A 46,075-nucleotide genomic window follows, 5' to 3' on the forward strand; every position below is an offset into this window, starting at 1 on the left:
GGCGGGCCAGGCCGGACGCGTCGACGGGGCGCGCGGCCGTGGAAGCCGCTGCGCGCACGGCCCCGGGCACACCGGTCGAACAGGGCTGCGTCGGCGCCGGTACGGGCGCGGTGGCCGGCGGGCTCAAGGGCGGCGTCGGTTCGGCGAGCGTCACACTGGCGTCCGGCGTCACCGTGGGAGCCGTCGCCGTGGTCAACGCGGCGGGCTCACCGGTCGATCCGCGAACGGGCGTGCTCTACGGCGAGTACGGGCAGGGCCGGCCCGAATACCCGGCCGACGCCGTCCATGAAGAGGCACAGCGCCTGCTGGCTCTGGCGCGCGAGCGAAATGCGCGCCCCCCGCTGAACACCACCATCGCCGTCGTGGCCACCGACGCCGAACTGACCCGCGCCCAGGCGCAGAAGCTGGCCGGAACAGCACACGACGGGCTCGCACGCGCTGTGCGGCCCGTCCATCTGATGCACGACGGCGACACCGTCTTCGCACTTGCCACCGGCACGGGCCACCGCCCCGACCTGAGCGTCCTCAACGACGTACTGGCCGCCGGGGCCGACGCGCTGAGCCGGGCCGTGGTGCGGGCCGTCAGGGCGGCGGAGCCGGTGGAGGGGCCGGGGGGCTGGTTCCCGGCCCACCGCGACCTGTACGGCACGGGCACCGGAACCGATCCGAGCTGACGCGGCATCTACTGACGTACCGGACACGTGAGTTGGCGGGGCGCCCGGGAACTTTTCGCACGCCCCCATCGTTTTGCCGAACGAAGGCCACGTTGTCAGACCCAGGGACTACGTTGAGTTCCGACCTCATGACTTGCCGCGACGGCCTGGAGAGACCTTGAGCCATTCGCATGAGACGACCGAGGAGCACCTCGCGCGACTCCTCGGGCGCGCACTGAACGCTTTCGAGCTGCCCGACGCCACCGTCGAGCGGCTCGGCTCCGCGCTGGCCCACAGCACAGCGCTGCACTCCTCGCACCACAGCTCGGGCGCGGGGCTGCACCGCGAGACGTACCGGCACACGTTCCTCATCGCCGACGGCACCGACCTGGCGCTGTGGGAGCTGGTGTACGAGACGGGTACGGGCGCGGGCCCGCAGTACGAGCTGTATCCGGGCGAGGCCGAGGCCAGGCTCGCCGTGACCCGGATCCGCGGGGCGGACGCCGCCGCGATGTTCCCCGACGACGACCCGGAGGACGACCTCGGGATCCTCGCCGCGCTCCAGTCGGCGCCCCCGCCCGCGGTGGCCAGGACGTACGCGGCGGACCGCTCGGCCGACCATGCCCGCCGGCTGCTGCGCCGCGCGGAGAACCCGGACTGCCCCGGTGAGGACATCGCCGGGCTGCTGCGGTCCGCCTTCGCCCATCAGATCAGCCAGGCCCTCGGCAGCCAGTGCCGCTTCGAGAGCGTGGGCCCCGCCGCCTTCACCCTCTACGAGCACGCCTTCCTGCTGCTCGACGGCCAGGAGATCAGCCTCTGGGAGGTCGAGCACACGGCGACGCCCGACGGACGCCATATGTGCGAGGTCTATCTGTCCCAGAGCGAGGCCCGCACGGCGATGGAGCTCCGCGCCCGCGTGCGCTGAGCTCCGTCCCACTGGCCCACACCTGCCCCGTTACCGCCGTTACCGGTTCTCCTCCCCCGCCGCGCGGACCAGCCGGGCGCCCAGCTCCGCCACGTACTCCACCAGTTCGGGCGGGTGGTGCACGGTGAACTGCGCGTCCACCAGCGCGAGTCGCAGCCCCAGCCACTCCAGCGAGTCCGCCACCGGCGCCCTGAGCCGGCAGCGCCGCTCGGCCAGCACCTCGGGTGTGCCCATCCCGCCCGGCAGCCGGGCCGCCACGAACTCCGCCGGGGCCTCGAAGGTGACGTCGAGATCCACCGAGGGCTGTCGCCGCGACAGCGACCGGCTGACGAACTCCGCCGCGTCCCGCACCGGAAGCTCGCGCGGCACGAACCGCGCCCCCGTCGCGAACGGCCGGCTCACCCGGTCGACCCGGAACGTCCGCCAGTCGTCCCGGTCGATGTCGTACGCCACGAGATACCAGCGGCGCCCGGTGGAGACCAGCCGGTACGGCTCGACCAGCCGCTTCGTCTCCGTACCGTCCCCGGCGCGGTAGCCGAAGCGCAGCCGCTCCGGTCCGGTGGCCGCCCCCGCGATCACCGTGAGCGTGCCCGGGTCGATCGTCGCCCCGTCGCCGCTGGTCAGCGGGATCGTCGCCGCCTGGAGTGTGGCGACGCGGTGGCGCAGCCTGGACGGCAGCACCTGTTCCAGCTTGGCCAGGGCCCGTACGGAAGCCTCCTCGATGCCCTCCACCGCATGTCCGGCCCCGGCACGCAGCCCGACCGCGATGGCCACGGCCTCCTCGTCGTCGAGGACCAGCGGGGGCATGGCCTTGCCCGCCACCAGCCGGTAGCCGCCCTCGGCGCCCATCGTGGCCTGGACCGGATAGCCGAGGTCGCGCAGCCGGTCGATGTCGCGCCGGACCGTGCGCCTGCTGACGTCGAGACGCTCGGCGAGTTCACCGCCGGGCCACTCGCGCGGAGTCTGGAGCAGCGAGAGGAGGTGCAGCAGCCGTACCGGAGTGTCCGTCATGACAGCCAGGATGCCCGGGAAGTGGGACACACCCTGACCTAGATGACAGCTAGCTTCCCCGCATGACCTCAACACCTCCGCCCACCGCGCGGGATGCACAGGCCGCCCGGGCCGCGCTCAGGGCCGACCGTCGCCGGTGGTTCGCGCTGGCCATCGTGATGACCGCGGCCTTCATGGACCTGGTCGATGTCACGATCGTGAACATCGCGATCCCGTCCATCCAGCAGGACACCGGTGCCACGTTCAGCCAGATCCAGTGGATCACCGCCGGTTACGCCCTCGCCTTCGCCGCCGGGCTGATCACGGGCGGCAGGCTCGGCGACATCCACGGCCGCAAGCGGCTCTTCCTCATCGGGATAGGCGGCTTCACGCTGGCCTCCGCGCTGTGCGGCTTCGCGGCCAACCCGGAGATGCTGGTGGCCTCACGCATCCTGCAGGGCGCGATGGCGGCGCTGATGGTGCCGCAGGTGCTCTCGATCGTGCACGCCACCTTCCCCGCGGAGGAACGCGGCAAGGTCTTCGGGCTGTTCGGGGCGATCGTCGGCCTGGGCGCGGTCTCCGGCCCGCTGCTCGGCGCACTGCTCACCGAGTGGAACATCGCCGGTCTGGAGTGGCGCCCGATCTTCCTGATCAACCTGCCGGTCGGGCTGACCGGGCTGCTGCTGGGGCGCAGGTTCATCACCGAGTCGAAAGCCCCGAAGGCGCTCCGGCTGGACATCGTCGGTGTGCTGCTCGTGGTGGCGGGTCTGCTGATGCTGCTCTACCCCCTGACGCGCGGCCGTGAGCTGGGGTGGCCGGTCTGGGGTTACGTGTCGATGGCGGGCAGCGTCGTCGTGTTCGGCGGACTGGTCGCGTACGAGCGGCTGAAGGCCCGGAAGGACGGGTCGCCGCTGGTCGAGCTGGAGCTGTTCAGGGTGAAGAGCTTCGCGGCCGGTATCGCGGTGCAGGCCACGTTCGGTGTGGCGCTGGGGATCTTCTTCCTGGTCTGGACGCTGTACATGCAGATCGGGCTCGGCTGGAGCGCGCTGCGGGCCGGAACGACCGGGATCCCGTTCTCGGTCGCGGTGTCGGCGGCCGCCGGTATCTCCGTACAGAAGCTGGTGCCGCGCTTCGGCCGCAAAGTGCTCCAGGCGGGCGCGCTGCTGATGGCGGGCGGGCTGCTGCTCTACATCTGGGAGGCGGACAGGTACGGGACGGCGATCGCGTCCTGGCAGATGGCGCTGCCGCTGGCCGTGATGGGGATCGGCATGGGGCTGATCGTCGCCCCGCTGACGGACGCGGTGCTCGCCGATGTTCCGAAGGAGCACGCGGGGTCCGCGTCGGGCCTGATCAACACCGTGCAGCAGATGGGCAACGCGCTGGGGCTCGGCCTGGTGTCCGTGGTGTTCTTCGGGTCGATCAGCGACCGCCTGGCGCCGAGCGCGACCGGCCCCGCCTTCGTCCATGCCTTCATGGACTCGCTGTGGTGGGTCGCCGGGGTGCTCGGTGTGATCTTCCTGCTGATGTTCGCCCTGCCGAAGCGGGCACCGGCGGCCGGCGGTACCGACGTGTCAGCGCCCGGGCCGGAGAAACGCCCGGGACCCGACCCGGACGGGACGCCCAGGGAGCCGGCGCTCACGGTCTGAGCCGACCGGCGGGGCGGCCGGGCTACCGGGCCCGTGGACCGCTTCGCACGCCCCACGACCCGCCCTTCGGGCAAGCACTCCTACAGACGCCGGACGGCACCCGCAGTGGGCGCCGTCCGGCGTCTGTAGTCGATTCGCGGTCGGAGAGGGCCGAGGGAGCCGGGTGCAGGGGCTGAGTCGGAGCAGAGGTCGGGGAACGGTCCGGGCCGCTCACGCCGCTGCGTCGAAGCCCACGTCGTCGGCCATCTTCTTCAGTTCGAGCAGAGCGTGCTTCTCGATCTGGCGGATCCGCTCACGCGTCAGACCGTGCTCCTTGCCGACCTCGGTCAGCGTCCGCTCCCGGCCGTCGTCGATACCGAACCGCATCTTGATGATCGAAGCCGTGCGGTGATCGAGCTTGCCGATCAGCTCGTCCAGCTCCTCACTGCGCAGCAGCGTCATCACCGACTGCTCGGGCGACACCGCCGACGTGTCCTCCAGGAGGTCGCCGAACTGGGTCTCGCCCTGGTCGTCCACCGGCATGTTCAGGCTCACCGGGTCACGCGCCCAGTCCAGCACATCGCTCACCCGGGCCGGCTTGGTGTCCAGCTCGGCTGCGATCTCCTCGTGCTCAGGGTCGCGGCCGTGCTCACGGTTGAACTCGCGCTGGACACGGCGGATCCGGCCCAGCTCCTCCACCAGGTGCACGGGGAGGCGGATGGTGCGCGACTGGTCCGCTATCGACCGGGTGATGGCCTGGCGGATCCACCACGTCGCGTAGGTGGAGAACTTGAAGCCCTTGGCGTAGTCGAACTTCTCGACCGCGCGCACCACGCCCGCGTTGCCCTCCTGGATCAGGTCGAGCAGCGGCAGACCGGCACGCGGATAGCGGCGGGCGACAGCGACGACCAGCCGCAGGTTGGACCGGATGAAGACGTCCTTGGCGCGCTCCCCGGCGGCGACCAGCGCCTCCAGTTCCTCACGCGTGGCCCCGGCCGCCTCGCTCTGCACGGAACCGTCGAGAATCTGCTGGGCGTACACCCCGGCCTCGATGGTCTGGGACAGCTCGACTTCCTTTTCGGCGTCGAGCAGTGGCGTACGCGCTATTTCGTCGAGGTACATGCCGACCAGGTCGCGGTCGGCGATCTCCCCGCCTACGGCGCGAACGCTGCTTGCCCGGTCGGATCGACGGGCGACGGCACGGGTTGCCATGCGTGCTCCCTAACGTGAGTAACGTGATGAGGTCGCGAATCAGTGGCTCGATGTGGGGCTCGGTGTGGTGCGGAACACCCTCTCCGGTGTCCTGCATCTGATGGAAACAACGACTGGAATCCGGACAGAATTCCCATGACCCGCTCTGTTTTTGGTGATCATGCAGTACCCTGTCCGGCCACCAAGGGAGAGCAGATGGCTGCGCAGCGTACGGAAGTGCAGGTCAGGCCGGGGAAGGAGGCGGATCTCCAGGCCCTCACCGACCTTTACAACCACTACATCCTTGAGACTGCGATCACATTCGACACGAATGTCTTCACCCCCGAGGAACGCCGCCCGTGGCTGCTCTCCCACCCTGAGGACGGCCCGCACCGGCTGCTGGTTGCGCAGGAGGTACCGTCTGCCCGGATTCTCGGGTACGCAACCAGCAGCGCGCTCAGGCCGAAGGCCGCGTACGCCACGTCCGTCGAGGTGACCGTCTACTGCGCTCCGGACGCGGCAGGGCGCGGGATCGGCACGCTGCTCTACATGTCGCTGTTCGAGGCGCTGGGTGACGAGGACGTGCACCGGGCGTACGCCGGCATCACCATGCCCAACGAGGCGTCCGCCGCACTGCACGCCCGCTTCGGCTTCACACCGGTGGGCACCTACCGCGAAGTGGGCCGGAAGTTCGGCGCGTACCACGACGTCGCCTGGTACGAGAAGGAGCTGGGCGGACAGCCCGGCCCGCCGCCTCCGGCCCGTACCTCCTGATCCGGGCCCCCGATCCCGGCCCCTGATCCCCCGCTCCCGCACCCCAGGCCGTTACCCGAACTGCACCGACCGCTTCGCCAGCCCCATCCAGAAGCCGTCGATCACATCGCGCCGGCTCTCCAGCCCGTCCTGGGCCGCCCCCAGCGTCACGAACAGTGGCGCGAAGTGTTCGGTGCGCGGGTGGGCGAGCCGCCCGGACGGGGACTTGTGCTCGAAGTCGAGCAGCGCGTCGATGTCCTGCGCCTCCAGCGCCTCCCGCCCCCAGGCGTCGAACTCGGTGGACCAGCCGGGGGTGCCCTCGTGCCGCAGCGCGGCCAGATTGTGGGTGAAGAAGCCGCTGCCGACGATCAGCACGCCTTCGTCACGCAGCGGGGCGAGCCTGCGCCCGATGTCCATCAGCTTGCGCGGATCGAGCGTCGGCATGGAGATCTGGAGTACGGGTATCCCGGCGTCAGGGAACATCTCGACCAGCGGGACGTACGCACCGTGGTCGAGCCCCCGGTCCGGGACGTCCTGGACCGGATGACCGGCGCCGCGCAGCAGCTTCCGCACGCTCTCGGCGAGCAGGGGCGCACCCGGGGCGTCGTACCGCACCTGGTAGTAGTGCTCGGGGAAGCCCCAGAAGTCGTAGACAAGGGGGACGGTCTCGGTCGCGCCGAGCGCCAGCGGGGCATCCTCCCAGTGCGCCGAGACCATCAGAATGGCCTTGGGGCGCGGCAGACCGGCGGACCAGGCGGCGAGCTGGCCGGGCCAGAGCGGATCGTCGGCGAGCGGTGGCGCGCCGTGGGAGAGATAGAGGGCGGGCATGCGTTCGGGGGCGATGGCGGACATGGGCGACAACTCCATTACTTGAAGTCTCAAGCATTGACTCAGAATCAGACCTTAGCCGCATCTAGTTTAATATTCAAGAAAGAGTCGTACAGTGGAGCACATGACCTCGGCACCGCCCCCTGACGAACCGCGCTGGCTCAGCGACGACGAGCAGCGCATCTGGCGTGCGTACCTCCATGCCACCACGCTCCTGGAGGACCATCTCGACCGCCAGTTGCAGCGGGACGCCGGGATGCCGCACATCTATTACGGGCTGCTCGTGAAGCTCTCCCAGGCGCCCCGGCGGCGGATGCGGATGACTGAGCTGGCGATGGACGCGAAGATCACCCGCTCCCGGCTCTCGCACGCGATAGCGCGGCTGGAGCGGAACGGCTGGGTGCGCCGCGAGGACTGTCCCTCCGACAAGCGCGGCCAGAACGCGGTCCTGACGCCCGCCGGTATGAAGGTGCTGGAGCGGACCGCGCCCGGCCATGTCGCAGCCGTACGGCAGGCGCTGTTCGACCGGCTCTCCCCCGAACAGATCGGCCAGCTCGGCGAGATCATGCGGGTGATGGCCGAAGGTCTCCAGCCGCCGGGTGAGGACGCGGATCTGCCCTGGCTCCGCTGACACCTCACTCCTGAGGCGCCCCCGCGGAACCAGGGCAGAACGTCCGTACCCGGCTGGGCTCAGTGCGCGATCACCGGGATCTGCACCTCGTCCTCGACCGCGTCGGAGTCACCGGAGCCGGAGTTCGACGCCACCGGAGTGGCCGAGGGACGACCGGCGTTGATGAGCGTCAGCGCGATCACCGACGCGACCGCCAGGATGCCGACCGCCACCCAGATCGCGTTCGTGTAGCCGTGCACCAGCGCCTGGGCCTGGACCAGCTTCGGGTTGCCGCCGGCCGTCGCGTGCCCGACCAGGTACGCGGTGGTGGCGGACGCGGCGATCGTGTTCAGCAGCGCCGTACCGATCGCACCGCCCACCTGCTGCGAGGTGTTCACCATCGCCGATGCGACACCCGCGTCACGGGGCGCGATGCCGTGCGTGGCCAGCGACATGGCGGGCATGAACGCCGTACCCATACCGAGGCCCAGCAGCACCATGCCCGGCAGGATCACCGACGCGTACGACGAACCGACCTCGATACGGGTCAGCAGCAGCATGCCGACGGCCGCGACGGCGAAGCCGGGGCCCATCAGGAACCGGGCGGGCACCCGGGTCATCAGCCGGGCACCGATCTGCGTGGAGCCCGTGATCATGGCGGCGACCATCGGCAGGAAGGCGAAGCCGGTCCTGACCGATGAGTAGCCCTGCACGACCTGGAGGTAGTACGTCAGGAAGAGGAAGAGACCGAACATCCCGATGATGGCCAGGCCGAGCGAGGCGTAGATGCCACCGCGGTTGCGGTCGGCGACCACCCGGAGCGGCAGCAGCGGGGCCTTGACCTTCGACTCGACGGCGACGAACGCCCCGAGCAGGACGACGGTCGCGACGAACATGCTGATCGTGACCGGGTCGGACCAGCCGTCGGACGCGGCGCGCGTGAAGCCGTACACCAGCGAGACCAGACCGGTCGTGGAGAGCAGCACACCGGGGATGTCCAGCGGCGAACGGTTACGGCCGCCCGCGGGCTCCCGGATCACGAAGAACGCGCCGAGCGCGGCGACGGCGGCGAACGGGATGTTGACGAAGAACGTCCAGCGCCAGTCCAGGTACTCGGTGAGGAATCCGCCGAGCAGCAGGCCGACGGCGCCGCCACCACCGGCGATCGCACCGAAGATGCCGAACGCCTTGGCGCGCTCCTTGGCATCGGTGAAGGTCACGGCGAGCAGCGACAGCGCGGCCGGCGCGAGCAGCGCGCCGAAGACGCCCTGCGCGGCACGGGAGGTGAGCAGCATCGCCTCGTTGGCGGCGGCGCCACCCACGGCGGACGCCGCGGCGAAGCCGAGCAGCCCGATGACGAAGGCGCGCTTACGGCCCCACAGGTCGCCGATGCGGCCGCCGAAGAGCAGGAGCCCGCCGAAGGCGAGGGCGTAGGCCGTGATGACCCACTGCTTGTTGGCGTCCGAAATACCCAGGTCGACCTGGGCGTGCGGCAGCGCGATGTTCACGATCGTCGCGTCGAGCACGACCATCAGCTGCGCCAGGGCGATGAAGACGAGCGCTTTCCAGCGATTGGGATCAGGGAGTGATATGTCGGGAGTTTTCGACATGGAATGAGACATGGCGGGAGCCACCTAGGGGTGCGGAGAGGTCATGAGGGGTGCAGGGGTCGCGCTCCGGAGCGCGCCTCGGGGCGCACTTCGGTGATGTGTTGCGCGGGTGGACGTTCCAGGCGCGCGCTTCAGGCGCACACGCGGGCGTCGGGTATCAGGATCCGGACATCAGGATTCGGACATCAGGATTCGGGCGTCGGGCATCGAGGTCAGGCGTGCAATTCGGGCGTCCTGTTCAGGCGTGGTGTTCAGGCGTCGTGATCAAACGTCGAGATCGAGCATCGGGTACAGGTCGAGCATCGTGTTCAAGCGTGGGGTCCGCGGATTACCGCTGCGTTACGACGGCCGGCGGAGGTCTTCAAGAGTCGCCGGTGACCCGGGAAGGACCGTCCGCGCCGAGGTCTGGAGCCCGTCGAGGAACAGCTGTAGATGGCGGTGGACAAAGCGGTCGAGACCCAGGCAGCCCGTGCCGGGCAGTGGCCGGGTGAGCTGGGAGAGGGCGACGAACAGATCCCCGACGGCGACGTCGGAGCGCAGTTGCCCTTCCCCGCGCGCACGGCTCATGAGGTCCTCCACGGTCTCCTCCAGCCGGTCGCGCGCCGCCATGATCTCCGCGTCCGCACGGTCGAAACCGTCGGAGAGCATCGGGCAGAGCGCACCGATCCTCTCGTCGGCCGCTGCGTGCACAAAGCGGCGGAGAGCGGCGAAGCTGTCGGGCTCCTCGGCGATGGCCGCCTCCACCTGGTCCGCGACGCGGGCCATGACGGAGAGCACCACATGCCGGAAGAGATCGATCCGGTCAGGGAAGTGACGGTAGAGCGTGGCGTTGCCGACGCCGGCCCGGCGGGCGATCTCGTCGAGCGGCACGTCCGGCCCGTACTCCACGAAGATCTCACGCGCGGCCGACACGATCCGCCCCCGGTTGCGCAGAGCATCGGCCCTGGTGCGCGGCCGGACGGCGGTGGCGGTTTCCACGGCGCTTCCTTCCCTGCGGTCCTGGTTCCCGTAACCGGGGAGGGTCTCCCCGGTTCGCTGTGACACCGGTTCAAACGGGGAAACGGTCCCCAGTTATTTCCCCCGCCTCATGTGACCTGAGACACATCCCATTCGTCCGGAAAAGTCCACGATCGGCTCACCCAGCGCGCGCCCCCGCCTCGCCCGACACAGGGTGATCGAACGAGTGCAGCTCGGAACCGTCGGCTGCCGCGGCCCGAAGGCGAAGGCATGCATCAGACCCGCCCCAGGTCGAGCGGCAGCCCCTCCGGCCGTTCCCGGACCTCCCGCTCCCGGATACGTTCGCCCCGGCGCCCGCTGGCCGTCGTCACCCTGGCGGCGCTCGCACTGGCCGCACTGACCTCGGGCAGCACCACCCTGCTGCAGAAGACCCCGCCGGGCGGCCCCGCGTCCGCCACCGGCCGGCTCTCCGTACGCGCCGACCGCCCCGGATCCGCCCTGTCGCTCGGCCCGTGCCGGATCGGCGGTGCGCTGGGCGTCCAGATGTCCGAGGGCCTGCCGACCGCGCCGGGCTACGCCCGCTCGACCGGCAGCGTCCACGCCCTCACGCTCATGATCGACTTCCCGGACGCGCACGGGTCGGAGCCCGCGATGAAGCGGTACGGCGAGTTCTTCCCGCAGACCGCCACCTGGTACCGCACCAGCTCCTACGGGCGGCTGGACTACCACCCCGAGGCCCCCGTCAAGCGCTGGCTGCGGATGCCGTCGCCGTTCAGCTCGTACGGAATACAGCGGGGCTCCCCCTACCAGCCGGGGTACCGGCGGCTCGCCCAGGACATCGTGAAGGCCGCCGACCGCCAGGTGGACTTCCGCAAGTACGACCTGATCAATGTGCTGGCCACCCCGAACGCGGGCCCATCGGCGCTGGACACCGTGCTGTCGGTGACGTTCTCCGGCAATGAGGAGGCGCCCGTCGCCGACGGCGTGAAGCTCTCCAACATGTCGTTCATCTACAGCCGCCAGGACGACGGATCGGGCTCGTACAGCCACACCGGTTACCGCGTCCTGCCGCACGAGAACGGCCACACCTTCGGCCTCCCCGACCTCTACACGTCCAGCGGCGGTGGCTCGGTCGGGCACTGGGACATCATGTCCGAGGACTGGGGGGCCAACAACGACATGCTGGGCTGGCACAAGTGGAAGCTCGGCTGGCTGGACGACAAGCAGGTCAGCTGTGCGTCGACGCCCGGCACTCACGAGGCGACGCTCTCGCCGCTGGAAACGCGCGGAGGCACCAAACTGGCCGTGATCCCGATGTCCGAGTCCGCCGCCTACGTGGTCGAGATCAGGACCCGCTCGGGCAACGACGACGCGGTGTGCCGCCCCGGAGCGCTCGTCTACCGCGTCGACGGTGACGTCGACACCGGCCAGGGCCCCATTTCGGTCAGGGACAGCACCCCGGACAGCGGCGGCTGCACCCTGCGCGCCAATGTGCAGGCGGAGCTGTCGGACGCCCCGTACACGGTGGGCCAGACCTTCACCGACGCGGCGCACGGGATCATCATCAAGATCACCGGCAAGGACAAGTCGGGCGACTACCGGGTCCGCATCACCCGCTCCTGACGGCCCCGCACCCGCCGCCCCGGCGCCTGCCCGCGGATCAGCCTCCCCGGTGCCCGCCCGCGGATCAGCCTCTCCTGTGCCCGCCCGCGGATCGCCCCGCATCGGATCGCTCCGCCCGCGGATCAGCCGCCCCGCGACACCTGGTCCTGGACGGGCCCGCGCAGCTCGCGCTTGAGCACCTTGCCCGTCGCGTTGCGGGGCAGCGGCTCCGCCCGTACGAAGACGTGAGCGGGGACCTTGAAGGCGGCCAGCGACTCCCCCACATGCGCCCGGAGCACATCAGGGGTGGCCCCGCTGCCGTCCCGCAGCTGCACCACGGCGGCGACCTCCTCGCCGAGTACCGGGTGCGCGACCCCGAGCACAGCCGCGTCGAGCACATCTGGGTGCGCGTGCAGAGCGGCCTCCACCTCGACGCAGTACACGTTCTCGCCGCCACGGACGACCATGTCCTTGATCCGGTCCACCACGCTGACCCGGCCCTCGTGGACGGTCGCGAGATCCCCGGTCCTGAACCAGCCGTCCTGGAAGGCGGCCGCGGTGGCCTCGGGGGCGTTCCAGTACCCGCGGACGAGCGCCTGCCCGCGCAGCCACAGCTCACCGACCTCCCCGTCGGCCAGCGCCCGGCCCGACCGGTCGGCGATACGCACCTCGGTGGCGGGGGTCGGGCGGCCGACGCTCTCGGGGTGGGCGCGGTACTCGGCGCCGAAATTCGCCAGGACGCCGCCGCTCGTCTCGGTCAGCCCGTAGCCGTTCCGCGGCTCGATCCGTCCGCTGTGCCGGGCCACGAGACCGCGTACGAGGTCGGGCGGGGCCGCGGCGCCCCCGGTGCTGAGCATGGCCAGGGTCTCCAGGCCGTCACCGGCGCGCTCGGCCGCGTCGAGCAGCTGGAGCGCGGTGGCGGGCACACCCGCGTAGTGCGTGACGCCGTGCGTACGGATGGCGGCCAGGGCCTTGTCCGCGTCCCACTTCCGCATCAGGACGAGGGTGCCGCCCGCGGCCATCGCCGCGTACACGCTGGTGAAGGCGGCCACATGGAAGAACGGGAAGGTCATCAGCGCCACCGGCGCCGGCCCCTCACCGGGAACAGCACCGCGCGCCAGGACGGAGGCTGCCGCGTGGTAAAGGGGGTTCATCATGGCGCCGACCTGCGCGAGATGCGTGGCCACCGCGCCCTTGGGGCGGCCGGTGGTGCCCGAGGTGTAGATGATCGTGGCGTCGTCCTCGGGGCGGATCTCCACATCGGGCGGACCGAGCGCGGGATCGGCGGCGGGCAGTTCCTCGTAGCGCTCGAAGCGCGCGTACGGGGCGGGGGCGGCGGGCTCGGGGGTGGCGGGCGCGGGGATGGACGTGGCGGGCGCGGGGGCGGCGGGTGCAGGGATGGACGTGGCGGGCTCGGGGATGGACGTGGCGGCCGGTTCCGGTGCGCTCGTCCCGTGGTGAAAGGCGAGGATCCAGGGGCGGTCGCCGCCGTCCGGGTCCCCCTGCCGGCCGGCCCACGGCAGGACCCGCCCCAGCCGCTCACCGTCGACCAGCAGCACCCGCGGCCGGCAGTCGTCCAGGGCGTACGTGAACTCGTCCTCGGTCCACCAGGCGTTCAGCGGTACGGCGACGAGCCCGGCCAACTGGGCGGCCCAGAAGGCGATCTGCCACTCGGGGTGGTTCCGCATCGCGACCACCGCGCGGTCGCCGGGCACGAGCCCGTACACATCGGTGAACCGCCGGGCGAGCGCGCAGGCGGCGGCGAAGAACGCGCCATAGGTGTACGTACCGCTCTCGGCGACGAGGAACGGCTGGTCCCCGAAGGCCCAGACGGCTTCGACGAACTCCCGCAGGGTGCGCGGCCCGCTCTCGTACACCGGAGAACCGTCCTCGGCGGCGACCACGGCGAAGGGCGCACCGGGCGCACACAGCGCGGCTTCGACCGCGGCGGGGCCGGGAGTCGCCGGTCCGGGAGAGACAGCGCCGGAAGAAGCCGGGCCGGAAGAGGCCGGGTCGCGCGGGGTGGTGGGGCCGGGAGAGTCGGTGGGGGGCTCGGTCTGCGGCACTGAAGACCCTTTCTAAGCGCTTGCTCAGTCACCTGGGACGCTATGCCCGCATCTGCACCGGGTCAAGGAGACGTACACGCCCGCCCGCAACACCCCACCGCCCGAGGGAACTCCGCGCCACCGCGGCAGGACATCACCGCAGCAGGGTCGCGCAGACGGCTTTCCCGCCGTCGGCCTCGTTGCGCACCGCGACGGTACGGGCGAGCCGCTGGACCATCGGCCAGCCGAACCCGCCGGTGCACCCGGTCAGGTCGGGGGTGCGGTCCTGCGGATGGGCCGGACTGGGGTCCACGACGGCGACTTCGACGCTGCGCCGGTCGGCCCTGAGCCGCATGACGGTCACACCTCCGGCGTGACGGAGGGCATTGGTGACGAGTTCCGAGACCAGCAGGACCAGATTCTGCGACATGTGCGCGGGCGGCGCGGGATGCAGCCCGGCGAGAAACCGGAAGGCGGCCTCCCGGGCGTCGGCCGCGAGACGCGGCCGGCAGACCCAGTCGGCGGACCGAGGACCGCCACCCTCGGCACCGGCACCGGCACTGCCACTGCCACTGCCACTCACACCGACACTGCCACTCACACCGGCACTCGCACCGGCACCGGCACCGGCACTCAGATCGCTGCTCACATCGGCGCCGCCGCCAACGCTCCGCTCGCCGAATTCCTGATGCATATGACTCACCCCGCCTATAGAAACGCCCTTCTTGGCACGCCCGTTGATCTCCTGGTAGCTGCGCGCTTACCCCCGACGAGAGGATCCAGCAGAAATGCCTCGCAATTCACTCACACGCAGGAACACGCATGAAGCAGAAAGGGCGGGGAACCAGGAATCCCAGCCACCCGGGGCAAGCCGGCATCCGGAGCCGGTGAACGCGCAGATGTGAGCAGATGTGAGCGGACGCGGGCAGACGCGAGCAGATACGAGGCGACCTTGAGGCCCACCCGAAGAAGATATACGGACAAACCACCACACACATCCCCTCATCTGCCCTGAGGGGATTGAAGCCACGGCCTCCGGGCAGGAGCGGATATTGAACGGGGTCCGCTACTTGGGGAGGCTGAAAAACATGACGCAGACATTCGCGCATGCCGCCACGACTGAGTCGGCACCTGCTGAGTCGGTATCTGCTGAGTCGGCACTGACGGCACTTACCGCTCCCGCACCGGCTCCGCCGGAGGTGGGCGATCTCCCCTGGATCGAAGACGCGGGGAAGGTCGCACCGAAGGACGCACGAGCACTTTCCAAAATCTTCTTCGACCAGCTCCAGGTTCTCGAAGAGGGCACGCACGAATATCAGTACGCCCGCAATACCCTTATCGAGATGAACCTCTCGCTGGTGAGGTTCGCGGCCAGCCGGTTCCGTCACCGCGGCAGCGGCGAGATGGAGGACATCAACCAGGTCGGCACCATCGGCCTCATCAAGGCCATCGACCGGTTCGACCTGTCGCGCGAGGTCGAGTTCACCACCTTCGCCGTTCCTTACATCGTCGGCGAGATCAAGCGCTTCTTCCGTGACACCAGCTGGGCCGTGCATGTCCCGCGCCGGCTCCAGGAGTTGCGGGTCGAGATCGCCAAGGGGAAGGAACACCTGGCGGTCCTGCTCGACCGCGACCCGACCGTCGCCGAGCTGGCCGAGCACCTCCAGCTCACCGAGGACGAGATCGTCGAGGGCATCGTCGCGAGCAACGGCTACACCGCCGGCTCCCTGGACATGCCCAACGAGTCGACCGGCGACGGCCAGGCCACCAAGAGCGGCCGCACCTTCGCCGACGTCCTGGGCGAGGCCGACCCCGCCATGGAGACGGTCGAGGACCTGCACGCCCTGGCACCGCTGCTGAGCAAGCTGGACAACCGCGAACGCCGCATCGTGGAGATGCGCTTCGGCGAGGAGCTGACCCAGTCGCAGATCGGCGAGAAGCTGGGCATCTCCCAGATGCACGTCTCGCGTCTCCTGTCGCGCATCCTCAAGAGCCTCCGCAGCGGGATGCTCGTCGAGGAGTAACGCACCTCCGGCGCCCCGCACAGCGATACGTGGCCCCGTCCGACACCACAAACCCCGGGTGTCGGACGGGGCCACGCGCAGGTCCGGGCCACCCACCGCGACGGATGAGACGCCCCCACTTACGGGAGGCATCGGAGGATGAGGCAACTCATCTCGCCTCACCGAGCAGACCGTACCCGGCCGTCCGCCGGGCTCGGATATGCTGGGCCGCCGGAAGAGTGCTCTCTATGCACTACGGCGTTGCCACGGCGACGGTTCCCAGACAGGACAGATCTCGTCCATGACAAGCGACGCGAAGAGTGACGCCGCACCTGCCGGACGGGGGAGTCAGCGACTCGCCGAGACCGTGGCGGGGCTGATCGAGAAGGACATCGTCAAGGAGGGCTGGCGTACCGGCTCGGTCCTCGGTTCCGAGCGGGAGCTGATCGAGCGCTACGGCGTGAGCCGCGCCGTGTTCCGCGAAGCCGTACGGCTCATCGAGCATCACCAGATGGCGCGCATGCGGCGTGGTCCTGGCGGTGGCCTCGTCGTCACCGAACCGGATCCGGGCATCGTCCGCGATGCCGCGCGGGTCTATCTCCGGCACGCGGCCGTCAGCCGGCGCCAGCTCTTCGAGGCGCGGATGGCCCTCGAACTCGCAGGCGTCACCACCGCGATCGAGAAGCTGACGGAGTCGGGGATCGACCGCCTCACGGACGCGCTCGACACCGAGCAGGAGCTGATCGAGCAGGGTGTGACGCTCGGGCACGCGCGGAATCTCCACCGTGTGATCGCCGAGCTGGCCGGCAATCCGGCGATCACTCTCTTCGTCGAGGTGCTGGCCCAGCTCGACCAGGACATGGTGCAGGACGAATGGGAGTCCGGCGATCAGCCCGCCGAGGAGAACCGCGGCGCCGCGGCCGAGTCCCACCAGGCACACCGGGCGATGGTCGCGGCGATCGTGGCCGGCGACGCCCCGCTCGCGCAGCACCGGATGCGACGGCACCTGCAAGCCGTGGCCGAGCTGCTGAAGAACGAGTCGTAAGCACAGAGCACAGCCAGCCGGCCCGCAGCCCGCCAGTCAGCCCGCCAAGCCAGCCCGCCAGCCAGCCAGCCAGCCAAAAAGTGCACTCTTTGCCGCTGGCCCCAGGGTGACGTCCGAACTACTGCTGCGCCAGACCTTGCCATCAGGCAATGAGTGCACTCAAATATTGCTGAGCAGGCTGAGCAGTACGAGATCCACCGAGCACGGTTCGTGCCGTGGTCTCCAGCGACTCGCGAAAGGGACGTTCCCATGAACTCGCAGACCCGGCCGCACCACAGCACAGACGACGGCGCGGACCCCAGCACGGACCGCGGCGCAGACGACCTTCTCCGCAATCTCAACATCCCCGCCTGGGGCGCTGTGTACGACCTGTCATCGGGCTGGTGGCGCCACATGCCCACCTTTGACGGCTACCCGCGTTTCGAGATCCTCACCTACAGCTCGCCGCACGGCCAGCGAACGTCTCAGCGCTTCCCCTTCGACAACCCCGATGAGAACCAGGTCCAGTTCGGCTACGTGTCCGAGCTGATGTCGGGAAGTCTGCACACCGGGACCCATATCGACGCGCTCTGCCATATCACCTGCGGTGAGAACGACGAATGGCACGGCGGTGTGTCGGCGAACGACGCGCTGGGCGACTACGGCGCCGAGAGCGGGGACGCGTCGGAGCTGGCTCCCATCATCGGAAGGGGCATCCTGCTCGACGTCCCCGGAGCCCTCGGCTTCGACGTCCTGCCGCCGCACTTCGCGATCGGCGAGCAGCATCTGCGGCAGGCGGCGGAAGCGGCCGAAGTGACGGTCCAGGAAGGCGACATCGTCCTGGTGCGGACCGGCCAGATGAAGTTCTGGCCCGACATCGACCTGATCCGCAAGCACAGCAACGGCAGTGGCGTGGCGCTGGACGGGGCGCAGTGGCTCGTGTCGCAGGGCGCCCGCTATGTGGGCGCGGACACCATGTCCTTCGAGGTACGGCCGTCGACGGTGCCGGGGAATCAGCTCCCGGTGCACCTGTACCTGCTCCAGGAGCAGGGCATCCACATCATGGAGTGGGTCAACTGCGAGGGTCTGGCGGCCGGTTCGGTCTCCAGTTTCCTCTTCGTGGGCCTGCCGCTGACCATCCGCGGCGGCACCGGGTCACCGCTCCGGCCGATCGCCGTGGCGTGACCGGGCGGGGAGGAGCGTCGACATGCACGGCATGGTCTTCTCCGAGCTGACCCCGGTGGCGTTCGCCGCGCGCGCCGCCAAGGTGTTCGCCGACCGCCTCGCGGTCGTCGACGGCGACCTGCGGTACTCCTATGCCGAGCTCTGGCAACGGGCCCGGGCGCTGGCCGGCCTGCTGGCCGGGCACGGGGTGCGGCCGGGTGACCGGGTCGCGGTGCTGGCACCCAACACCCACGTCCTGCTGGAGGCGCACTACGGAGTGCCGCTGGCCGGCGGTGTCCTCGTGGCGCTCAACACCAGGCTGGCGCCCGCCGAGATCGCCTACATCCTCGACCACAGCGCTGCCGGGCTGGTGATCGTCGATGACGTGTGCCGCGACCTGCTGACCGAGGCACTGAAGCTCAGCGCGACCCGTCCTGTGGTGGTCGGCTCAGGTCAGCCGCAGGACGAGTACGAGTCCCTGCTGGCCGCCGCCACCCCGCACGAAGTCCCGGTGACCGACGAGAGATCCCTGCTGTCGGTCAACTACACCAGCGGGACGACCGGCCGGCCGAAGGGAGTGATGTACCACCACCGCGGGGCGTATCTCCAGGCGCTGGCGATGGCGTACCACGCCAAGCTGGACACGTCATCGCGCTATCTGTGGACGCTGCCGATGTTCCACACCAACGGCTGGTGCTTCCCGTGGGCGGTGACCGCGGCCGGGGCGGTGCACCACTGCCTCCGCAGGGTGAGCCCGCCGGACATCTGGCACGCCATCCGCGGAAGCGGCGTCACCCACTTCTGTGCCGCGCCCACGGTGCTGGCCATGCTGGCCGACGACCCCGCGGCGGCGGCACCGGTCCCCCACCCGGTCCAGGTGTTCGTCGGGGGCGCGCCGCCCTGGCCCGCGCTGCTCGCCAGGATGGGCGAGCTGGGCATCGGGATCCGTCATCTCTACGGGCTCACCGAGACGTTCGGACCCGCCGTCGTGTGCGACTGGCAGCCCGAGTGGCAGGATCTGCCCGCCGAACAGCGCACACCGCTGATGGCGCGGCAGGGCATCGCGAACATCGTCGCCGAACCGCTGCGGGTGGTCGATTCCCATGGGGCCGACGTGCCGGCCGACGGCGACACGCTCGGCGAGATCCTGCTGCGCGGCAATGACGTGATGCTCGGCTACTACCGCGACGAGGCGGCGACCGCGGCCGCGACGACCGCCGACGGCTGGTTCCGCTCGGGCGACCTGGGCGTGCTGCACCCGGACGGCTATGTCGAGCTGCGGGACCGGGCCAAGGACGTCATCATCTCCGGCGGGGAGAACATCACCTGCGTCGAGGTGGAGAGCGCGCTCACCCAGCATCCGGCGGTGCTGGAGGCCGCGGTTGTCGGTGCACCGCACCCGAAATGGGGCGAGGTTCCGATCGCGTACGTCACGCTCCGGGCCGGTGCGTCGGTCACGGCGGCAGAACTGGGCACCTTCGTACGGGCCAGGATCGCGGGGTTCAAGGCGCCGCGCCAGGTGGTCTTCCGCGAGCTGCCCAGGACGTCGACCGGAAAGATCCAGAAGAACCTGTTGCGCGAACAGGCCGCGCGCGCCGCGTACTTCGCGGCTGATCAGTCCCCTTGCCAGTGACCTGCGCCTGAGGAAGGCCGAATCATGACCAAGACCAGGAGATCCTTCGCGCTCGCGGCCGCCTTCGTGGTGGCCCTGGCTGTCGGCGGCCCGGCGGCCGCCACCGCCGCGATGACGACCGGCGACGGGAGTGCCGCCCCCACCGCCCCGGCCCAAGCCCCGGCCCAGGCCCAGGCCCGGGACGGAGAGCGCGGCACGCCCCCGCCGCGCATCGTCCGGGCGACCCGGGAGGCCCGGGTGGCACCGCTGGACCCGCCGTCGAGCTGGGGGCACGCGACCGTGCTGGAGGGGCCCGCCCTCGGACCCGACGGCCGGCTGTACTTCGTCGACTTCACCGCTCCGGCGGGACATCCCAAGATCCTCCGGTACGACCCGCGGACGAAGCAGGTCACGCCTCTCCACACCGATGCCACCAGCCGCTTCTCCTCACTGCAGTTCAGCCCGGCCGACGGGAAGATCTACGTCACCGACTACGACAACGGGAAGATCGACCGCATCGACCCGGACGGCGGCGGCTTCACCACCGTCTTCTCCGGACCCGTGGACGGCCGGGTGCTGGTGCCCGACGACATCGCCTTCAACAAGGCGGGCGACATGTACATCACCGACTACCACGGCTCGCTGGAGAAGCCGGACGGCCGGGTGGTACGTCTCGACGCCCGCGGCGCCCACCCGGTCGTCCTGCAGAACGGCCTGTCCGGCCCCAACGGCATCTCGTTCACGCCGGACTTCTCCGCCTTGTGGGTGAGCGAGTACAACCTCGGCCGCGAGGACCACTTCACCCTCGCGCCCGACGGCAGGAGCATCACCGCAGGCGGTGTGGGGATGTCCGCCGACGTCGGTGGCGGCGGCTTCGACTCCAACTCCGTCGACTCCGCCGGCAATGTGTACCAGGTGGTGCTCGGCGACGGGAAGATCCTCGTATGGAACCCGGCCGGAGACCTGCTCGCCACGGTCGTCATACCGCAGCGGCCCCAGCCGGAACCCCTCGTCAGCAACCTGGTGATCAAACCGGGCTCGACCCACGGGTACATCACGGTCGGCGGTGACAACGGCGGCTACCTCTACACGTTCCGCGCCCTCGCGCCGGGCCTCTCGCAGCCGGCCAACCACCAGGAGCTGTCCGGCCGATCCAGGTGAGTTGCCCCTGCCCACCGCTGCCGAAACCGGAGAAGTCCTGGATCGAGCAGCGCCTCGACCAGTACGCCCCCTGCTCTCCGAGGCCACTCCCGAGTACGTCGGGGTCTGCAGCGTGGAGACGTTTCTCTTCGATGCCGGCACCCGCCATCCCGCCTCCGCGGAGGCGGTCGGGGCCGGATCGCTGTTCGCGCTCGCTCCCGGCCGGGGACTGCCGGCCCATCGTGCGGGCGGCGGAACCCTGCACACCTGCGCGCAACTGAGGAAGCCCCGGGACTGGTTCGCCGATTTCGGCGCCACCGATGCCGCAGCCCTGACCGCGCGGGTCGTGAGGGAGTTCGACGGCTGGGCCCCTGAACTGACCGCCCTGCTCACCGACAGCGACACCCCGCCGGTCCTACGGCCCACCGTCACGCTGCCGGCCGGGCACCGCTGGGACCGCCTGCCGGGGGTGAGCCTGCTCGGCGACGCGGCCCACAGCCTGCTCGCCTTGATGACCGGAGCTGAGCGGGATTCGTGACCGGCGCTACGGCGAGGCGCACCCACAGGCGACCCTTCCCACCATCGCAGGATCAACGGGCATCAACCACGATCTACCGGACAGCGGCTAGGGCTTGTCCGCACCCTCGGGCGTGTCCGCACCCTGAGGCATGTCCGCGCTCCCGGCCGGGCCGGTGCCCGTGGCTTCGGCCAGGGCGTCGGCGCGCACCCTGCGGCGGTCGGGCTTGTTGTTCGCGGTGAGCGGGATCGCGTCGAGCAGACGTACTTTCTTGGGGATCTTGTAGCCCGCCAGATCCGCCCGGCAGAAGCCGCGCAGTTCCTCCAGGCCGACCGTCCTGTCCCGGACGGCGACGATGCCCGCTTCGACACGCTCCCCCCAGTGCCCGTCGGGCAGGCCGTACACCACGACGTCGGCGACGTGCGGGTGACGGAGGATCACTTCCTCCACCTCCCGCGGGTAGACGTTCTCACCACCGCTGATGATCACCTCTTTGCGGCGGCCGGCGATGAACACCCAGCCGTCCTCCGTCCGTGAGGCGCGGTCACCGATGTGCACGCCGTCGGCCCGGAACGTCTCCGCGGTCTCCTCCGGCAGCCCGTAGTACCCGTGGCCTTGCCAGGGGCAGGCGACCACGAGATCGCCGACGACACCCGCGGGGACCTCGCAGCCGTCCTCGCCGAGGATCCGTACGGTCGCGCCGGGAAGCGGCCGGCCCACACCGGTGAACCGGCCGGCCAGCAGGTCCTCGTGGTCGAATCCCATGACCGAGCCGAACTCGGTGGCGCCGAATCCGGCACGGATCCTGGCGTTCGGGAAGTCGCGCAGCAGGCCCCGTACGAAGTCGTCGGTCGACGGAGCGGACCCGAAGCGGATCGCGGTGACGTTCTCGCGGCGGGTCGTGGCGAAGGCGGGGTGGGCGCGGAGCGCGCTGAACATCGTGGGCGCGCCCATGAGACGCCCGGCGCCGCGGTCGATCGCGGCGAGTGCGGAGCCCGCGTCGAACCGCCGCTGGATCCAGACCTCCCCGCCGGCCAGCAGCGGAGCCAGCAGGTTCGTGCCCAGTGTGATGTGGAAGAACGGCGAGAAGAACAGCTCGATGTCGGCGGGTGTACGCGGGTTGCCGTGTGCGCAGGTGTTCAGCCAGAGCCACAGGCTGCGCTGGGTGTGGAGCACGCCCTTCGGTGTTCCGGTCGTGCCGCCGGTGGCGAAGATGATCGCGGGAGCGTCCTCCGCCGGGGGTACGAGGGTCCCGCCGCGGCCCTGGCTGTGGCTGTGGCTGTGGCTGCCGAGCGGCGCCGTCCGGTCGGCCACGGGCTTGCGCTCGCCCGCCGCGGTCAGCTCGACGACCCGGCAGCCCGTCTCGTGGGCGAGTGACGCGTGGGCCGGGTCCGCGATCACGACACCGGGGTCGAGCGTGGCGAGGTAGGCGCGCGCTTCAGGACCGGTCAGGCGGGCGTTGAGCGGGGCGGCCACCAGACCCGCTGCCAGTGCGCCGAGGATGACCACCGTGTGCGGAATCGACGGCTCCATGGCCGTCACGACCCGGTCGCCGGTCCGCAGCCCGGACCGCAGCAGCCCCACGGCGACGGCGTCCATCGCATCGGCCAGCTCGGCGAAGGTCAGTTCGCCCGAGTCGTCCCGCAGGGCTCGTCGATGAGCCCCGTGCGGTCCTGAGCCGATCGCGCGCAGCCAGTTCGGCAGTGTCAGTTCGTGACCCACGAAGGTGCTCCCTTGGTCGTCAGCCGGGCGCAGTCAGCGCGAGGAGTTCGCTGCAGACTATCGGCCGGAACGCCAATTGAGTACTACCTTCTCGCTTTTGATTGATCAGCACCCACCGAGGATCCCGACCCAGGAACTCCCCCATCCCCCTGTTCTCCTCCAGCTCCTCCCCGAGCCCCCTCCCCAGGGATGCGAGACCCCTTGTCGGCGACTCAATAAAGTGTACTCTTTTAGCCAGAGCGCCTCACTCCTCCGATGGGAGCGACCGACGTGACACCGCTGGACGCGCTCGCTCCGCACGGTGTCGCGGATGGCGCACGACCGCACCACGGGGAGGGACTGATGGAGTTCGCTTTGAGTGACGCGGACACGGCGTTTCGTAGCGCCCTCGTCGGCTTTCTGGACCGCGAACTCGCCGAGGGTTGGGACCGCTCCGAGCGTGGTCTCGGCAGCGCGGTGTACACCGACTTCTCGAAGGGCTTCGTACGCACGCTTGCGGCCAAGGGGTGGCTGACACCGCACTGGCCGCGGGAGTACGGCGGTGGCGGCCAGGGCGCCTGGCAGCACTTCGTGCTCGGCGAGGAGATGTGGAAGCGGGGGGAGCCCCGCGGCCCGCAGTACATGAACGTGAACTGGGTCGGCCCCGCCCTCATCAAGTACGGCACCGAGGAACAGAAGAAGACGCTCCTGCCGCCGATCACCCGGGGCGATGTCTTCTGGTGCCAGGGCTTCTCCGAGCCGGAGGCCGGCACCGACCTCGCGGCCCTGCGGACCCGCGCGGTGCGCGACGGTGACGACTACGTCCTCAACGGCCAGAAGATCTGGACCTCCTACGCGAACCGGGCCGACTACTGCTTCCTCCTCGCGCGCACCGGTTCCGTGGCGGACGGGCGGGACGGGATCTCGGTGTTCCTGCTGCCGCTGAGGACGCCGGGCGTCGAAGTCAGGCGGATCGACGGGTTCGTGGGGGACCACTCCTTCAACGAGCTGTTCCTCACCGACGTCAGGGTCCCCGGGAACTGTCTGCTCGGCGAGGAGAACAAGGGCTGGGACATCGTCCGCAGGACACTCGCCTACGAGCGGGTCGGCGCCCCGCGCTATGCGCGGGCGGCCCTGGTGCTCGACGGGCTCGCCGACTGGTGCCGGACGGCCGGTCTGCTCACGGACCCGGGCGTACAGGAGCAGTTCGGTGACGCGAGAGCGCTCTGTGAGGCCGCCCGTGTGCTGGTCTACCGCGTCATCGACGAGCGGGCCAAGGCGAAGGAGCCCTCGCCCATGGCCTATCAGGCCCGTGCGGCGATGGTGCAGGCCGAGCGTGCGGTCGGGGACCTCGCGCTCGATGTCATGGGAACCGAGGCCCTGGTCGAGCAGTCGACGGGCGACGCGCAGTTCCGCAACTCGCTCGGCGCCGGCATCGCGGCCGGCAGCTACGAAGTCCAGCTCAACCTGATCAGCCGCCTGATCCTGAAGCTGCCCAAGGAGTAGAGCCGAAGGAACAGACGGGCCACGCAGACGGGCAACGCAGACGAGCAGCGGACAAGTGACCGGACGAGCAACAGACGAGGAATCGACGTGGATTTCGAACGATCGGATACACAACGGGCGCTGCTGGACGCACTGGCCACCCTGCTGAGCCGGCACGCCGGTACCGCGCGCTGCCGCGAGCTGGCCGCGCGCGGGGCGTACGACCACGCCCTGGAGTCCCAGCTGCGCGCGGCCGGTTTCCTCGACCTGTTCGGCGAGACCGGCGCGGGGCCGCTGGAGGCCACCCTGGCGGTCGAGCGGATCGGTGCGGAGCTCGGTGCGGTCACCCCGGTGCCGCAGCTGCTCGTCCTGCCCGCGCTCGGGCTGCCGGTGCCCGAGGGGCCGGTCGTCCTGGCCCGCCCGTCGAGCAGCGGCGGCCCGGCGCCCGTACGGTACGGCGGCGAGGCCCGGCACATCCTCACGGCGGGCGATGACCGGTCCGCCGGCGGGCGCGCCGGTGAGCACGCGGACCGGTGCGCGGCAGCGGAGTTGAGCCCGGACGACGCGGAGCCGGTTCCGTCGGCGTACGGCTATCCGCTGGCCCGGGTGGTGCCGCGCCGCGCCCGTGAACTCGCTCCCGGGACCTCGCAGACCATGATCGACTGGTGGCGGGTCGGGGTGTGCGCCGAGGCTCTCGGCATGATGCAGCGGGCGTTCGACCTCACCGTCGATTACGCGAAGGACCGTACGGTGTTCGGGCGCGCCCTCGGTTCGTTCCAGGCGTTGCAGCACCGCCTGGCCGAGTTGAGCGTGCTCGTCGAAGGCGCGCGCTGGCTCACCTACGAGGCGGCGTTCCTGGGTGCCACCGCGGAGTCGTCGGCGGTGGCCGCCGCGCATACGATGACCGCACTGCGGCGGCTGACGCGGGAGACGCATCAGATCACGGGTGCGGTCGGTCTGACCAGGGAGCACGATCTGCACCTCTGGACCCTCAGGCTGCAGGCGCTCAGGGCCGAACTCGGCGGCCTGCGCGCGCACCGGCGTGCCGTGGTGGCCTCGCGCTGGGAGGTCACGGCGGCATGAGTGAACCCGTCGCGTTCACCCCGGATCAGGAAGCGCTCGCCGGGTCGGTCCGGAGCTACTGCGCGGCCAGGTGTACCGAAGACGTCCAGCGAGCGGGTTCCGAGGCGTTCCCCCGGCCCTTCTGGGAGGGGCTGGCCGAGCTGGGTGTGCTGTCGCTCGCGGTACCGGGCGAGGAGGGCGGCGCGGGTGAAATCGCCGCAGCGGCCATGGAGTTGGGGCGGGCCTTCGCCCCGGGGCCACTGGCGGCGACGGTCTTCGCCGCGCATACGCTGCCGGCCGTGTACACGCCCGCCGTCGTGTCCGGCGCGAGTCTGGTGTCGTGGGGCTGTCCCCCGCTGATGCCGTGGGCGCCGCTCGCCGATGTGTTCATCGAGAGCGGGCCGGACGGCGAAGCGGCCTGGCTCGCGCGCCCCGCCGGTGAACCGGCCGCGCTGGAGACGCTGGGCAACGAGCCCTGGGGGCGGGTTCCGCTGGAACGCGTACTCCCGCTGGAACGTGTCCGGGAGGGAACAGACCTCGCGCACTTGGCACTTGCGGGGTATCTGTGGGGCGCGGGACAACGCGTACTGGACGCGGCGGTCGAGCACGCACGCACCCGGGTCCAGTTCGGCCGTGCCATCGGCACCTTCCAGGCCGTCGCCCATCCGATCGCGGACGCGGGCCTGGGGCTTGAGGCCGCGCGACAGCTCATCAAGGTCGCAGCGAAGGCGGTCGACCAGCGGCACCCCCAGGGGTCCGCGCTGACCGGCGCCGCCCGGCTGTCCGCGGGGAGAGCCGCGATGGACGCGGCTTTCGTCTCCCATCAGACCCACGGGGCCATGGGCTACTCCGTGGAAGGGCCGATCGGCCACATCGCGCAGCGCATCAGGCAGCTCTCCCTGTTGCCGTCGCACGCGAACCACACTGGCGAACAGGTACTGGCGATGTATTCGGAGAGTGGCCGGCAATGACACAGGACCAGCAGCACGGGGCGGACACCGAAGAGCCCGAGGTGCTCTTCGAGAAGCGTGATCACGTCGCGTACATCACGCTCAACCGGCCGCACAAGGGAAACTCCCTGACCGGAACGATGATGCCGCAGATGAAGGCGGTATGGAGCGAGGTCCGGGACGACCCGTGGATCCGGGCGGCCATCGTCACCGGCACCGGCGACCGGCACCTGTGCACCGGCGCGGACGTGAATGTCGTGGCGGGCCGGGGCGGCATGAGCACCGGCACCGGCCCCCTGACCGACGAGGTCTTCTGGTCACCGCGGCAGAACCGGGTCTGGAAGCCGGTCATCTGCGCGGTCAACGGCCTGGCGGCCGGGGCCGGGCTGCACTTCGTGGTCGACGCCGACATCGTGGTCGCGTCGGAGCGGGCGAGCTTCATGGACACCCACGTCAATGTCGGCCTGGTGGGGGCGATGGAGAACATCGGACTCGCCAAGCGCCTGCCGCTGGGCTCGGCGCTGCGGATGACGCTGATGGGCAAGGACTACCGGATGCCCGCGGAGCGCGCGTACCAGCTGGGCCTGGTGGACGAACTGGTCGCCCACGACCGGCTCATGGACACAGCGGAGGAAATGGCCCGGAGCATCGCCAAGAACTCACCCGCCGCGGTGTCGCTGTCGCAGCAGGCGATCTGGGGCTCGCTGGACATGTCGTACACCCAGGCGTGCGAGTACGGATGGGCGCTCCTGCGGATGCACTGGGCACACCCCGACTCGAAGGAGGGCCCCAGGGCGTTCAGCGAGGGGCGCGAACCGAAGTGGACCACCGCGGCCGGCAGGGACGAGTGACATGGACTTCGGATTCACGCCCGACGAGGAGGCGTTCCGCGGCGAGGTGCTGGACTTCCTGGCCGGCCACCAGGGCCTGAACGGCTATTTCCACCGCGGTGAGAACACCGGGGACGGCGTACGGAAGGTCTACCGGGCGCTCGGGGAGCGTGGCTGGCTGTCGCTGTCCTGGCCGGTGGAGTTCGGCGGCGGGGGCCTGTCACCCGCGTACGAGTTCATCCTCTGGGACGAGATGGCCTACGCGCGGGTCGCCCGGCCGCCGATGGGTCCGGGCCTCGTCGCCAAGGCACTCATGGCCCACGGGACGGCTGAGCAGTGCGAACGGCTCCTTCCCGGGCTCCGGCTCGGGCAGCTCAACTTCGCGCTCGGCTACTCGGAGCCGGATGCCGGCTCGGATCTGGCGGCGGTACGGACCCGGGCGACGCGGGCCGGCGACGAGTACGTGATCGACGGCGCCAAGTGCTGGACGTCCAACGCCCACTGGGCCGACTGCATCTGGCTGCTCTGCCGGACCGGCGCCCAGGACAGCAGGTCGCGCGGGCTCAGCGTCCTGATCGTGCCGCTGGACCACCCCGGTGTCTCGGTCTCCCCGATCCCGACGCATGACGGCGGGCGCCTGAACGAGGTCCGGTTCGACGGGGTGCGGGTCCCGGCCGGGAACCGCGTCGGCGACGAGAACGCCGGGTGGCAGGTGGTCGCGTCCGCGCTCGCGGTGGAACGGCACGTCCAGTTCCCGCCGAAGCGGCTGCGACGGGACCTCCAGGACCTCGTCTCCTGGCTGGAGAAGACGGGCCTGAGCCACGATCCCGTCGTCCGCCGCCGACTGTCCGAACTCGCCGTGCGGGTCGCCGAGGTGGAGGCGCTGGCCCTGGCGCTGCTGGGCGAGATCATCAGCGGCCAGCCGTCGGCGGTCCCGGCGGCGTACCACAAACTGGCCGGCACCCGGCTCGCCCAGGAAATCGCGCGTTCGGCCATGGAGTTCGGGTCGAGCGAGGCGCTGGCCAAGGACAGCGACATCGAGTTCATGTGGCGACAGGCGATTTTGGAGACGGTCGGCGGCGGAACGTCGGAAATGATGCGCGGACTCATCGCACGCCAGGCGTTCGGCCTCGACAGCAAGGGCTGAGGGCTGGGGCCCCGGGGGGGGGCTGAGGCCGGGGGCTGAGGCCCGGGGTCGAGGGCTGAGAGGGGGCCGAGGAAGGTCGCGCCTCCTCATCGCCCACCAGCAGCAACTGAGTAACAGCAACGCTCACCATGCCGCATGCCGCATGCCGCATGCCGCATTCCGCCTGCCGATTTCCGCATTCCGGAGTCCACAGTCCGTATTCCGCATTCCGCACGCTCAAGGGAGTCAGTCATGCCCGCTGCACCCTCCGCGTCGTCCCCGCCGAGCCCGGAGAGACCGGGAGGACCCGGGAAAGGATCCGGGACCCCTGGGAACCCCGAGAACCCACCACCCACGGCACCGGATCCCACTCCCGCGCTGCTGCGCAAGGTTGCGCTGTCCAGCCTGCTCGGCACGGTCATCGAGTACTACGACTTCCTGCTGTACGGCACGATGACCGCCCTGGTCTTCGGCCCCTTGTTCTTCCCGGAGTCGAATCCCACGGTCGGCACGATCGCCGCGTTCGGGACGCTGGCCGCCGGCTACGTCGCACGGCCCGTAGGCGGCGCGGTCTTCGGCCACTTCGGCGACCGGCTCGGACGCAAGACCGTACTCATCGTGACGATGGTCCTCATGGGCGCGGCGAGCTGTCTGATCGGGCTGCTGCCCACGTACGCGACCATCGGCGTCGCGGCCCCCGTACTGCTGATCCTCTTCCGCATCGTCCAGGGCGTCGCCATCGGAGGTGAATGGGGCGGCGCCACGCTGATGGTCGTCGAACACGCCGACGCACGGCGCCGCGGCCTGTGGAACGGCGTGATGCAGATGGGGTCACCGATCGGCTTCCTGCTGTCCAGCCTCGCGGTCACCGCGATCACGCTTCTTCCCCAGGACCGGTTCGAGGCATGGGGCTGGCGCATCCCGTTCCTGTTCAGCGGGGTGTTGCTGGGCGTCGGCCTGTATGTGCGCATCAGCATCACGGAGAGCCCGCTGTTCCAGCAGGCGGCGCGGGCCCGGGAGGAGCGGGCGGGGGCGGAGCCACCTCGTATCCCGCTGGCCCAGGTGCTGCGCGCGCCGCGTGTCCTGGTCCTGGCGTGCGCGGTCGGCATCGGCCCCTTCGCGCTGACCGCCCTGATCGGCACCTTCATGCTCACCTACGCCAAGGCCGTCGGGTACGAGACGTCCGACGTGATGACCGGCCTCACGGCCACGTCACTCACCGGCCTGGTGGCCATACCGGGCTTCTCCGCACTCTCGGACCGCCTCGGCCGCCGGGCGGTGTCGCTGGGAGGCGCGGCGGGGATCGTGCTGCTCGCCTTCCCGATCTACGCCCTGATCAACACGGGGTCCGTACCTCTGCTGATTCTCGGCATGGTGCTGGGGCAGGTGGTCCAGAACGCGATGTACGCCCCGCTGGGCCCCCTGCTGTCGGAGATGTTCGGCACCCGGGTGCGCTACACGGGAGCGTCGATGGGCTACCAGCTGGCCGCACTGATCGGCGGCGGCTTCGTCCCGCTCTACGCGAGCAGCCGCCTGTCGGCTTCTGGCGACATCTCCAGCACCCCGCTCGCCACACTGGCCATGGCCTGCGGGCTGATCACCGCACTCGCCATCTGGCGCACGGCGGAAACCCGCGGCCGGGACCTGTCCGCCGAACCTCCGGGGAGCAGGCCGTGAACCTGTCCGATGAGGTACCCGGAGACCTGTCCGATGAGGCGCCCGGAAACCTGCCGGATGACCTGTCTGAGGGGCCGGGCGTCACCGCATAGAGATCCGGTACGCTGTTGTGCGTCTACAAGCCCCGCCTTCGTAGCTCAGGGGATAGAGCACCGCTCTCCTAAAGCGGGTGTCGCAGGTTCGAATCCTGCCGGGGGCACAACACAGTGGCGCTCTGACCTGGGATTCACCCCCAGAGATGACTCCCACTCAGCCCCGGACTCCTCGTCCGGGGCTGTTTGCGTGATCAGGGAGAACAGCGCCCTGCCCCCGGGAGGGGAGCACCGCCGTCCAGGTACCGCTCCGATTCACGCCCCCAGGATGCGGGAGAGTCCGTAGTCGAAGCGCTCGTCGAAGGAGGCGTCGCTGAAGGAGGTGTCGGCGAAGTACGCGGCGGCCCGGGACAGTGAGGGGTATTCGCCCGAGTCCAGCCGTCGTGCGAACGCCGGGCCCATCGCGTCAGGAAGCGCCTGTTCCTCCTGGGCCAGCCCCAGGGTGAAGTAGACAAGACTCCAGCCGGTCCAGACCGCTTCGCGTTCCGCCAGCCCGCCGGCCAGCAGCGCCTCGGTCATCAGGTCGGCGAAGCGGAGTGTGGCGGGTTCGGCGGCGTACGTGCCGGCCACGATCCTGGCCCCGTCCCGGTGGGCCAGCAGGGCGCGGCGATAGCGGTGGAACAGTTCGCGGACCCGTGGTTCCCAGGGCTCGGGCAGCCCGTCCACCGGCGCCCCGGCCACGATCGCGTCCGCCATCAACTCCAGCAGTCGCGCCTTGCTCTTCGCGTGCCAGAGCACTGTGTTCATCCGGACGCCGAGCCGGTCCGCGATGCCGCGGATCGAGAGCCCGTCAGCGCCCTTCTCGTCCAGCAGTTCCAGGGCCGTCCGCACCACCGTTCCGGGGTCGAGCCGGGTCGGGGCGAGATCCTCCGCTTGCTTCTTGGTCACCGACCTAGTCTACTTGGCGCACCGCGTCTTGGTCACCGACCAAGACACCTGGTCGGTGACCGGGGCATTCTTGAGGAGCAGCCATGGAGCACGAGCACGTAGTCATCGCAGGAGGCGGCCCCACCGGGCTGTGGCTGGCGGCCGAACTGCGGCTGGGCGGGGCATCCGTCACGGTCCTGGAAACCCGCCGCGAGCGGGATCCCCACTCCAAGGCCCTCACCATCCACCCGCGCACCCTGGAGGTCCTGGCCGCCCGGGGCGTAGGGGAGCCGTTCCTCGCGGAGGGGCGGCGCATCCCCAGCGGCCACTTCGGCGGGCTCGACGAGCGGATGGACTTCGGGGCCCTCGACACGCCCTACCCCTTCACGCTCGCCCTGCCGCAGGCCCGCACCGAGGAACTGCTGGAGGAGCACGCGATCGCGGCCGGAACCAGGATCCGGCGCGGGCACCGGGTGACCGGACTCACCCAGGACGAGGACGGGGTGAACGTCGAGGCAACCGGCCCCGACGGCCCGTACCCACTGCGTGCCGCCTACCTCGTCGGCTGCGACGGCACCCGAAGCACCGTACGCGAGGCGGCGGGCATCGACTTCCCCGGCAACGACGCCACCACCTGGGGCTTCCTGGGCGACGTCGTCCTGGACGACCCGCCGCAGGGAGCGGTGTCCGCCGTGTCAGGCCCGGCAGGCGGCGTGATGGTGGTCCCGATGCCGGGCGGCATCCACCGGATCGTCGGCGGTGACCCGGACAGTACTGGTACCGGCCACCCCGGCGAACTCACCCTGGACGTGCTGCGCGCCAAGGTGACCCGGATCGCCGGTACCGACTTCGGCATGCGCGACCCGAGCTGGCTCTCCCGGTTCGGCAACGCCACCCGCCAGGCCGCGGAGTACCACAGGGGCCGCGTCCTCCTCGCGGGCGACGCGGCGCACATGCACTACCCGGCCGGCGGCGTGGGCCTCAACGTCGGCATCCAGGACGCCACGAACCTCGGCTGGAAACTGGCCGCCGCGGTGGCAGGCACCGCCCCCGCCGGACTGCTGGACAGCTACCACACCGAACGCCACCCGGTCGGCGCCGACCTGCTGCTCAGCACCCGCGCCCAGACGGCACTGATGAACGCCTACTCGGCGGAGGGCCAGGACCTGCGCACGCTGCTGAGCCAACTCATCGCCAACGTGCCCGAGTTCTCCCGGAGCCTGGCCGAACGGCTCTCCGCGCTGGCCGTCACCTACCCGGCCCCCGCACACCACCATCCCCTGACCGGCCACCGCGCACCCAATCTCGAACTCGCCGACAGCACAGACCTCTTCACACTGCTCAGGACCGGCCGCCACGTCCTGCTGCACTTCACCGGCACCCCGGAACCACCCTCCGCCCCCCACGTCATCACGCACACAGCGCACCGGCCCGACCCGCGCCCCGCCTGGTCCACCGTGCGTGCCGCGCTCATCCGCCCGGACGGCCATGTCGCCTGGGCGAGCGAACAGCCCGACACCGAAGTCCTGCGGGCCGAGGCGCACGCGGCGGCGTCCGCCACGCACCGCTGACCAGGACGCAGCCGAGGTCCACGGCCACCCGGGCACCCGGGCGCACCCAGCTACCGGCTGCCGGACTGTTCGTGCCGGACACTTCCACTCCCCGTACGGGCAGTTGGCGGTCAGCGGTCCGTCAGTTGCCGGTCAGTAGCCGATCAGTTGCCGGTCAGTTGCCGTTACCCGGCCCGTACCGGGATGCCCGGAGCCGCGGGCGTCCCCCGGTACCTCAGCCGGTGGTCGTCGGTTGGCTCCCACACCTGTCTGCAGCCCGTGCAGTACCAGCGCCAGCGGTCCGGCAGTTTCGGGGCAGTCGTGCTGGTGTCCTTCCACAGGGGGCGCGGTTCGCGGCAGTGGGGGCATTGCGGCGGTCTCAGCACCATGGGGGTCTCTCCTCGGCCATCCCCTCAGCCTTGCCCCTGCGCCGTCGTGCGTCCTGTGGACTCGCTGCTGCCACCCGTACGGGGGACGGAGGGCCCTCGGCCGCTCAGGCTCAGGCGTGCGCTGTGCCGCAGGAACGAGTACGTCTTCGTGCCGGCCTGCAGCAGGTTCGCGCAGGCCAGCGCTGCCCACAGGCCCGCCAGGCCGTAGGTGTCGGCGACCGGGACCGCCAGCGCGGCGAGCACCCCGAACCACACCACCGTCGACACCAGGCTCGGGCCCGTCCGCCTGAGGCCGACCAGGGCGAAGCCCGCCACCGCCTGCAGCGCGTCCGCGACCACCACCGCGAGGACCAGCGGCAGCAGCCGTACCACCTGGTGGCCGAGCGCGGCGTCCGTGGTGAACAGGCCGACCACCGGGGTACGCAGGGCCAGCAGCGCCGCCCCGAGCACCGTGACCGCGCTCAGCGCCACCCGGACGCCCGCCCCCACACTGCGGCGGATCCTCCGCACGTCGCCCCGGGCCGCGTGCTCGGCGATCAGCGGGACCGTGGACTGGCCCACCGCGACCGCCGCGGTGAAGATGACGTTCACCAGCGACTCCCCGACCCCGTGCACGGCCGCCGCGTCCGTACTGATCCGCGCCGCGGCGAACGTCAGGACGCCCAGTACCGAGAACTTCACCAGGACCGTGCCACCGAGCGGGATGCCCACCGCTGCCAGCCGCAGCACCCGGCGCGGTTCGGGGTGTCCGGGCCACAGCGGCCGTCCCGTCAGCACCGTCCTTCTGCGCAGGGCGAGTTGGTTCAGCCCGGCGCTGATCAGGCTGGAGGCGAGCATGGCCACGCCCGCACCGGTCAGCCCCCGGCTCGGGAGCGGGCCGGGGCCGCCGACCAGCAGGACGGACAGGGTGACGGATACGGCGGTGCCGATGAGACCGGAACGCATCACCTGGGCGGAGTGGCCCAGCGCGACCAGGACCGCTGTCGCCGATCCGCCGACGGCGATCAGCAGCACGCTGCCCGCCAGCAGCCAGGGCAGCAGCCCCAGTTGGTGGAGTACGGCGGGCTGCACACCCCAGAGCCCACCGATGTACGGCACCGCGGCGACCACCGCCGCACACACCCCGCCCACCGCGAACGCCAGCCACATTCCGCTCCGTACGAGGGGCAGCAGTTCGTCCGGGGACTCGCGGTGGGGGGTGATGAACGGCATCACCCCGCGCAGCGCACCGGCCACGGTCGCGGTGGCGGGCGCGAAGACCGCGACGGCCACGGCGAAAGCCGCCAGCGATGCAGTCGCGTGCCGCCCCAGCAACACGGTGTCGACGAGCGAACCCGCCGACGCGGCAAGGGTGGTCGCGTAGAGCGGGGCCGCGGTCCTGGCGATGGCTGTGAACGCGCTGCGGTCGTTGCTCACATACGGGGATCCTGCCACTTCTGCCACCCCTGGCGCGGGCGGACAGCGGAAGTCCGGTTCCTGGTGGCTCTGTATCGCCGTGTTGCTGTGCCGCTGTGCTGTGCCGCTGTACCGCTGTACCGCTCAGAGACGCGCCGGGCTCAGGGACGCATGGGTGCTCGGCCCGGAGCCGCCGTCCCCGCCCGCGAGTCCCGCCGCCTCCTTGATCGCCTCCACCGCGCGGGCGATCCGCTCCGGCGACTCCCGTATCCGGCGGCTGAACTCCACATGCAGAAAGGGGAGTTCATCGTCGTCCGCGGCCCGGCCCTGGACGTTCGTGCGGCCTTCGAGCGAGCAGCGGCGCACCCAGACGCGGCAGACGTCGAAGTCCTGGCGGGACAGCGCTGCCGCCAGTCCTTCGCCCCAGGCGCGGCCGTGGTCCCCCCGGCCGGTGGAGACGATCACGTCGTAGTCGGGCTCGGTGGAGTTGGCGAAGCCGTGCAGCTGGATGCCCGGCAGGCGGTGGGCGATCAGTTCGGCGCAGACCGCGTGGAAGACGGTGTCGCGGCGGTGGGCCACGTCCGCGGCGCCGTTCTCGCCCGCCCTGCGGTTGGCGCCCGCCATGACCAGCACCCCGCCGGGGGTGGCGCGCCACGCCCCCACTCCCAGCTTCTCGCTGTCGGCGTCGGCGACCGGGTGCGGGATCTGCGCGGACCACGTCGCCGCCGGCCGCGCCAGGTCGCCCGGGGTCCCGGCCGGCCGGTCCTGCGGCAGGTCCACGTACACCCGCCCCCACCCCCGGGTGACCTCCCTGGCCCGGTCCGCGATCTCGGCGAAGGGGCGGCCGGTGGCCGTGTCGGTGTAGGTGGTGACGCCGAAGTCGACCTCGGCCAGGCGCTTTCCGGCCTCGGCGCGGCGGCCGTCCAGATACAGGCCGACGCCGTCGGCGACCGTACGGCGCTCCAGGGCGGAGGGCGGGCGGAAGGCGCTGCGGCGGATCGTCTGCCGGGTGAAGTCGTCGATCCGCGCGGCGAGGTCGACACGCTCGCGCGGCTGGGCACGCGGCGGCCTGGGTTTTGCGGAGTCGTTCCCTCCACTTGACGTGATGAGAACCACAGCCGCCACCACCACTGCCGTGACCAGCGATATCGCCAAGATCACTGTCTTACCGGCCCAAGGAGTCGTCATATTCGAGTAAAAATACACGGGTGACCCGACGCACTTATGTTCCCTTCACATCTCGCGCCGTAGCGACCGCTCTCCTCGCGCTGGCCGCTGTGGGGTGTTCGCTCCTGAACGGCGGCGGTCCGGACGCGTCGGGCACGTCCGGCGAGGGGAGATCGGCCAAGGGCGACGGCCCGTCGTTCACGGTGGCCGCGGCCGGCGACATCCTCATCCACACGCCGCTCATCGACCAGGCCCGCAAGGACGCCAAGGCCGAAGGCAAGCAGGGGCTCGACTTCTACCGGCTGATGGCCGGGGTGCAGCCGGTCATCTCCCGGGCGGACCTGGCGATCTGCCACTTCGAGCCGGTGGTGGGCAAGCCGAACGGCCCGTTCCGCAGCTTCCCCGACTTCCTGGTGCCCCCGCAGATCACCACCGCGGTCAAGAAGATCGGGTACGACACCTGCTCCACCGCATCGAACCACACCCTCGACCACGGCGCGGCCGGCGTGAAGCGCACGCTCGACGCGCTCGACAAGGCCGGGCTGAAGCACACCGGTTCGGCGCGCAGCAGCGCTGAGGCCGACAAGCCGCTGATCATGGACGTGAAGGGCGTCAAGGTCGCGCAGATCTCGTACGCCTTCGGGTTCAACGGGCGCGAGGTCCCCGCGGACAAGCCCTGGCTGGCCAACCGGACGGCCTTCGACCGGATCAAGAAGGCCGAGCAGCGGGCCCGCGAGGCCGGTGCCGACGTGGTCATCCTCAGCATCCACTGGGGCCGCGAGCACCACCCCGAGCCGAGTTCGGGGCAGATCGCCCTTGCCCGCCGGATCGCCCGGGAGACCGGGATCAACCTGGTCATCGGGCATCACGCCCATGTCGTCCAGCCGATGGAGAAGGTCGACGGCACCTGGATCGCGTACGGGCTCGGGAACCAGGTCGCCCGGCACGAGGTGCCGTCCGGGCTGACCGAGGAAGGCATCATCGGCTGGTTCGACTTCCAGAAGCGGGGCGGCAGCTGGGAGGTCCGGGCCCGGTACGTGCCGACGCTCGTCTCCATCCCGCCGGCGTCCGACGCGGCGAACCCGCCGGCCGCCGACGCGGTGCGGGACCACCGGCTCATCGATGTGGCGGCGGCCCTGCGCGACGGCGGGAAGCTGACCGCCGAGGAGAAGGCCCGCTACCAGCTGGCGTTCGAGCGCACCGAGGGCACGATGCTCAACCGCGGGGCCGCGCAGGACGGGCTGGAGCCGCTGGAGAGCCTGCCCGGCTGACCTGCGGCGGGGGCCCGACGGCAGTGGTCGCCCGGTGAACGCGCGGGGGCGTACGGGAAGCGACCCGGTGACCGGGGAGCTGCCTCCGTACGACTGCGAGCCGACCACCACGTCGGGCGCGCGGCCGACGGCGCGAACCGGCCACGTGGCCTGAGTCACACCTGACATTTTCCTTACAACCGTTCCCAATTCGAACGTGTCATGCATGTTCGCGACGCCGTTCCGACGATCAAGCTCCGTCGCGCTCGCCTCCTGCCCCGCCCACACGCTGTTCCGCTCACCGAAGTCCCAGGAAAGGGAATGCTCATGGCCGCCACGCCTGCGAAGCGGCGACACAAGGTCCGCCGCCGGGCCGACATGTCGCTGCTGGGTGGCATACGACCGCCCATCGCGGTCCTCTCGGTCCTGCTGCTCTCCCTGGCCGGGATCACGGCACTCAACCTCGGGCGTACGGTGCAGGACCCGGTCCCCGAGGCGGTGCTGACCTCGCAGCAGCAGTTCGCCGAGGACGGCGCCATCGCGCTGCGCGCCTCGATCGACGAGAGCTTCACCGACCTGGCCAGGACCGCGAGCCTCTTCAACGCCGGGGCGCCCGCGTCGCCCGACGCCGTACTCGACAAGGTCAGCAGCGTCTACCAGAAGTGGACGGGCACCGCCGTCGTCCAGATCTCGTCCGGCAAACTGCTGGCCGCCCGCGGTGAGAACGTCCCCCTCACCGCCGTCGACACGGCCAAGCTCAGCGCCAAGGACGGCCTCAGCCCCCGCATGGTCCGGCTCGCCAACGGCGAGACCCGGCTGCTCTCCTTCGCCGTGCTGTCCTGGCCCGGTGCCCCGCAGCAACTCCTGGTCGCCTCCAGCAATCTGCGCTTCCCCGGCATCAGCCTGGGCCAGTTCCGCTCCATCGCCGTCATCGACACCGCGGCGGAGATCCTCTCCAGCGACGGCATCCCCGAGCCCGAGCAGGTGCGGACCGCCACCCAGCGCGCCGACGCCAAACGCGCCGACAAACAGCTCAGGAGCTTCGCCAGGACGGCGGCCGTCAAGGTCCGCCGTAACCCCATCTCGGCCAGGGAGCCCGGCTCCGGTGGCTTCCCCGGTGTCAGCGGAAGCCTGGTGGGCGATGTCCACACGGGCGACCGCAGCGTCGCCGGATACGCCTCGCTCGCCGGGCCCCAGCCAGGCGAGCCGACCATCGCCACCGGTCTCGGCCTCAGCGTCGTCGCCATGGTCCCGGTGTCCGAGAACCCCACCGCGGTCGCAGGCCCGCTCTTCGGCCTGACCGCGGCCGGCGCCCTGGTCGTCATCGGGGCCCTCGCCGTCGCGCTGCTGCTCGGCACCGTCCAGCGGCCCCTGATCCGGCTCTTCCTGGAGAGCCGCAGGCTGACCCGCGGCGACCTGACCCGCCCGGTCAGCTCCCCCTCGTACGGCGAGGCGGCCAGGATCGGCCGCGCACTGGAGCGGCTGCGCCGCCAGCTGCTCGGCGAACCGGCCGACGCGACCGCTCCCCCGCGGCCCCGCAGGTTCGCGCGCATCGGCGGATTCGGCAGCCGCGGTCTCCTCCTGATCTGCGGCGCGCTGCTGCTCGTCTGGTGCGCGCCGATGCTGCTGCTCCTCAACCGCGCCGATGACACCGCCGTCGTACCGCAGCAGCTCGTCAACGACCAGCGCGAGCGCACCGACACCCTCACCGACCGGGTGCGCCGCGCACTCAACGAGGGCCAGGCCGACCTCCTTTCGGTGGCCACGCTGATCGGCAGCGACACCTCGCCCGCCGATATGCACACCGTCCTGGAGCGCACCCGCCTGGAGCACGACCGCTACCAGTCGCTGTACGTCGTCGACGCCTCGGGGAAGATCGTCGCGCACGCCGGCGACACCCCGCACCAGCCGGTGAGCCGCGCCAAGGCGGGCCATCTCATCCGGGTGCTCAACCACTCCGGCAAGAAGCCGCTCATCGTCGGATACGCCGGGATTCCCAGCCGCAGCGGCTCCACGGTCATCGGCGAGTTCCACATCGAGTTCCTGAACGCGCTGCTCAAGCGGCCCGGACTCGGTGAGGTCCGGGTGGTCGACTCCGACCAACGGGTCATCGCGGGCAACACCGGCTACCGGGCCTTCCACCGGCTGCCGGGCGAACGCCTCAGGGCCCTCGTCACCGGCACCAACCAGAAGACCGGTACGAGCGCGCACCCCAGCGGCATCCTCTACCGCGACGGCGGCTCGGTGCAGATCGCGGCGGCCGCGCCCTTCGCCGGCGGCGGAGCGGCGAAGACCCTCGGCTGGACCGTGGTCAGCCAGCAGCCCGCCCGTTCCCTGGCCATCCCCGAGTACCGCAGACAGAACCTCACGGTGCTCGGCGGGCTGCTCGGGATGGCTGCCGTCGCCGCCTGCCTCGGCTGGCTGCACATCGTCGTCGTACGCCCGCTGCGGGCACTCGCCGACCAGGCAGAGGCGCTCGCGGACGGGGACCGGCGCACCGTCCTGTACCCCCGCCACCACGACGAGGTCGGCGCCGTCACCCGTTCCCTGGAGCTCGTACGCCAGCAGCTCCCGGCGCAGTCCAAACGCGACACCGCGCCCGCCGCGGCCGCGCCCCACGCACAGACCACCACCGCACCCCACGCCGAAAGGACCTGACCGGACGTGCTGTTCCTCTACACCGTGCTGGTGGTCTGCTGCGCGATCCTGCTGGTCGCGGGGATCGTCGAGCAGCGCCGCCACTTCATCAACCTGGAGCGGATTCCGTCCCGGGTCCTGGTGAACGGCATCCGCGGCAAGTCCTCCATCACCCGGCTCTGCGCGGGCGCGCTGCGCGGCGGGGATCTGGTGACCGTCGCGAAGACCACCGGTACCGCCGCCAGGTTCATCCACCCCGACGCCACCGAGGAGCCGGTGTACCGGAAGTTCGGCCTGGCCAATGTGGTCGAGCAGATCGGCATCGTGCGCCGCGCCGCCTCCTACGAACCGCAGGCGCTGGTGATCGAGTGCATGGCGGTGATGCCCGCGCTCCAGGAGATCAACCAGTCCAAGCTGATCCGCTCCACGATCGGCGTGCTCTGCAACGTACGCGAGGACCATCTGGCCGAGATGGGCCCGACCCTGGACGACGTGGCGCGCTCGCTCTGCCGCTCGATGCCCGAGGACGGGATTTGTGTCACCGCCGAGGTCGACCGGTTCGCGATCCTCCAGGAGGAGGCCGACGCCCGGAACTGCGAGCTGGTCTACGCCGACCCGGATACGGTCAGCGACGAGGAGCTGCGCGGATTCAGCTGGTTCACGTTCAAGGAGAACGTCGCCATCGCGCTGAAGGTCGCCGAACTCCTCGGTGTGGAGCGGGAGACGGCGCTCAAGGGGATGTACGACGCCCCGCCGGACCCGGGTGTCCTGTCCGTCGAGCGGTATCTGACGCCCGACGGCAAGAAGCTCAGGTTCGCCAATGTCTTCGCGGCCAACGACCCCGAGTCGACGCTGATGAACGTCAACCAGCTGCTCGACCTGGGCGCCGTGCACCGCCCGCTGCACGTCGTGATCAACTGCCGGCCCGACCGGGTCGAGCGCAACGGCCAGATGGGCGAGATCATCCCCGATCTCCGGCCGGAGAAGGTCTTCGTCATCGGGCACCCCGCGAAGAGCGCCATCGACGCGATACCCGCCGAGTGGCGCGACCGCGCGGTCGACCTCGGCGGCGACCGGCGCGACCCGGACGAGTTCATGGGCGCGCTGCTCGGGCAGCTCGGCCCCGACTCCTCGCTCATCGCCATCGGCAACATCCACGGCCAGGGCGAACTGCTCCTGGAGCACCTCGCCGAGCTCCCGCCGGACGAGACCCCGGACGCGGAGCCCGCCGTACCTGAGGAGCGCGGTCCGCAGCACCCGCACCACCCGAGGCACGACGAGACGCTGGGGCTCCAGCAGTACCGGCCGCATCTCGATCCGTACGCCGCCTACCCGGAGGCGTACGAGAGCCGCTACCAGCCGCACCACCAGTCGTACGAGCAGGCCGAGCAACAGCCCCGGCCGCGCGGCATGTTCGAGCCCGCCGTCTATCCGGACCAGGCCAACCCGCCGCACGCCCCGCACGAGCCTCTCGACGCTCACGACCCGCACGACCCGCACGACGCACACGACCCGCACGACGTACATGACTCGCACGCCCCGCATGACTCGCACGACCCGTACCAGCAGAGCCGGCAGAACAGCGCAGGAGACCCCCGTTGATCCCCACCGTCCTGACGCCCGAGATCGCCGCCATCGGTATCGCGCTCGGCCTGATGTTCTCCCTGGTCTGCTATCTGACGACCAACCTCTCGCCCGGCGGCATGATCACGCCCGGCTGGCTCGCGCTGACCCTCGTGGAGGATCTGCAGCGCGCCGCGATGGTCGTCGGCGTCACCGTCCTCACGTACGTCTCGGTGCTGCTGCTCCAGAAGGTCGTCATCCTCTACGGCAAGCGGCTGTTCTCAGCCGTGGTGCTGACCGGGGTGATCCTCCAGGCGACGGTGATGATCGTGCTCCAGGTGGAGTTCCCGCTGATGTACGCCAACCAGACACTCGGCTTCATCGTGCCCGGCCTCATCGCCTACCAGCTGGTCCGCCAGCCCAAGGGGGCGACGCTGCTGGCCACCGGCTCCGTCTCGCTCCTCGCCTATGTCGTCCTGACCGCCGGCATCCTGCTCGGCGCCCTCCCGTCTGCCTGAGGTGATCCCATGACCGCTCCGCGTACCAAGCAGTCGAAGCGTGGCCGCAAGGTCCTGCATGCCACCGCCGTCCTCGCGCTGCTCGCGGGCAGCGCGTACTTCACCGTCGAGCTGCGCAAGGACGAACAGGCCAAGGCGCCCACCGTCCAGGCCGTCACCGACAAGCCGGGACTGCGGACGGCGGGCGACTCGCTGAAGGCGGGGAAGACCTGGGAACGGCTCAACTCGCCCGCCCGTACCGTCCTGCGCGACGCCGACGGCAAGGTGCTCGCCACCTTCACGGACAAGGCCCGCACCGCGACCCTGACCGGCCCTTCGCGGACCTTCGCCGAGCCCGCCAACACCAAGTCGAGGGTGGTCAGCGAGAGCTGGGTGCGGCTGATGCCCGAGAAGTGGAAGAAGGGCGCGGAGAAGCAGCAGTGGTTCCAGGACTGGTTCAAGAAGTACTACGGCAGCGAGGAGGACGACATCTTCGCCTTCGCCTTCCAGTACGTGGAAGGGGCGCCGGTCAAGAAGGACGACGAGGGGGTCCCGTACGCGGGTGACGCGAACTTCGGGCCGATCAACCCCGAGGGCAGCGAGGGCAACGACCTGCGCCTCGAACAGTCGGACTTCTTCGACTACCTCGGCATTCCGTACACCTTCCGCAACGGGGTCACCCGGCAGCCGCAGAAGGCGCGTTACCGGGCGATCGACTGCTCAGGCTTCATGCGGACGGTCTTCGGCTACCGCGCGCGCTACCCGCTCGCGCCGCTGGACGGCCAGGGCGACGGCCTGCCCCGCACCGCGAACGGCATCGCCCGCTCGAAGCTGGGCGCCGACGTCATCCCGCTCAAGGGCATCACACCCGCGGACCGGCCGACCTCGATCGATGTACTGCAACCCGGCGACCTGGTGTTCTTCAAGCTCGACCAGCGGACCGGGCAGCGGCTCGACCACGTCGGCATGTACATGGGCCATGACACGGACGGCCACCTCATCTTCGTCTCCAGCCGTGAAGAGGTGAACGGCCCGACCATCGGCGACAAGGGCGGCACCTCGCGCCTCGACGGCAACGGCTACTACGCGGCGACGCTGCGCAGCGCGAAGCGGATCTGAGGGCCTGGGCTGACCTTCGGGGCCGGGCCCGAAGGTCAGTCAGGGGTGCCCCGAGTCCGGCTTGCCCGGGGTCAGATGCTGGCCGGGACCGCCCGCGGGCAGGCTGTCCTTCAGCTCGTCCGGGCACGGGGTCCCGCGCGGCAGCCGGTACGGCGACGCTAGCCGGTAGACACCCGCCTTCGGGGCGAGCAGCTCCGTCCACTCGTCGCCGTCCGCGTCCTTGTCCGTCTTCACCAGACAGCCCTGGACATTGCTGAAGACCTTCGGCTCGCCCTCGGCACGCCCCTTGGACGCCTCCGTCTCCTGCGGCGGTTCGACGCTCTTGCCCTTGGCGTCGACCAGCCCCAGCCACGGTGAGTACGGGATCCGGATCAGCACCCGGCCGCGCTTGTGCACCCGTACGGTCAGCTCACCCTCCTCCGCGCGCTCCACGGTGCCCGGCGGGTCGGCCATCGGCGTCGGCCGGTCGACCGCGAACAGCTGCCAGTTCCGGTCGCCCCAGAGCCGCTTCAGATACGGCAGGCCGTCCTGGACGAGCTTCTCCTCCTGGCCGGCGCCGGTGTCCGGCGCCCCCGTGGGCAGGACGACATACCGGACCGCCCAGCGGGAGAGCCAGGACCGGTAGTTGACGGAGTCGAGCGAGTCGTCGTAGAAGAGCGGGTTGCGCTCCATGTCCGCCTGGCGGTTCCAGCCGCGGGCGAGATTGACGTACGGGGAGAGCGCGGACGCCTCCCGGTGGCTGCTCGCCGGGACGACCTCGACCCGGCCCTTGTCAGCGCCGTGTTTCTGCAGCTCGTTGACCAGCGGGGCGAGTTCCCGGGTCCAGGAGGCGGCGGGGGCGGTGCGCACCACGTCGTCGACGCCCTTGAAGCCGATCCACACGTTGAGCCCGATGAACGCGATCACCAGCGCGTACCACTTGCGCGACTTCGGCACGGTGTACGGCAGCGCCGCGAGCAGCACCACGCCCGCGATGATCATCGGCAGCCGGGAGACGTTCGAGCCGATCTGCGAGTCGATCAGCCAGGTCAGGATGACGCCCAGCGCGTAGACCGCCGCGCCGGTGCGGACCGTGCGCCACTCCCTGGGGACGAGGAAGAGGACGAGCACCCCGTACAGGAAGGGGAGCGAAGCCGTCCCCACCGACATCGGCTGGGTGCCGGAGAACGGGAACAGCCAGGCGGACAGCGCGACCACGACGACCGGTGCGAGCCCCAGCGCATAGGCGCCGGGACGCCGCTTGTTGAGGAAGAGCGCCGCTGCCACCACGCCCAGGAAGAGCCCGGCCACCGGGCTGCTCGCGGTCGCGATCCCGGCGAGCGGTGCGGCGACCCACGCCTTCGCCCAGCGGCGCTCGCGCCAGCGGTGCGGCCAGCAGAAGACGGCGGCGACGGCGCCCACCGCGAACATCGTGCCGAGGCCGAACGTGACCCGGCCGGAGAGCGCGTTGCAGAGGTACGCGAAGTCGGCGGCGAGCGCGCACAGCAGCGGATTGCGGACCGCGCGCAGCCGGACGAGGATCAGCGCGGTCAGCGCGGCGGAGACCGTCCCGGCGATCATCATCGTCGAACGGACACCGAGCACGGACATCAGATACGGCGAGACCACGCTGTACGAGACGGGGTGCATCCCGCCGTACCAGGCGAGGTTGTACGCGGATGCCGGGTGGCGGCCGACGAACTCGGCCCAGGCGTCCTGCGCCGCGAGGTCGCCGCCGCTGTTGGCGAAGAAGAAGAACCAGAGGATGTGGGTGGCCGCTGCCACGGCGGTCGCGGTGACGACGGGGTGGGCGGTCAGCCAGGCCCACGGCATCCGGCCGGAAGGCCGCTGCGGCGACCCGTCCCCCCGTGAGAGCAGGCCGGTGCGGCCCCCGGCGCGGGGGCTTCCTCCGCCTTCTTCACGTGTCGGGTCTGCAGTGGTCACCAAGGCTCGCTCTCCTGCGAAGGAGGACGCAGTCCCCGCGCCCAGAGTTGCCCAGCGACGCTAACACGTACGAAAAGGGCTGCCGCCGCCGGTCGTGGAGGCCGGCGGCGGCAGCCCTGATGCTCACTCGGACGCCCGGTCGGATGCCCGGTCGGACGCCCCGGACACCCGGTCGGATACCCGGTCGGATACTCAGCCGATGCGGGTCAGCTTCGCTCCGAAGCCGGGCTTGGCGAGGTCTCCCTGGAGGGCGACCGGTGCGGTGACCTTGCCGGGTCCCGAGCCGACGGTCAGCCGGCCGACGACCGTTCCGGCCTTCGCCGAGTGCGGGATGGTCTTGTTGGAGCCGATCTTGATGTCGACCTTCAGACCGGCCCAGCCCGCCGCCTCGAAGTCCTTCGTGGCCACGACCGGGGTCTGCCCGCCGAGCCCGTCGTCGACGTACCCGACGACCTGCCCCTTCTTCACCACGTTCCGCGAGGTGAGCGCGGATTCGGTGGCCAGCAGCGCCGACTTGCTCACCGCGTTCACCGTGTCGATGATCGGCGTCTTGTGCTGCGAGAGGATCGCTCCGACGATGTACTGCGTCGTGCCGCCGACCTGCTGCTTCGCGGCGAAGAGCAGGCTGGCACCGGCGTTGGTGGTGGAGCCGGTCTTGATGCCGATCGCGCCGTTGTAGGGGACCAGCCTGTTGTAGTTGCTCCAGGTCTTGCCCGACGGGTCGGTCCAGCTCGGGAGCTTCGTGATGTCCATCAGCGACGGCATCTTCACGAGCTCCTGGCCCAGCTTCACCTGGTCGTCGGCCGTGCTGACCGTGGAGGCGGTCAGGCCGGACGGGTCGGTGTACTTCGTCTGCGTCATCCCGAGCTTCTTGGCGGTGTCGTTCATCTTCTTCACGAACGCCGCTTCCGAGCCCGCGTCCCAGCGGGCGAGCAGCCGCGCGACGTTGTTCGCGGACGGGATCATGATCGCGCTGAGCGCGTCCTTCTCGGAGAGGACGTCGCCCTTCTTGATGGTGTTGAGAGTCGACTCATTGGCGCTCTGGTCGTAGTGGCCCTCCTTCTCGGCCGTGGCGTCGACCGGGATCGACGCGCCCTTCGCGCCGGGCTTCATCGGGTGGTCCCGCATGATCAGGTAGGCCGTCATCGACTTGGCCATGCTCGCGATCGGTACGGGCTTCTCGGTCCCGAAACTGTCCACGGCGCCGAGCCCCGCCACGGAGATCTTCCCCTGGCCCTCGTTCGGCCAGGGGAGTGTCACCTTGGACCCGCCGAAGGAGTACGACGGCGCGGAGGTCAGGGTCAGGCTCGGGTCGGGCAGCGGCCGCACGGACTGTACGACTGCAAAGATGATCAGCAGCAGGACGACCAGCGGTGTCCAGATCTTGAACCGCCTGACGACGGTGCGCACCGGGGTCTCCGGCGCGGCCGGCTTGTTGGTCAGCTCGGCGAGCAGGTCGAGCGGCGGCTTGGGCGGCAGCGGCTGCTGCCGGGTCGGCTCGACGATGGCGGGCTGCGCGGGGGCTGCCGCGCCGGCCGGAGCGGCG

Annotated in this window: 35 protein-coding genes, 1 tRNA gene and 2 pseudogenes; 25 read left to right on the forward strand and 13 right to left on the reverse strand. The window is 70.6% G+C overall.

The genetic code is table 11. From position 1 onward, the window contains the following. Together G3I19_RS08935 and G3I19_RS08940 are read left to right on the forward strand one after the other, a co-directional pair. A partial coding sequence (locus G3I19_RS08935; protein WP_203599353.1) for a P1 family peptidase occupies positions 1 to 674 on the forward strand: 674 nt, incomplete at its 5' end. Positions 675 to 831: 157 nt separating this feature from the next. Then, the gene (locus G3I19_RS08940) at positions 832 to 1,578 is read left to right on the forward strand and encodes a DUF6227 family protein (protein WP_164261716.1); all 747 of its coding nucleotides are present in this window, start codon (positions 832 to 834) and stop codon (positions 1,576 to 1,578) included. A 39-nt stretch (positions 1,579 to 1,617) separates the two neighbouring features. Here G3I19_RS08940 and G3I19_RS08945 read toward each other — a convergent pair whose 3' ends face one another. Further along, positions 1,618 to 2,589, reverse strand: a complete 972-nt coding sequence (locus G3I19_RS08945) for a YafY family protein (RefSeq protein ID WP_164261719.1) — start codon at positions 2,587 to 2,589, stop codon at positions 1,618 to 1,620. A 62-nt stretch (positions 2,590 to 2,651) separates the two neighbouring features. Here G3I19_RS08945 and G3I19_RS08950 point away from each other — a divergent pair, with 62 nt between their 5' ends. Then, positions 2,652 to 4,214: an MFS transporter gene (locus G3I19_RS08950; RefSeq protein ID WP_164261721.1), complete on the forward strand. Its 1,563-nt coding sequence runs from the start codon at positions 2,652 to 2,654 to the stop codon at positions 4,212 to 4,214. Positions 4,215 to 4,424: 210 nt separating this feature from the next. On the opposite strand, the gene G3I19_RS08955 is transcribed toward G3I19_RS08950, so the two are convergent. Continuing rightward, positions 4,425 to 5,405, reverse strand: a complete 981-nt coding sequence (locus G3I19_RS08955) for a sigma-70 family RNA polymerase sigma factor (RefSeq protein WP_164261724.1) — start codon at positions 5,403 to 5,405, stop codon at positions 4,425 to 4,427. Positions 5,406 to 5,600: 195 nt separating this feature from the next. On the opposite strand from G3I19_RS08955, the gene G3I19_RS08960 reads away from it, so the two are divergent. Further along, positions 5,601 to 6,158: a GNAT family N-acetyltransferase gene (locus G3I19_RS08960; protein WP_164261728.1), complete on the forward strand. Its 558-nt coding sequence runs from the start codon at positions 5,601 to 5,603 to the stop codon at positions 6,156 to 6,158. Between the two features lie 51 nt (positions 6,159 to 6,209). Here the strand turns inward: G3I19_RS08960 and G3I19_RS08965 are convergent, their stop codons facing one another. Further along, positions 6,210 to 6,989, reverse strand: a complete 780-nt coding sequence (locus G3I19_RS08965; RefSeq protein ID WP_164261731.1) for a class III extradiol ring-cleavage dioxygenase — start codon at positions 6,987 to 6,989, stop codon at positions 6,210 to 6,212. 91 nt (positions 6,990 to 7,080) lie between these two features. On the opposite strand from G3I19_RS08965, the gene G3I19_RS08970 reads away from it, so the two are divergent. Beyond that, on the forward strand, positions 7,081 to 7,596 hold the full coding sequence (locus G3I19_RS08970; protein WP_343235031.1) for a MarR family transcriptional regulator: 516 nt from the start codon (positions 7,081 to 7,083) through the stop codon (positions 7,594 to 7,596). Between the two features lie 59 nt (positions 7,597 to 7,655). Here G3I19_RS08970 and G3I19_RS08975 read toward each other — a convergent pair whose 3' ends face one another. After that, positions 7,656 to 9,185 (reverse strand): MFS transporter, encoded by a 1,530-nt coding sequence (locus tag G3I19_RS08975; RefSeq protein WP_164261737.1) that lies wholly within the window; start codon positions 9,183 to 9,185, stop codon positions 7,656 to 7,658. Between the two features lie 339 nt (positions 9,186 to 9,524). Next, on the reverse strand, positions 9,525 to 10,163 hold the full coding sequence (locus G3I19_RS08980) for a TetR/AcrR family transcriptional regulator (RefSeq protein WP_343235032.1): 639 nt from the start codon (positions 10,161 to 10,163) through the stop codon (positions 9,525 to 9,527). A gap of 249 nt (positions 10,164 to 10,412) precedes the next feature. On the opposite strand from G3I19_RS08980, the gene G3I19_RS08985 reads away from it, so the two are divergent. Then, positions 10,413 to 11,765 (forward strand): M6 family metalloprotease domain-containing protein, encoded by a 1,353-nt coding sequence (locus tag G3I19_RS08985; protein ID WP_164261742.1) that lies wholly within the window; start codon positions 10,413 to 10,415, stop codon positions 11,763 to 11,765. 122 nt (positions 11,766 to 11,887) lie between these two features. Here the strand turns inward: G3I19_RS08985 and G3I19_RS08990 are convergent, their stop codons facing one another. Together G3I19_RS08990 and G3I19_RS37350 are read right to left on the reverse strand one after the other, a co-directional pair. Further along, the gene (locus G3I19_RS08990; protein ID WP_203599356.1) at positions 11,888 to 13,675 is read right to left on the reverse strand and encodes a class I adenylate-forming enzyme family protein; all 1,788 of its coding nucleotides are present in this window, start codon (positions 13,673 to 13,675) and stop codon (positions 11,888 to 11,890) included. Positions 13,676 to 13,943: 268 nt separating this feature from the next. Beyond that, positions 13,944 to 14,372 carry an ATP-binding protein gene (locus G3I19_RS37350; protein WP_343235035.1) on the reverse strand — a complete coding sequence of 143 codons (429 nt, stop codon included), beginning with the start codon at positions 14,370 to 14,372 and terminating at the stop codon, positions 13,944 to 13,946. A gap of 505 nt (positions 14,373 to 14,877) precedes the next feature. On the opposite strand from G3I19_RS37350, the gene G3I19_RS09000 reads away from it, so the two are divergent. The 6 genes and pseudogenes from G3I19_RS09000 to G3I19_RS09025 form a co-directional block, all read left to right on the forward strand. Continuing rightward, positions 14,878 to 15,813, forward strand: a complete 936-nt coding sequence (locus G3I19_RS09000; protein WP_164261750.1) for an RNA polymerase sigma factor SigF — start codon at positions 14,878 to 14,880, stop codon at positions 15,811 to 15,813. Between the two features lie 280 nt (positions 15,814 to 16,093). Continuing rightward, positions 16,094 to 16,837 (forward strand): FCD domain-containing protein, encoded by a 744-nt coding sequence (locus tag G3I19_RS09005; RefSeq protein ID WP_164261753.1) that lies wholly within the window; start codon positions 16,094 to 16,096, stop codon positions 16,835 to 16,837. A gap of 249 nt (positions 16,838 to 17,086) precedes the next feature. Beyond that, positions 17,087 to 18,001: a cyclase family protein gene (locus G3I19_RS09010; RefSeq protein ID WP_164261755.1), complete on the forward strand. Its 915-nt coding sequence runs from the start codon at positions 17,087 to 17,089 to the stop codon at positions 17,999 to 18,001. A gap of 22 nt (positions 18,002 to 18,023) precedes the next feature. After that, positions 18,024 to 19,613 (forward strand): AMP-binding protein, encoded by a 1,590-nt coding sequence (locus tag G3I19_RS09015; RefSeq protein ID WP_164261758.1) that lies wholly within the window; start codon positions 18,024 to 18,026, stop codon positions 19,611 to 19,613. Between the two features lie 24 nt (positions 19,614 to 19,637). After that, positions 19,638 to 20,753: an SMP-30/gluconolactonase/LRE family protein gene (locus tag G3I19_RS09020; protein WP_164261761.1), complete on the forward strand. Its 1,116-nt coding sequence runs from the start codon at positions 19,638 to 19,640 to the stop codon at positions 20,751 to 20,753. A 61-nt stretch (positions 20,754 to 20,814) separates the two neighbouring features. After that, positions 20,815 to 21,228, forward strand: a pseudogene (locus G3I19_RS09025) (FAD-dependent monooxygenase); the annotation flags it as partial. Positions 21,229 to 21,357: 129 nt separating this feature from the next. Here the strand turns inward: G3I19_RS09025 and G3I19_RS09030 are convergent. Continuing rightward, positions 21,358 to 22,971: a class I adenylate-forming enzyme family protein gene (locus tag G3I19_RS09030; protein WP_164261764.1), complete on the reverse strand. Its 1,614-nt coding sequence runs from the start codon at positions 22,969 to 22,971 to the stop codon at positions 21,358 to 21,360. Between the two features lie 255 nt (positions 22,972 to 23,226). Here G3I19_RS09030 and G3I19_RS09035 point away from each other — a divergent pair, with 255 nt between their 5' ends. The 7 genes from G3I19_RS09035 (at position 23,227) to G3I19_RS09065 (ending at position 30,279) form a co-directional block, all read left to right on the forward strand. Next, positions 23,227 to 24,456: an acyl-CoA dehydrogenase family protein gene (locus G3I19_RS09035; RefSeq protein ID WP_239074086.1), complete on the forward strand. Its 1,230-nt coding sequence runs from the start codon at positions 23,227 to 23,229 to the stop codon at positions 24,454 to 24,456. A gap of 87 nt (positions 24,457 to 24,543) precedes the next feature. Continuing rightward, entirely contained in the window at positions 24,544 to 25,518 is a 975-nt protein-coding gene (locus tag G3I19_RS09040; protein WP_164261767.1) for an acyl-CoA dehydrogenase family protein, read from the forward strand. Next, on the forward strand, positions 25,515 to 26,468 hold the full coding sequence (locus tag G3I19_RS09045) for an acyl-CoA dehydrogenase family protein (RefSeq protein WP_164261770.1): 954 nt from the start codon (positions 25,515 to 25,517) through the stop codon (positions 26,466 to 26,468). The genes G3I19_RS09040 and G3I19_RS09045 overlap by 4 nt, the downstream gene beginning before the upstream one ends. Continuing rightward, the gene (locus tag G3I19_RS09050) at positions 26,465 to 27,298 is read left to right on the forward strand and encodes an enoyl-CoA hydratase-related protein (protein WP_164261772.1); all 834 of its coding nucleotides are present in this window, start codon (positions 26,465 to 26,467) and stop codon (positions 27,296 to 27,298) included. The genes G3I19_RS09045 and G3I19_RS09050 overlap by 4 nt, the downstream gene beginning before the upstream one ends. Position 27,299: 1 nt before the next feature. Beyond that, positions 27,300 to 28,424, forward strand: coding sequence for an acyl-CoA dehydrogenase family protein (locus G3I19_RS09055; protein ID WP_164261775.1), 1,125 nt, complete (start codon positions 27,300 to 27,302; stop codon positions 28,422 to 28,424). A gap of 231 nt (positions 28,425 to 28,655) precedes the next feature. Beyond that, positions 28,656 to 30,080 (forward strand): MFS transporter, encoded by a 1,425-nt coding sequence (locus G3I19_RS09060; RefSeq protein ID WP_164261778.1) that lies wholly within the window; start codon positions 28,656 to 28,658, stop codon positions 30,078 to 30,080. 126 nt (positions 30,081 to 30,206) lie between these two features. After that, a tRNA-Arg gene (locus tag G3I19_RS09065) sits at positions 30,207 to 30,279 on the forward strand. 148 nt (positions 30,280 to 30,427) lie between these two features. Here the strand turns inward: G3I19_RS09065 and G3I19_RS09070 are convergent. After that, the gene (locus G3I19_RS09070) at positions 30,428 to 31,060 is read right to left on the reverse strand and encodes a TetR/AcrR family transcriptional regulator C-terminal domain-containing protein (protein ID WP_164261782.1); all 633 of its coding nucleotides are present in this window, start codon (positions 31,058 to 31,060) and stop codon (positions 30,428 to 30,430) included. Between the two features lie 83 nt (positions 31,061 to 31,143). On the opposite strand from G3I19_RS09070, the gene G3I19_RS09075 reads away from it, so the two are divergent. Continuing rightward, complete coding sequence (locus G3I19_RS09075) at positions 31,144 to 32,610, forward strand: FAD-dependent monooxygenase (protein WP_164261785.1); 1,467 nt, start codon at positions 31,144 to 31,146, stop codon at positions 32,608 to 32,610. A gap of 392 nt (positions 32,611 to 33,002) precedes the next feature. Here G3I19_RS09075 and G3I19_RS09080 read toward each other — a convergent pair whose 3' ends face one another. Then, positions 33,003 to 34,394 (reverse strand): MATE family efflux transporter, encoded by a 1,392-nt coding sequence (locus tag G3I19_RS09080; RefSeq protein WP_343235033.1) that lies wholly within the window; start codon positions 34,392 to 34,394, stop codon positions 33,003 to 33,005. 123 nt (positions 34,395 to 34,517) lie between these two features. Continuing rightward, positions 34,518 to 35,528 (reverse strand): hypothetical protein, encoded by a 1,011-nt coding sequence (locus G3I19_RS09085; protein WP_203599354.1) that lies wholly within the window; start codon positions 35,526 to 35,528, stop codon positions 34,518 to 34,520. Between the two features lie 137 nt (positions 35,529 to 35,665). On the opposite strand from G3I19_RS09085, the gene G3I19_RS09090 reads away from it, so the two are divergent. The 5 genes from G3I19_RS09090 (at position 35,666) to G3I19_RS09110 (ending at position 42,606) form a co-directional block, all read left to right on the forward strand. Further along, on the forward strand, positions 35,666 to 36,811 hold the full coding sequence (locus tag G3I19_RS09090; RefSeq protein ID WP_203599361.1) for a CapA family protein: 1,146 nt from the start codon (positions 35,666 to 35,668) through the stop codon (positions 36,809 to 36,811). A 306-nt stretch (positions 36,812 to 37,117) separates the two neighbouring features. Continuing rightward, a complete protein-coding gene (locus tag G3I19_RS09095; protein ID WP_239074087.1) occupies positions 37,118 to 39,448 on the forward strand; it encodes a cache and HAMP domain-containing protein in 2,331 nt (776 codons plus the stop codon). A gap of 6 nt (positions 39,449 to 39,454) precedes the next feature. Next, the gene (gene pgsB / locus G3I19_RS09100; protein ID WP_343235034.1) at positions 39,455 to 41,029 is read left to right on the forward strand and encodes a poly-gamma-glutamate synthase PgsB; all 1,575 of its coding nucleotides are present in this window, start codon (positions 39,455 to 39,457) and stop codon (positions 41,027 to 41,029) included. Then, positions 41,026 to 41,508 carry a poly-gamma-glutamate biosynthesis protein PgsC/CapC gene (locus G3I19_RS09105; RefSeq protein WP_073738471.1) on the forward strand — a complete coding sequence of 161 codons (483 nt, stop codon included), beginning with the start codon at positions 41,026 to 41,028 and terminating at the stop codon, positions 41,506 to 41,508. Before pgsB ends, G3I19_RS09105 begins: the two co-directional genes overlap by 4 nt. Before the next feature lie 9 nt (positions 41,509 to 41,517). Further along, on the forward strand, positions 41,518 to 42,606 hold the full coding sequence (locus tag G3I19_RS09110; RefSeq protein WP_164261788.1) for an NlpC/P60 family protein: 1,089 nt from the start codon (positions 41,518 to 41,520) through the stop codon (positions 42,604 to 42,606). 39 nt (positions 42,607 to 42,645) lie between these two features. On the opposite strand, the gene G3I19_RS09115 is transcribed toward G3I19_RS09110, so the two are convergent. Both G3I19_RS09115 and G3I19_RS09120 read right to left on the reverse strand, forming a co-directional pair. Then, on the reverse strand, positions 42,646 to 44,418 hold the full coding sequence (locus G3I19_RS09115; RefSeq protein WP_203599362.1) for an MFS transporter: 1,773 nt from the start codon (positions 44,416 to 44,418) through the stop codon (positions 42,646 to 42,648). 303 nt (positions 44,419 to 44,721) lie between these two features. Next, positions 44,722 to 46,075: pseudogene (locus tag G3I19_RS09120) on the reverse strand (D-alanyl-D-alanine carboxypeptidase); the annotation flags it as partial.

Source organism: Streptomyces sp. SID10853 (genome assembly GCF_010548145.1).
In the GTDB taxonomy this organism is placed as follows: Bacteria; Actinomycetota; Actinomycetes; order Streptomycetales; family Streptomycetaceae; genus Streptomyces.

Coding starts and splice junctions, on each gene's coding strand:
- G3I19_RS08945 (WP_164261719.1), bottom strand. CDS start 2,589: ATGACGGACACTCCGGTACGGCTGCTGCACCTCCTCTCGCTGCTCCAG.
- G3I19_RS08950 (WP_164261721.1), top strand. CDS start 2,652: ATGACCTCAACACCTCCGCCCACCGCGCGGGATGCACAGGCCGCCCGG.
- G3I19_RS08955 (WP_164261724.1), bottom strand. CDS start 5,405: ATGGCAACCCGTGCCGTCGCCCGTCGATCCGACCGGGCAAGCAGCGTT.
- G3I19_RS08960 (WP_164261728.1), top strand. CDS start 5,601: ATGGCTGCGCAGCGTACGGAAGTGCAGGTCAGGCCGGGGAAGGAGGCG.
- G3I19_RS08965 (WP_164261731.1), bottom strand. CDS start 6,989: ATGTCCGCCATCGCCCCCGAACGCATGCCCGCCCTCTATCTCTCCCAC.
- G3I19_RS08975 (WP_164261737.1), bottom strand. CDS start 9,185: ATGTCGAAAACTCCCGACATATCACTCCCTGATCCCAATCGCTGGAAA.
- G3I19_RS08985 (WP_164261742.1), top strand. CDS start 10,413: ATGCATCAGACCCGCCCCAGGTCGAGCGGCAGCCCCTCCGGCCGTTCC.
- G3I19_RS09000 (WP_164261750.1), top strand. CDS start 14,878: ATGACGCAGACATTCGCGCATGCCGCCACGACTGAGTCGGCACCTGCT.
- G3I19_RS09005 (WP_164261753.1), top strand. CDS start 16,094: ATGACAAGCGACGCGAAGAGTGACGCCGCACCTGCCGGACGGGGGAGT.
- G3I19_RS09010 (WP_164261755.1), top strand. CDS start 17,087: ATGAACTCGCAGACCCGGCCGCACCACAGCACAGACGACGGCGCGGAC.
- G3I19_RS09015 (WP_164261758.1), top strand. CDS start 18,024: ATGCACGGCATGGTCTTCTCCGAGCTGACCCCGGTGGCGTTCGCCGCG.
- G3I19_RS09020 (WP_164261761.1), top strand. CDS start 19,638: ATGACCAAGACCAGGAGATCCTTCGCGCTCGCGGCCGCCTTCGTGGTG.
- G3I19_RS09035 (WP_239074086.1), top strand. CDS start 23,227: ATGGGAGCGACCGACGTGACACCGCTGGACGCGCTCGCTCCGCACGGT.
- G3I19_RS09045 (WP_164261770.1), top strand. CDS start 25,515: ATGAGTGAACCCGTCGCGTTCACCCCGGATCAGGAAGCGCTCGCCGGG.
- G3I19_RS09050 (WP_164261772.1), top strand. CDS start 26,465: ATGACACAGGACCAGCAGCACGGGGCGGACACCGAAGAGCCCGAGGTG.
- G3I19_RS09055 (WP_164261775.1), top strand. CDS start 27,300: ATGGACTTCGGATTCACGCCCGACGAGGAGGCGTTCCGCGGCGAGGTG.
- G3I19_RS09060 (WP_164261778.1), top strand. CDS start 28,656: ATGCCCGCTGCACCCTCCGCGTCGTCCCCGCCGAGCCCGGAGAGACCG.
- G3I19_RS09075 (WP_164261785.1), top strand. CDS start 31,144: ATGGAGCACGAGCACGTAGTCATCGCAGGAGGCGGCCCCACCGGGCTG.
- G3I19_RS09095 (WP_239074087.1), top strand. CDS start 37,118: ATGGCCGCCACGCCTGCGAAGCGGCGACACAAGGTCCGCCGCCGGGCC.
- G3I19_RS09110 (WP_164261788.1), top strand. CDS start 41,518: ATGACCGCTCCGCGTACCAAGCAGTCGAAGCGTGGCCGCAAGGTCCTG.
- G3I19_RS09115 (WP_203599362.1), bottom strand. CDS start 44,418: ATGCCGTGGGCCTGGCTGACCGCCCACCCCGTCGTCACCGCGACCGCC.